The 57,671-nt window shown below is 39.1% G+C and carries 52 protein-coding genes (1 of these 52 running past the window's edge); 27 read left to right on the plus strand and 25 right to left on the minus strand.

The window, feature by feature from the left end:
• Positions 1 to 61: 61 nt before the first annotated feature.
• The 5 genes from ACI6PS_RS05880 to ACI6PS_RS05900 all read right to left on the minus strand — a co-directional run bounded on the left by ACI6PS_RS05880 (position 62) and on the right by ACI6PS_RS05900 (position 4,312).
• On the minus strand, positions 62 to 499 hold the full coding sequence (locus ACI6PS_RS05880; RefSeq protein WP_421011617.1) for a hypothetical protein: 438 nt from the start codon (positions 497 to 499) through the stop codon (positions 62 to 64).
• Positions 500 to 716: 217 nt separating this feature from the next.
• Positions 717 to 1,310 carry a GNAT family N-acetyltransferase gene (locus ACI6PS_RS05885; protein ID WP_421011618.1) on the minus strand — a complete coding sequence of 198 codons (594 nt, stop codon included), beginning with the start codon at positions 1,308 to 1,310 and terminating at the stop codon, positions 717 to 719.
• Between the two features lie 37 nt (positions 1,311 to 1,347).
• On the minus strand, positions 1,348 to 1,707 hold the full coding sequence (locus ACI6PS_RS05890; RefSeq protein WP_421011619.1) for a hypothetical protein: 360 nt from the start codon (positions 1,705 to 1,707) through the stop codon (positions 1,348 to 1,350).
• Positions 1,708 to 1,728: 21 nt separating this feature from the next.
• On the minus strand, positions 1,729 to 2,907 hold the full coding sequence (locus ACI6PS_RS05895; protein ID WP_421011620.1) for an AIR synthase related protein: 1,179 nt from the start codon (positions 2,905 to 2,907) through the stop codon (positions 1,729 to 1,731).
• A 73-nt stretch (positions 2,908 to 2,980) separates the two neighbouring features.
• Positions 2,981 to 4,312, minus strand: coding sequence for an aspartyl protease family protein (locus ACI6PS_RS05900; protein ID WP_421011621.1), 1,332 nt, complete (start codon positions 4,310 to 4,312; stop codon positions 2,981 to 2,983).
• 117 nt (positions 4,313 to 4,429) lie between these two features.
• On the opposite strand from ACI6PS_RS05900, the gene ACI6PS_RS05905 reads away from it, so the two are divergent.
• Positions 4,430 to 5,623 carry a pyridoxal phosphate-dependent aminotransferase gene (locus tag ACI6PS_RS05905; RefSeq protein WP_421011622.1) on the plus strand — a complete coding sequence of 398 codons (1,194 nt, stop codon included), beginning with the start codon at positions 4,430 to 4,432 and terminating at the stop codon, positions 5,621 to 5,623.
• Positions 5,624 to 5,688: 65 nt separating this feature from the next.
• On the opposite strand, the gene dnaB is transcribed toward ACI6PS_RS05905, so the two are convergent.
• The 5 genes from dnaB to tgt all read right to left on the minus strand — a co-directional run bounded on the left by dnaB (position 5,689) and on the right by tgt (position 11,823).
• A complete protein-coding gene (gene dnaB, locus ACI6PS_RS05910; protein WP_421011623.1) occupies positions 5,689 to 7,236 on the minus strand; it encodes a replicative DNA helicase in 1,548 nt (515 codons plus the stop codon).
• Positions 7,237 to 7,388: 152 nt separating this feature from the next.
• A complete protein-coding gene (locus ACI6PS_RS05915) occupies positions 7,389 to 8,342 on the minus strand; it encodes an acetyl-CoA carboxylase carboxyltransferase subunit alpha (protein ID WP_421011624.1) in 954 nt (317 codons plus the stop codon).
• A 362-nt stretch (positions 8,343 to 8,704) separates the two neighbouring features.
• Positions 8,705 to 9,592, minus strand: coding sequence for a DMT family transporter (locus ACI6PS_RS05920; protein WP_421011625.1), 888 nt, complete (start codon positions 9,590 to 9,592; stop codon positions 8,705 to 8,707).
• Positions 9,579 to 10,664: an LptF/LptG family permease gene (locus tag ACI6PS_RS05925; protein ID WP_421011626.1), complete on the minus strand. Its 1,086-nt coding sequence runs from the start codon at positions 10,662 to 10,664 to the stop codon at positions 9,579 to 9,581. The genes ACI6PS_RS05920 and ACI6PS_RS05925 overlap by 14 nt, the downstream gene beginning before the upstream one ends.
• A gap of 28 nt (positions 10,665 to 10,692) precedes the next feature.
• Positions 10,693 to 11,823, minus strand: coding sequence for a tRNA guanosine(34) transglycosylase Tgt (tgt, locus tag ACI6PS_RS05930; protein WP_421011627.1), 1,131 nt, complete (start codon positions 11,821 to 11,823; stop codon positions 10,693 to 10,695).
• A gap of 465 nt (positions 11,824 to 12,288) precedes the next feature.
• On the opposite strand from tgt, the gene ACI6PS_RS05935 reads away from it, so the two are divergent.
• Positions 12,289 to 12,843 (plus strand): GNAT family N-acetyltransferase, encoded by a 555-nt coding sequence (locus ACI6PS_RS05935; protein WP_421011628.1) that lies wholly within the window; start codon positions 12,289 to 12,291, stop codon positions 12,841 to 12,843.
• A 320-nt stretch (positions 12,844 to 13,163) separates the two neighbouring features.
• Entirely contained in the window at positions 13,164 to 14,423 is a 1,260-nt protein-coding gene (locus tag ACI6PS_RS05940; protein WP_421011629.1) for a cation:proton antiporter, read from the plus strand.
• A gap of 136 nt (positions 14,424 to 14,559) precedes the next feature.
• On the opposite strand, the gene ACI6PS_RS05945 is transcribed toward ACI6PS_RS05940, so the two are convergent.
• The 5 genes from ACI6PS_RS05945 to ACI6PS_RS05965 all read right to left on the minus strand — a co-directional run bounded on the left by ACI6PS_RS05945 (position 14,560) and on the right by ACI6PS_RS05965 (position 19,674).
• Positions 14,560 to 15,048, minus strand: coding sequence for an outer membrane beta-barrel protein (locus ACI6PS_RS05945; protein ID WP_421011630.1), 489 nt, complete (start codon positions 15,046 to 15,048; stop codon positions 14,560 to 14,562).
• A 90-nt stretch (positions 15,049 to 15,138) separates the two neighbouring features.
• Entirely contained in the window at positions 15,139 to 16,551 is a 1,413-nt protein-coding gene (locus ACI6PS_RS05950) for an FAD-binding oxidoreductase (protein ID WP_421011631.1), read from the minus strand.
• 48 nt (positions 16,552 to 16,599) lie between these two features.
• Positions 16,600 to 17,238, minus strand: a complete 639-nt coding sequence (locus ACI6PS_RS05955; RefSeq protein ID WP_421011632.1) for a peroxiredoxin — start codon at positions 17,236 to 17,238, stop codon at positions 16,600 to 16,602.
• Positions 17,239 to 17,547: 309 nt separating this feature from the next.
• A complete protein-coding gene (locus tag ACI6PS_RS05960) occupies positions 17,548 to 18,756 on the minus strand; it encodes an MFS transporter (protein ID WP_421011633.1) in 1,209 nt (402 codons plus the stop codon).
• A gap of 6 nt (positions 18,757 to 18,762) precedes the next feature.
• Complete coding sequence (locus ACI6PS_RS05965; RefSeq protein WP_421011634.1) at positions 18,763 to 19,674, minus strand: AEC family transporter; 912 nt, start codon at positions 19,672 to 19,674, stop codon at positions 18,763 to 18,765.
• Between the two features lie 114 nt (positions 19,675 to 19,788).
• Between ACI6PS_RS05965 and ACI6PS_RS05970 the strand changes: the two genes are divergently transcribed.
• The 3 genes from ACI6PS_RS05970 (at position 19,789) to meaB (ending at position 22,088) form a co-directional block, all read left to right on the plus strand.
• On the plus strand, positions 19,789 to 20,196 hold the full coding sequence (locus ACI6PS_RS05970) for an Rrf2 family transcriptional regulator (protein WP_421011635.1): 408 nt from the start codon (positions 19,789 to 19,791) through the stop codon (positions 20,194 to 20,196).
• A 45-nt stretch (positions 20,197 to 20,241) separates the two neighbouring features.
• Positions 20,242 to 20,886: an NAD(P)-dependent oxidoreductase gene (locus ACI6PS_RS05975; protein ID WP_421011636.1), complete on the plus strand. Its 645-nt coding sequence runs from the start codon at positions 20,242 to 20,244 to the stop codon at positions 20,884 to 20,886.
• A 116-nt stretch (positions 20,887 to 21,002) separates the two neighbouring features.
• Positions 21,003 to 22,088 carry a methylmalonyl Co-A mutase-associated GTPase MeaB gene (gene meaB / locus ACI6PS_RS05980; RefSeq protein ID WP_421011637.1) on the plus strand — a complete coding sequence of 362 codons (1,086 nt, stop codon included), beginning with the start codon at positions 21,003 to 21,005 and terminating at the stop codon, positions 22,086 to 22,088.
• Positions 22,089 to 22,134: 46 nt separating this feature from the next.
• On the opposite strand, the gene ACI6PS_RS05985 is transcribed toward meaB, so the two are convergent.
• The 5 genes from ACI6PS_RS05985 to ACI6PS_RS06005 form a co-directional block, all read right to left on the minus strand.
• Positions 22,135 to 22,362, minus strand: coding sequence for a hypothetical protein (locus ACI6PS_RS05985; protein ID WP_421011638.1), 228 nt, complete (start codon positions 22,360 to 22,362; stop codon positions 22,135 to 22,137).
• A gap of 104 nt (positions 22,363 to 22,466) precedes the next feature.
• A complete protein-coding gene (locus ACI6PS_RS05990; protein WP_421011639.1) occupies positions 22,467 to 23,846 on the minus strand; it encodes an MATE family efflux transporter in 1,380 nt (459 codons plus the stop codon).
• A 514-nt stretch (positions 23,847 to 24,360) separates the two neighbouring features.
• A complete protein-coding gene (locus ACI6PS_RS05995; RefSeq protein ID WP_421011640.1) occupies positions 24,361 to 24,945 on the minus strand; it encodes a cupin domain-containing protein in 585 nt (194 codons plus the stop codon).
• 283 nt (positions 24,946 to 25,228) lie between these two features.
• A complete protein-coding gene (locus tag ACI6PS_RS06000) occupies positions 25,229 to 26,830 on the minus strand; it encodes a hypothetical protein (protein WP_421011641.1) in 1,602 nt (533 codons plus the stop codon).
• Between the two features lie 111 nt (positions 26,831 to 26,941).
• Positions 26,942 to 27,514, minus strand: a complete 573-nt coding sequence (locus tag ACI6PS_RS06005) for a hypothetical protein (RefSeq protein ID WP_421011642.1) — start codon at positions 27,512 to 27,514, stop codon at positions 26,942 to 26,944.
• Positions 27,515 to 28,008: 494 nt separating this feature from the next.
• Here ACI6PS_RS06005 and ACI6PS_RS06010 point away from each other — a divergent pair, with 494 nt between their 5' ends.
• From ACI6PS_RS06010 to ACI6PS_RS06055, 10 genes are all read left to right on the plus strand, one after another.
• Entirely contained in the window at positions 28,009 to 28,413 is a 405-nt protein-coding gene (locus ACI6PS_RS06010) for a hypothetical protein (RefSeq protein WP_421011643.1), read from the plus strand.
• 624 nt (positions 28,414 to 29,037) lie between these two features.
• Positions 29,038 to 30,837, plus strand: a complete 1,800-nt coding sequence (locus ACI6PS_RS06015) for a type I restriction-modification system subunit M (protein WP_421011644.1) — start codon at positions 29,038 to 29,040, stop codon at positions 30,835 to 30,837.
• Between the two features lie 12 nt (positions 30,838 to 30,849).
• Complete coding sequence (locus ACI6PS_RS06020) at positions 30,850 to 32,622, plus strand: DUF262 domain-containing protein (protein WP_421011645.1); 1,773 nt, start codon at positions 30,850 to 30,852, stop codon at positions 32,620 to 32,622.
• Positions 32,619 to 33,857 carry a restriction endonuclease subunit S gene (locus ACI6PS_RS06025; RefSeq protein ID WP_421011646.1) on the plus strand — a complete coding sequence of 413 codons (1,239 nt, stop codon included), beginning with the start codon at positions 32,619 to 32,621 and terminating at the stop codon, positions 33,855 to 33,857. Before ACI6PS_RS06020 ends, ACI6PS_RS06025 begins: the two co-directional genes overlap by 4 nt.
• A complete protein-coding gene (locus tag ACI6PS_RS06030; RefSeq protein WP_421011647.1) occupies positions 33,850 to 34,176 on the plus strand; it encodes a hypothetical protein in 327 nt (108 codons plus the stop codon). Before ACI6PS_RS06025 ends, ACI6PS_RS06030 begins: the two co-directional genes overlap by 8 nt.
• A 3-nt stretch (positions 34,177 to 34,179) precedes the next feature.
• Entirely contained in the window at positions 34,180 to 35,175 is a 996-nt protein-coding gene (locus tag ACI6PS_RS06035; RefSeq protein ID WP_421011648.1) for a hypothetical protein, read from the plus strand.
• A gap of 11 nt (positions 35,176 to 35,186) precedes the next feature.
• Positions 35,187 to 37,076, plus strand: a complete 1,890-nt coding sequence (locus ACI6PS_RS06040) for an SIR2 family protein (RefSeq protein ID WP_421011649.1) — start codon at positions 35,187 to 35,189, stop codon at positions 37,074 to 37,076.
• 10 nt (positions 37,077 to 37,086) lie between these two features.
• Complete coding sequence (locus ACI6PS_RS06045; RefSeq protein WP_421011650.1) at positions 37,087 to 40,071, plus strand: type I restriction endonuclease subunit R; 2,985 nt, start codon at positions 37,087 to 37,089, stop codon at positions 40,069 to 40,071.
• Positions 40,072 to 40,284: 213 nt separating this feature from the next.
• On the plus strand, positions 40,285 to 41,085 hold the full coding sequence (locus ACI6PS_RS06050; protein ID WP_421011651.1) for a hypothetical protein: 801 nt from the start codon (positions 40,285 to 40,287) through the stop codon (positions 41,083 to 41,085).
• 205 nt (positions 41,086 to 41,290) lie between these two features.
• Complete coding sequence (locus ACI6PS_RS06055; protein ID WP_421011652.1) at positions 41,291 to 41,515, plus strand: hypothetical protein; 225 nt, start codon at positions 41,291 to 41,293, stop codon at positions 41,513 to 41,515.
• 124 nt (positions 41,516 to 41,639) lie between these two features.
• On the opposite strand, the gene ACI6PS_RS06060 is transcribed toward ACI6PS_RS06055, so the two are convergent.
• Positions 41,640 to 44,438: a T9SS type A sorting domain-containing protein gene (locus tag ACI6PS_RS06060; RefSeq protein ID WP_421011653.1), complete on the minus strand. Its 2,799-nt coding sequence runs from the start codon at positions 44,436 to 44,438 to the stop codon at positions 41,640 to 41,642.
• A gap of 95 nt (positions 44,439 to 44,533) precedes the next feature.
• Positions 44,534 to 44,767 (minus strand): helix-turn-helix domain-containing protein, encoded by a 234-nt coding sequence (locus ACI6PS_RS06065; protein WP_421011654.1) that lies wholly within the window; start codon positions 44,765 to 44,767, stop codon positions 44,534 to 44,536.
• Positions 44,768 to 44,998: 231 nt separating this feature from the next.
• On the opposite strand from ACI6PS_RS06065, the gene ACI6PS_RS06070 reads away from it, so the two are divergent.
• The 3 genes from ACI6PS_RS06070 to ACI6PS_RS06080 are packed head-to-tail and all read left to right on the plus strand — an operon-like array spanning position 44,999 to position 46,259.
• Entirely contained in the window at positions 44,999 to 45,553 is a 555-nt protein-coding gene (locus ACI6PS_RS06070; protein WP_421011655.1) for a DUF2975 domain-containing protein, read from the plus strand.
• Between the two features lie 3 nt (positions 45,554 to 45,556).
• Positions 45,557 to 45,766, plus strand: coding sequence for a helix-turn-helix domain-containing protein (locus ACI6PS_RS06075; RefSeq protein WP_421011656.1), 210 nt, complete (start codon positions 45,557 to 45,559; stop codon positions 45,764 to 45,766).
• A 19-nt stretch (positions 45,767 to 45,785) separates the two neighbouring features.
• A complete protein-coding gene (locus tag ACI6PS_RS06080) occupies positions 45,786 to 46,259 on the plus strand; it encodes a GNAT family N-acetyltransferase (protein ID WP_421011657.1) in 474 nt (157 codons plus the stop codon).
• Here ACI6PS_RS06080 and ACI6PS_RS06085 read toward each other — a convergent pair.
• The gene (locus tag ACI6PS_RS06085; protein ID WP_421011658.1) at positions 46,240 to 47,277 is read right to left on the minus strand and encodes an endonuclease; all 1,038 of its coding nucleotides are present in this window, start codon (positions 47,275 to 47,277) and stop codon (positions 46,240 to 46,242) included. The two genes, ACI6PS_RS06080 and ACI6PS_RS06085, sit on opposite strands and share 20 nt — an antisense overlap.
• 246 nt (positions 47,278 to 47,523) lie before the next feature.
• Here ACI6PS_RS06085 and ACI6PS_RS06090 point away from each other — a divergent pair, with 246 nt between their 5' ends.
• The 3 genes from ACI6PS_RS06090 (at position 47,524) to ACI6PS_RS06100 (ending at position 50,436) form a co-directional block, all read left to right on the plus strand.
• The gene (locus ACI6PS_RS06090; RefSeq protein ID WP_421011659.1) at positions 47,524 to 48,966 is read left to right on the plus strand and encodes an FAD-dependent oxidoreductase; all 1,443 of its coding nucleotides are present in this window, start codon (positions 47,524 to 47,526) and stop codon (positions 48,964 to 48,966) included.
• A gap of 112 nt (positions 48,967 to 49,078) precedes the next feature.
• On the plus strand, positions 49,079 to 49,735 hold the full coding sequence (locus ACI6PS_RS06095; RefSeq protein ID WP_421011660.1) for a hypothetical protein: 657 nt from the start codon (positions 49,079 to 49,081) through the stop codon (positions 49,733 to 49,735).
• A gap of 158 nt (positions 49,736 to 49,893) precedes the next feature.
• Positions 49,894 to 50,436, plus strand: coding sequence for a hypothetical protein (locus tag ACI6PS_RS06100; RefSeq protein ID WP_421011661.1), 543 nt, complete (start codon positions 49,894 to 49,896; stop codon positions 50,434 to 50,436).
• Positions 50,437 to 50,497: 61 nt separating this feature from the next.
• Here the strand turns inward: ACI6PS_RS06100 and ACI6PS_RS06105 are convergent, their stop codons facing one another.
• Positions 50,498 to 51,376 carry a PPK2 family polyphosphate kinase gene (locus ACI6PS_RS06105; RefSeq protein ID WP_421011662.1) on the minus strand — a complete coding sequence of 293 codons (879 nt, stop codon included), beginning with the start codon at positions 51,374 to 51,376 and terminating at the stop codon, positions 50,498 to 50,500.
• Positions 51,377 to 51,431: 55 nt separating this feature from the next.
• On the opposite strand from ACI6PS_RS06105, the gene ACI6PS_RS06110 reads away from it, so the two are divergent.
• The 4 genes from ACI6PS_RS06110 to ACI6PS_RS06125 all read left to right on the plus strand — a co-directional run bounded on the left by ACI6PS_RS06110 (position 51,432) and on the right by ACI6PS_RS06125 (position 54,294).
• A complete protein-coding gene (locus ACI6PS_RS06110) occupies positions 51,432 to 52,274 on the plus strand; it encodes a DUF6929 family protein (RefSeq protein WP_421011663.1) in 843 nt (280 codons plus the stop codon).
• Between the two features lie 162 nt (positions 52,275 to 52,436).
• Positions 52,437 to 52,937, plus strand: a complete 501-nt coding sequence (locus ACI6PS_RS06115; RefSeq protein ID WP_421011746.1) for an RNA polymerase sigma factor — start codon at positions 52,437 to 52,439, stop codon at positions 52,935 to 52,937.
• Between the two features lie 2 nt (positions 52,938 to 52,939).
• Complete coding sequence (locus tag ACI6PS_RS06120) at positions 52,940 to 53,839, plus strand: hypothetical protein (protein WP_421011664.1); 900 nt, start codon at positions 52,940 to 52,942, stop codon at positions 53,837 to 53,839.
• Positions 53,836 to 54,294: a hypothetical protein gene (locus ACI6PS_RS06125; protein ID WP_421011665.1), complete on the plus strand. Its 459-nt coding sequence runs from the start codon at positions 53,836 to 53,838 to the stop codon at positions 54,292 to 54,294. The genes ACI6PS_RS06120 and ACI6PS_RS06125 overlap by 4 nt, the downstream gene beginning before the upstream one ends.
• Positions 54,295 to 54,389: 95 nt before the next feature.
• On the opposite strand, the gene ACI6PS_RS06130 is transcribed toward ACI6PS_RS06125, so the two are convergent.
• Entirely contained in the window at positions 54,390 to 57,107 is a 2,718-nt protein-coding gene (locus ACI6PS_RS06130; protein ID WP_421011666.1) for a T9SS type B sorting domain-containing protein, read from the minus strand.
• A gap of 231 nt (positions 57,108 to 57,338) precedes the next feature.
• Between ACI6PS_RS06130 and ACI6PS_RS06135 the strand changes: the two genes are divergently transcribed.
• Positions 57,339 to 57,671: the 5' portion of a DUF4256 domain-containing protein gene (locus tag ACI6PS_RS06135; RefSeq protein ID WP_421011667.1), read on the plus strand. Its footprint extends 222 nt past the window's final position; the window shows 333 of its 555 coding nt (coding positions 1–333); the start codon lies at positions 57,339 to 57,341; its stop codon lies beyond the right edge, outside the window.

Below are 57,671 nucleotides of genomic sequence, written 5' to 3' on the forward strand. Positions count from 1 at the left end.
GTCAGTTTAAATAAATTAATCAAAAATGAAACCCTCCAATCGGAGGGTTTTTTAATGTTTTCTATTTCTTAAACTTCCAGTCAAATTCGTCCTTATCGTTAAAAACAGCACCTACTTCAAGCTTGATCACATCGCCAAATTCCCCCTGAAGGATCATCCAATTCTCTTCATTAAACGAATTTTCAAAAGTATCAAAACCTTCCTCTGTCCATTTTGTCAAGCCCTTCGAAGCAAAATCTTTCTTCACATCGGCCACGCTCCTGCCAATAACTTTTATATCCAAAACCTCCAAATCTTCTGAAGAGCCCACAATATAACCCAGCTTCAAATCCTCCTCCACATAAAAAGTCAGACGAAGCTTCTGTGCATTATACAACAAAACCACATTATCGTCTTCGTCCTTAAAACTCTTGTCGGCCTTGCCATACAAAGCAACCACATCGTCCTGCTTCATCCCAAAAACCAACTTATCTACACCATTTTTTAAATTTACTTTCATCTTATAATTTATTTCCACAAAGCTACACTTTTCATCTTTACAAAAATCATTAGGAGCGAAAGGCTTGGTCCTAAAATAATCCATTTTCCCGCTTTCCGCAGTAGTTTTTGTATCGTTAAAGAAACTATACAAAAAGCTACAGGCTCCAATCGGGGCTAAAAGGCCAACCATAGCCTTTCCCTACTTTGCGAAAATACGATACATTAAAATAAGTAATTTAAAGTTTGGCCTGTAGGTTTTGTTTCACACTTTCAAACCATTCGTTTTTCAAGATACTTAAAACAATGCTGTCCCTGCGCGATCCTTCCAGAGTATGCATATTGCTTCGCAAAATACCTTCAACCGTACAGCCAATGCTTTTCATCGCATTAATGCTTCGTTCGTTCGACGCATCAGCACGAAACTCCACACGTTCCATCTGTAGCTTCTCAAAAACAAATTCAAGCAATAAGTATTTGCAATGCTTGTTGAGTTTTGTTCCTTGAAAATCTTTACCATACCAGGTGTAGCCCAATTGCAAAGTCTTAAAGGGCAAATTGATGTCGTAGAAACGCGTGCTTCCCGCATATTTCCCCGATTGCTTATCGAAAACAATAAACGGAAACTCGGTCGCATTTGCTTTTGCCTCCAAGGCAACATCAATATAATGTATGAGATTTTCTCTTCCATTTGCCCGAACCAGCGAGTATTTCCAAAGATTGGGTTCGTTTATAGAAAAAGGAAGCAGATACTCCATATCTTCTGCCTGCAAAGGACGAAGCAGTACGAAGTCATCTTCAAGAATAATATCTTTAGGAAAAAAAATCTCCATTAATTTAGAATAGAAAATAAAGAATAACAATAAACAATTACTTCTCGCTCATCTCGTCATAACGCTCCGGAACCTGAGGATCATAAAGCGGACATTTGAATTCCTCCATAATATCCACAAGCTTGTCCATAGTTTTGCCCTGTGTTCCGTAGCATTCTACGATTACACTCTGTGGTGTAGATTTTACACAAAAAGCACCCGGACCGTCGCTGTTTTTCCAACTGTTTTCGTCCACGCGTTCCCATTTAGAGAACACCGAATTGATTCTGTTTAGGATAATATCCGTAGGCAATTGCTCCAAACCTTCAACGTTTTCACCTTCATCCAAGGCTTCATAAACCAGCTGATGGTTCAAATAAACTTCTTCTGCATATCGCCAAAAAACCAATTCATACATAAGCTAATTCTTTAGAATCTATTAATATTCAAAAACGCCAAACTCACTCTTGATCGTCAGTTTTTTAGTTTCAGAAGCCTCTACTCTACCCACAATTTGGGCATCCACATTAAACGATTTTGAGATTTCGATAATATCTTGGGCAATGCTTTCTGGAACATACAATTCCATTCGGTGCCCACAATTGAAAACCTGATACATCTCTTTCCAATCAGTCTTGGATTGTTCCTGTATCAACTTGAAAAGTGGCGGAATCGGGAATAAATTATCTTTAATAACGTGTACATTGTCTACAAAATGAAGTACCTTAGTTTGGGCTCCACCACTGCAATGCACCATTCCGTGAATGTCTTTTGGGGTATATTTATCTAAAATAGTTTTGATGATTGGAGCATACGTCCTTGTTGGCGAAAGCACCAGTTTTCCTGCATCGATTGGAGCATTCTCGACTTCATCAGTCAGTTTCACCTGCCCGGAATAAATCAAATCTTCAGGAACAGCAGCATCAAAACTTTCAGGGTACTTCGTTGCCAGATATTTCTCAAAAACATCATGACGGGCAGAGGTCAATCCGTTGCTTCCCATACCGCCATTATAGCTTTTCTCATAAGTCGCCTGACCAAAAGAAGCCAGCCCGACGATTACATCGCCACCTTGAATGTTAGCATTATCCACCACATCCTTACGCTTCATTCTTGCTGTAACAGTCGAATCTACTATGATCGTCCGCACTACATCACCCACATCGGCGGTCTCGCCACCTGTAGAATGAATCGTTACGCCAAAGGTTTTCAACTCGCTGATGAGTTCTTCGGTTCCATTGATAATCGCTGAAATCACTTCGGATGGAATCAAGTTTTTATTTCTTCCAATTGTTGAGGAAAGCAGAATATTATCGGTTGCACCCACACATAACAAATCGTCGATGTTCATGATCAAGGCATCCTGCGCAATCCCTTTCCAAACTGAAATGTCGCCTGTTTCTTTCCAATACATATACGCCAAGGATGATTTAGTACCGGCGCCATCGGCATGCATGATTAGGCAGTAATCTTCGTCACTCGTTAAATAATCGGGAACAATTTTGCAGAAAGCTTTTGGAAATAATCCTTTGTCGATGTTTTTGATGGCGTTGTGAACGTCTTCTTTTGAAGCAGAAACACCGCGAAGTGCATATCTTTTGCTGGTATCAGAACTCATAAAGTGTGTTGTGTAGTTGTGTCGGCAAATGTAAACATAAAAAAAAAGCCTGCCAAGAGTAAAAGTCAATATATCAGAGCAATTCCTCAAGTTGAAAATGGAATCTCTGCTCATGATCATTTCTAAGGATAACGATGCTGATATAACGCCCTAAATTTGTTTTTAAAATCATATTGATCTCCTGTAAAGTCATCCTATAAGTCGATTTATTATTGATTGAAAGGATAACGTCACCTTCCATCAAGCCTGCTTTTTCTGCCAAAGAATTCTTCCTGATGCTATAAATTTCATATACAGGTTTGAGTTTGAAATTGTATTTGAATTCCGAAGTCCTTCTACCCTCATTATAAACAACGTCATTGGAACTCAGATTCAATTCTGTCCTAAAATGTTCAGTTTCAGCAATCCATTGGAGTCCAGCATGGTGTACGTTGATTCCGGTAACATTATAAGTAAATGGTCTGTTGAAATCGTGAGCTTTCTTGAGATACAATTTGCTGTTTTCATAATCAAAAATAATTGTAAATCGGTTAAGCAGTTCCCCTCCGACAGAACCCGCCCTATCGGCAACCATATTTACATTTTTTATAGAGAGTGAATCAGGAAATGAGCAGATTGGGTTCAAAAATTTAAATTGACCTATTGAAAATTGCCCTATCATAGCTTTCTTTCCATGAATATCGCCATTAAATCCTCGACCTAAAAAATCATCAAAATTTTTATCAGGAACATTTATCTTTTTTGATTTACTTTCAAAAAGCCACACAGAATCACTATTGCCTGTATCGATCAGGCATTTTGTATCGATAGTAGTATCACCGATTGTAGCGGTAGCTTGCAGATAAGGTTTTCCATTTTCAACAGTGATTTCAAAAGGAGCATATTTTGAAAAAAGTTTCTGCTTATTCACTCTTTCTTCATTATAAACCACTAAGATTTTCTTATTGTAATTTACTTCAACCAAATTATTTTTAAAAAATTTTGAACCTAAAATCCCATTAACAGGAATACCCAGACTTGATGAAAAATTAAAATCAGGGTCGATGACAATCAATATTTCATGCCTAACCGATTTTAAGCTTGACAGCATTAATGTATTGTTAGAAGACTTCAATGCTTCTGTTGAAGCTTGATCCCCCAATCCTCTTAATCTTATTTTTTGAATGTTGTTGAGCTTCACTTCTTCTTTGGATTCCAGACTAAACAATAATGTTTCATCTACTCCTGTATCCAGAAGAAAATTAAGTTCAATTCCATTTACTTTTACTGGAACAATTATAAGATTGTTGATCAATTGAAAAGGAATGCTAACTTTTTTATGATGGGTTGAAAACTGGAAACCTTCCTGCCCAAAAAGCATTGAATTGCAAAGCAAAAAACACAATAGTTGAAGGAAGAGTTTCATTTGCTGTAATTTTTAATAAAAATAAAAAATAAACACCAATTAATTGATAATTTACCAAGTTAAAGAATTGGCTCTCATCAAAAAAAAATGCACTTTTGTACCATTAAAAATTCAATCATGCCGAAAATTTCAAATAAAGGAAAACAAATGCCCGAATCGCCAATCAGAAAATTGGTTCCGTATTCAGAAATCGCTAAGAAAAAAGGTCACAAGGTATATCATTTGAATATCGGTCAGCCGGATATCAAGACGCCTGAAGTGGCAATGAATGCTATCAAAAATGTTGACATCAAAGTATTAGAATACAGTCATTCTGCTGGATTTGAAAGCTATAGAACTAAATTATCACAATACTACACTACTCACGGACTTCCAATTGATACTGCTGATATCATCATCACAACGGGTGGATCTGAAGCTTTGCTTTTTGCAATGGGAAGTACAATGGATGCCGATGATGAAATCATTATTCCAGAGCCATTCTATGCCAACTACAATGGTTTTTCTACGGCTTCTGGAGTGAAAGTAGTTCCTGTTATTTCTACAATCGAAACTGGTTTTGCATTGCCTCCTATTGCTGATTTTGAAAAACTGATTACGCCAAAAACAAAAGCAATCCTTATCTGTAATCCTGGAAATCCAACCGGTTACCTATATTCTAAGGAAGAAATGATGCAGTTGGCCGAATTGGTCAAAAAACACGACCTTTTCTTGATTGCTGATGAAGTGTACCGCGAGTTTACATACGATGGTGACGTGCATTATTCCGTAATGAACATTCCTGGAATTGAAGAAAATGCGATTATGATTGATTCGGTTTCAAAACGTTACAGTATGTGTGGCGCTAGAATTGGATGCATCGTTTCCAAAAATAAAGAAGTGATGGCTACAGCTATGAAATTTGCACAGGCAAGATTGAGTCCGCCAACATTCGCTCAGATTGCCAGCGAGGCAGCGCTTGAAACTCCTCAAAGCTATTTTGACGAAGTAATCACGGAATATAAAGATCGTAGAGATACTTTGATCACCGAATTGAACAAAATTGAAGGCGTGAAAGTGGCCAATCCAAAAGGAGCTTTCTACTGTATCGCACAACTTCCGATTGACGATGCCGATAAATTTGCACAATGGCTTTTGGAAGAATATGATTTGAACGGAGAAACGGTTATGGTCGCTCCTGCCGCTGGATTCTATTCTACTCCAGGGGTTGGTTTGAATGAAGTTCGTATTGCATACGTTCTTAAAAAAGAAGATTTGATTCGCAGTGTTGAGATCCTGAAAGAAGCGATTTCAGTTTACAACTCAAAATAAGAATAACCTATAAAAAGAAAAACCTTCAATTACTTGAAGGTTTTTTTATGGTTTTTGTTTTTCACTTAAAACGGAACATCACTATCATCGTCAAAATTATTCAAATTACTTCCGAAGGCTTCATTAGCCGATGGAAGATTTTTTGGTGTAATAAACGGATTGTCATCCAAATTCATTTTTGAAGGCAAATCGTCATATCCTTCTCCATAATTTTCAAGGTTATCAAACTTACCGAGATTTCCGATAAATTTCAAACGTACGTTTTCCAAACTACCATTTCTGTGTTTTGCAATGATAAATTCAGCCTGACCTTCGGTTGGAGAATGCTCATCATCATCCCATTCGTCAATTTTATAATACTCTGGACGGTAGATAAACGAAACGATATCCGCATCCTGCTCAATCGCTCCCGATTCACGAAGATCCGATAGCAAAGGTCTTTTACTCGAACCACGGGTTTCAACCGCACGCGACAACTGCGAAAGTGCAATTACCGGAACATTCAACTCTTTTGCCAAAGCTTTTAAGTTTCGGGAAATAGTAGAAATTTCCTGTTCACGGTTTCCGCCACCTTTACCATTTCCACCGGCTGTCATCAACTGAAGATAATCGACAATGATCATCTTGATGCCATATTGGGATGAAAGACGACGCGCTTTTGCTCTTAAATCGAAAATAGATAACGAAGGCGTATCATCAATATACAAAGGGGCTTTTTCAAGATTCTTCACCTTGATGCTCAATTGTTCCCACTCGTGTTTTTCTAGTTTTCCGGTTCTTAATTTCTCCGATGACAATCCTGTTTCAGACGAAATCAAACGGGTAATCAATTGGACAGAGGACATCTCCAGCGAGAACAATGCCACAGGATGGCCAAAATCAATCGCAATATTACGAGCCATCGAAAGTACGAAAGCGGTTTTACCCATACCTGGACGTGCCGCAATGATGATCAAATCACTTGGTTGCCATCCAGAAGTTACTTTATCCAGTTTTTCAAAACCAGTGGCAACACCGCTCAATCCTTCTTTTCCTGCAATTTCCTCGATTCGTTTCTTGGCTTGGATCACCAAACTCTGAGCCGTCTCGGAGCTTCTTTTGATGTTTCCTTGTGTCACTTCATACAATCTTGATTCAGCTTTGTCCAGCAAATCAAAAACATCGGTGGTTTCATCATACGATTCTTCGATTATTTCAGAAGAAATCTTAATCAAACTTCTTTGGATGAATTTCTGTAAAATAATCCTCGAATGGAATTCAATGTGGGCTGAAGAAGATATCTTTTGCGTCAATTGAATCAGGTAGAAATCGCCTCCAGCCAAATCGAGTTTTGCGTTCTTTTTGAGCTGGGAAGAAACTGTTAATAAGTCAATAGGCTGTGTATCTGTGAACAACTGCACAATGGCTTCAAAAATATGCTTGTGGGCATCTTTGTAAAACGCATCCGGCTGAAGAATATCAATAACCTCATCAACCCCTTTCTTATCAATCATCATCGCACCAAGAACTGCCTCCTCAAGGTCTAAAGCCTGTGGCGGAAGTTTTCCTTTTTCGAGATTGATGATCGTAGTCTTATCTACTTTTATTGGGTTTACATTTCTGAGATTTTCCATAGTGCGAATGTAACTAAAATTAAGAGAGGGTTAAAGCTCTAGTTGTTAGCCAGTAAGTGTTTATAAGTGTTTATAAGTGTTTGATTTGTGTTGATAACTCAAAAAAAACGCCCCGTTGTTGACGAGGCGTTACAATGATAAATTTGTAAGATTTACTCTTTAAATTCGCCCATTCTGCTGTATTTATCCATCCTTTGAGAAACTAATTCCTCTGTTGATAAATCTTTCAATTCATTATAAGCTTTGGTAATGTATTGTTCAACTGTTTTAAAAGTTGTTTCTCTGTCGTAATGTGCTCCTCCTAGTGGTTCTGGAATCACATCATCTACTAGATTTTGTTTTTTCATATCAGTAGAAGTCAGCTTTAATGCTTCGGCTGCTTTCTCTTTGTATTCCCAGCTTTTCCAAAGGATTGATGAACAAGATTCTGGAGAAATTACAGAATACCACGTGTTTTCCATCATCAAAACTTTATCTCCAACACCTATTCCTAATGCTCCTCCTGAAGCTCCTTCTCCAACGATTACACAGATGATTGGCACTTTCAAGCGACACATTTCCATGATGTTTCTAGCGATTGCCTCACCTTGTCCTCTTTCCTCAGCTTCCAATCCTGGATATGCTCCTGGGGTGTCGATGAACGTTACAACTGGAACATTGAATTTCTCTGCCATTTTCATCAAACGCAAAGCTTTACGGTATCCTTCTGGATTGGCCATTCCGAAATTACGGAATTGGCGTGTCTTGGTGTTGTATCCTTTTTGCTGGCCAACAATCATAAACGATTGCCCTCCAATTTTCCCTAAACCACCAATCATGGCCTTGTCGTCTTTAAAGCTTCTGTCGCCAAATAGCTCAAGGAATGTATCTCCACACAACGCTCTTACGTGGTCCATCGTGTAAGGACGGTTTGGGTGACGTGATAGTTGAACACGTTGCCAAGCGGTTAGGTTTTTATATATTTTACGCTTGGTTTCGTCAAGCTTCTTTTCTATTTGTTTGCAAGTAGTTGAAACATCTACATTGGATTCCTGACCGATGATCTGACATTTATCTAACTGGTCTTCTAGTTCTTTTATTGGAAGTTCAAAATCTAAATATTCCATAGGGCTAGTGCGTTTTTTATTTTTGTTCAGACTACAAAGATAAAACTTAATATCGTGTGCAAAAGGTTTTTTTTGTTTTTATCGTGCAGACTTATTTAAAAAATCAGACACGGATTTCACGAATTCACACGAATTATTAAGCTCTTAAAAAATTTACACAAATTTTAATTGGCTTTTGATAAATAAAGCTTTTTTACGACATAGTGGAGGTCTAGCCCTGATTGTAATGGAAATCCTTGCTCTTGAAAATGTATTTTTTCCTGACAGAAAAGAGCGACCGGAGGAAGCTCCTTTTTGTGGCTTGGAAAAAAACATTTTCAAGAGCAAGATTGGAATGGAAAGCAGGATTAGCTCCTTAAAAACTACTCTTTGGCTTTCATTTTATTTTTGATGATACCATTTAGGATTACGGTCAAAAGGATAATGGCCGAACCGATGTAGAATGAAACGCTCATTTTTTCGGACTCGCCGATAATGAAATAGGCCAAAATGATACCGTAAACAGGTTCGAGATTCGTGGTGAGCATGACGGTATAGGGCGACAATCGTTTCATGACATTTACCGATGCGGTGAAGGCATAAGCGGTACAAACAGACGACAATAACAGTATCAGAAGCCAGTCGTTTGTGGATACTTGGAAAAAGGCAGGCGTGAATTTTCCGTCGAAGAGAAGGTAAACCGAAACGAATAGAAAACCTGCAAAAAATTCATATAAGGTAATGATTGTAGAATCGTGTTCCTGGATTAATTTTCCGTTGAAGAGTGTAAAAAGCACCCCAACGAATACCGAAAATAAAGCGGCAAGTATGCCTCCGAGGTATTTGATTTCGACCTGCATGATGATGAACAGCCCGGCGATGATGACCAAGCCGAAAAGCACCTCGTACCAAAGCATTTTTCGTTTATAGAACAGCGGTTCGAGGACGGAAGCAAAGAATGCTCCAACAGAAAACATCGCCAAAGTGATGGAAACATTGGAAATATTGATGGCCTTGAAGAAAAATATCCAATGAATGGCAATCAGGAAACCGACAAAAACGAGTTTCATAACAGCCTTTGGAGGCAGGGCTAATTTTTTTTTGGTGAGCAACAGATAAACCAACAGGAACCCTGTAGCCAATAGCATTCTGTACCAAACCAAGGAAGCTTCCCTTATGGTAATTAGTTCGCCGAGAACGGCCGTAAACCCCCAGATGAAAACAATTAGATGTAGATTGAGGTAGCTTTTGAGGTTGTTATCTCCTTGCATTTCTTAACAGATAAATAGCTAGAATTCCGAAAGCGATATTAGGTATCCAAACGGCTAAAAGTGGCGGGATGCTCGACTTCTCGGCCATTACTCCGAAAATTTTATCAAAGAATACAAAGGCAAATGCAAGTCCGATTCCGATGGCAAGGTTCATTCCCATTCCTCCTCTTCGCTTCATAGCCGAAACGGCTACAGCGATAATCGTTAGGATAAAAGCCGAAACAGGTATGCTGTATTTTTTGTACAAAACCACCAGATAGGTGTTGATATTTCCTGAACCACGAGCGCGTTCTTTTTCGATAAATTTGTTCAAATCGCCTAGAGAAAGTGTTTCGGCAACATAAACGGTAGGAGTCAAATCTTCCAATTCAAAGTTATATTTGGCATCTTTTTTTGGAAGTGATTCAATGACGTCTCCAAACTCTCCAACTGTTCTTTTTGTATAATTGAACATCGTATAACTGCTATCTTTTTCGTTCCATTTGATCCTGTTGGCCGTAATCTTGCTATCGAGCGTATTGTCTCTGTTGAACTTTTCGAGTACGAAAGTAAAAGCCGTTTGGCTGTTTTGGTTTACGTTTTGTACATACACAAAAGTGGTATCGTCTATCTGACGGTACACATCTGTACTCTGCCGCATCTTGTTTTGCCCATTTCCTTTGAGGTACATGTACCTGAAATTATTGAACCCCTCACTGGCTTTTGGTACGATAAAAAATCCCATGAGCAATGAAAAGATTGAAACAATGGTAGCACCGATAAGATACGGACGCAGGAACCTCATAAAGGAAATCCCCGAACTCAAAATGGCAATAATCTCTGTATTGTTGGCCAATTTGGACGTAAACCAAATCACCGAAAGAAACAAAAAGATCGGGAACAGAAGGTTGGCAAAATAAATCACGAAATCCAGATAATACATCGCTATATCCGCAAAAGGAACTTTGTTTTGCAACATCTTGTTGACCTTTTCCGAAACATCAATGACAATTCCAATCGGAATAAACAACAGCAACATCACTACAAAAGTAGAGAGGTAGCGCTTGAGGATGTATTTATCTATTATGTTCATATTTCAGTTATCGGTTGTCAGTTGTCGGTTATAACCTCTTGTCCATTTGCTTCACCATCATTTCCTTCCATTGGCGGAAATCTCCGGCAAGTATATGTTTTCTGGCTTCACGAACCAGCCACATGTAGAATCCAAGGTTGTGGATGGTGGCAATTTGCTTTCCAAGATATTCATTGGCGGCAAAAAGATGACGCAAATAGGCTTTTGAATATTCTATATCTACAAAGGTATGTCCCATTTCGTCTATCGGAGAGAAATCGGCTTCCCATTTCTTATTCTTGATGTTGATGGTTCCGTGGGCGGTAAACAGCATTCCGTTACGGGCATTTCGTGTAGGCATCACACAATCGAACATGTCGATTCCGAGTGCAATGTTTTCCAAAATATTGATTGGCGTTCCAACACCCATCAGGTATCTCGGCTTGTCTTCTGGCAAAATCTCGCACACCACTTCGGTCATGGCATACATTTCCTCGGCCGGCTCTCCTACAGAAAGTCCACCGATTGCATTTCCTTGTTGTCCTGCATTGGCAATATATTCTGCCGACTGGCGACGCAAATCTTTATAGGTACTTCCTTGAACAATCGGGAAAAACGTTTGCTCATAGCCATATTTATAAGGCACTTTATCCAAATGGTTGATGCAACGGTCCAGCCAACGGTGGGTCATGTGCATCGAGCGCTGAGCATAACGGTAATCGCAAGGATAAGGCGTGCATTCGTCAAAGGCCATGATGATATCGGCACCAATGGTACGCTGGATTTCCATTACATTTTCGGGTGTAAAGAAATGGTAGGAACCGTCGATATGAGATTTGAATTTCACTCCCTCTTCCTTGATTTTTCTGTTCGAAGAAAGCGAATACACCTGATAGCCTCCAGAATCGGTAAGGATATTGCGGTCCCAGTTCATGAACTTGTGCAAGCCTCCTGCCTTCTCCAAGATTTCGGTCTGCGGACGAAGGTATAAATGGTAGGTATTTCCAAGGATGATATCCGGGTTGATTTCTTCTTTCAACTCGCGCTGGTGCACTCCTTTTACCGAAGCAACGGTACCAACGGGCATAAATATAGGGGTTTCAATCACACCGTGATCCGTAGTGATGCTTCCGGCACGGGCCTTCGATTGAGGGTCTTTTTGTAATAAATCAAACTTCATAAAAACGTTTTTCTCCCGACCATTCGGGACGGCAAAGATAATTTATTTAGGTTTTCTGAATCAGGATTTAGGATTTTATTTAACATAAACAAAACGATGAGAAACCATTAGCGAAACATCTTTACCATATAAGGCATTTAAAAGCATATAAAAGTTCCAATATCATACACTTAAATGAACTTAAATGCCTTATATGGTTAGAACTACTGAAACATCTTTTTTACCAATATAAGGCATTTAAGGACATAAAATAAGTAGCAATATCATACGCTTAAATGATCTTAGATGCCTTATATGGTTAGAACTACTGAAACATCTTTTTTACCATATAAGGCATTTAAGGACATAAAATAAGTAGCAATATCATACGCTTAAATGAACTTAAATGACTTATGTGGTTAAAAACAAACAATCTTAAATATTACTTTTTTTTAAATTTACCACCTCCGCAGAAAAATATCCGATATGAACACTACAAAAAATTATCTTTTTACTTCCGAACGACTTGGCTTTAGAAACTGGATTGAAAGCGATATTCCATTAATGGCCGTTATCAACAGCAACCCGAATGTGATGGAATTTTTTCCCTCCGTGCAAGATTTTGAACAGACACAGCGCTTCATCAAAAGGATGCAAAGCCAGTTTGAAGAAAAAAACTACTGCTACTTTGCGGTTGATGTTTTGGAAACCGACACCTTCATTGGATTCATCGGGTTATCCGACAAGGATTTTGAGTCAGACTTTACGCCAAGTGTAGACATCGGGTGGCGATTATCTGAGGAACATTGGAAAAAAGGCTATGCCACCGAAGGCGCCCTGGCTTGCCTCAACTATGGATTCGGGAATTTGAAACTTGAAAAAATAATTGCCACGACACCGGCCATCAACCTAAAATCCGAAGAAGTGATGAAAAAAATTGGCATGACGAAGGTGAAAAACTTCAACCATCCGCTGCTCTCGGACAACGAGCGCCTGGAGGACTGTTTGCTTTATTCTATTAAAAACCAACTAGCAAATTGAAATTTAAAGCAATAATATTTTTATATTTACCTCAGATATAAAAAAACAACCTTCTAAACGATATAAAAATGGCAAAAGGTCAGGACGCAAAAAAGGCAGTAAAGAAAGAACCTCTGAAAACCGCCAAGGAAAAGAAAGAGGAAAAGAGGGAAAAGAAAAATAGTCCCAAAAGAGATTAACAAAACATATCCCCAGCTTTAAAGTTGGGGATTTTTCATAATATAGATGTCAAAAAAAACCAAAAGTTTCGGTATCAATTTGCGTTAAGGCTTCATTTTTCTATTTTTGTAAAAAAGCCAAAATCATTTTATACCCTATTTATGGAATTATACTACTCGTTTTCAGTTCTCATCGTTCTAGCATCCTTTTTTGCCTACCTCAACCTGCGGTTCCTCAAGCTTCCCTCCACCATCGGGATCATGATCATCGCCATGATCACCTCGATTATCCTGGTTGTTTTCGGGAATATTTTCCCCGATTCGCTCACGAATTTCTCAAAACTTATAGCCGATTTTGACTTTACCGAAGTCCTCATGGGCGCCATGCTAAACTTCCTGCTCTTTGCCGGAGCCATCCACATCAACCTGAAGGATCTTCGCGAACAGCGCGGTCCCATCATGGTCTTCTCCACCGTCAGCGTCATCATTTCCACCTTTGTCGTGGCCCTGCTTTTATATTTTACCGTGCCTCTTTTTGGCGCAACATTGCCCTTTATATACTGCCTGCTTTTTGGCGCCTTGATTTCGCCAACCGACCCAATTGCGGTTTTGAGCATCCTGAAAAATGCCAAAGTTCCGAAGTCCTTGGAAACCAAAATTGCCGGCGAATCCCTTTTTAACGATGGTGTGGCGGTAGTGGTTTTTGCCGTAATCCTTCAATTGGCGCAGGATGCCAACAGCGATTTCTCGCTGCCACACGTTTCCTGGTTATTGATCAAAGAAGGTCTTGGTGGCTTTCTTTTAGGGACTCTTCTAGGTATCGGCGCCTCAAAAGCGATGCGAAAAATAGACGACTATAATGTGTCGGTTCTGATCACACTATCGGTTGTAATGGGCGGTTATTTGATTGCCCACGGAATGCACATTTCGGGTCCGCTAACGATGGTTGCCGCCGGAATCATCATCGGGAATTTCGGGAAAAACACAGCCATGTCGGCCACTACAAAAGATTACCTGAACAAGTTTTGGGAACTTATCGATGAAATCCTCAACGCCATCCTGTTCCTTTTTATAGGGTTTGAATTATTGCTGATCCCGAACATCCTGAGCTTTTGGGGAATTGGTATGGCGTGTATCTTTATCGTACTCTTTTCGAGATTTATGTCGATTTGGATTCCGACGAAAATCATCCCGTTCAAACGAAAGTTCGAGCGTTCTACCATCAAGATTTTGGTATGGGGAGGACTTCGAGGCGGTGTGTCCATTGCCCTAGCACTTTCGATAGAAGAAGGTCCAAACAAGCAGATCATCCTGGCCATTACCTATTTTGTCGTGGTATTTTCGATCATCGTCCAAGGACTTACGATTGGAAAACTGGCCAATAGAATTTTGCCGAAAGCGCAAAAACCGGCAGAAGTTTAGGATTTATTCTTATACACGAATTCCACGAATTTTCACTGATTGATTGGTGAGAATCCGTGGAATTTCTGTTTTATATGAAAAAAGAAACCATCCGCTAGGCAGATGGTTTTCTCCAATATAAAAACAATTTAAAACATTAGAATTTGTAGCCGGCTCCAACGAAAACACCGTTTACAGCAACATCTCCAAAGCCTAAAGAATATTTTGCATTGATGTCGATATTCTCCGTCACATCATACGAAGCACCAAGATCCAAGTTCAATTTGAACTCATCCTCTTCGGCATCCATAAAGTAGTTGAAGCTTGGTCCGGCCAAAGCGTGGAATTTTTCTGCAAAAGAATATTTGGCCAAAACCGGAACCGAGATAAAGTTCAAATCAGAAATGGCAACATACATCACCTCGGGCTGTACCGCAAAATTTTCTGACAAGCCAAGGGTTACAAAACCACCCACAAAAAATCCAGTTTCTGAACTTGTAGTAGTTCCCGATCCCAACGGTCCAAGATCATACTTCACTTTAGCCGATGCGAAATCCACACCCGCTTTTACACCAAAAGTTGTTTCCTGAGCTGTTGCATAAAAACTTCCTGCCAACAAAAATGCTCCTAGTAATAATTTTTTCATGATTAATTGTTTTTAGTTATTAATAATGTAAAAGTATCAGCAGAAGCATTTAAAAACAATACGACATTTGTCGTATTTTACTGTATTGGTCTAAATCGTGTCGGGCAAAATCTTACCTGGATTCAGTATTCCGTTCGGGTCAAACACGCCCTTGATGCCTTTCATCAACAGCAGTTGTGTTTTGTTGAAGGCAATGTCCATGTAGTTTTTCTGCACATACCCGATGCCGTGCTCGCCCGACAGAGTTCCCTTCAAGGCAACCGTCAGTTCAAATATTTCACGGATTCCCTTTGGAGTTTCGGTCTTCCAATCTTCATCGGACATAGTTCCTTTTACGATGTTCACGTGCAAATTACCATCACCGGCATGCCCATAACACACCGACTTGAAGCCATATTTATCACCGATAGTCTTAATGCCTTCAAGCAGTTTTGGCAATTCATATCTCGGTACGACCGTATCTTCCTCCTTATAGATAGAGTTCGATTTTACAGCTTCGCCAACGGCACGACGCATCTTCCAGAGCGCGTTTTTCTGGTCTTCGGTATCGGCAAAAAGAATTTCATCGATATCAAACTGTTCCAGCACCTCGGTTATTTTTTCCGCTTCCGCGAAAAGCACGTCGGGATAATTGCCGTCCACTTCAATCAGCAAATGCGCCTGCACTTCATCCTTTATGTTGATGCTCACACCCTCTACAAAACGCAAAGTCCAATCTATCGCGTCGCGCTCCATAAATTCCAACGCACTTGGCGTAATGCCGGCACTGAATATCTTGGAAACCGCCTCGCACGCCTGCGTTGCATTATAAAAAGGAACCAGCATCAGGATATTATGGGAATTCTGCGGAAGGAGCTTCATCACAATTTTAGTAATCACGCCAAGTGTTCCCTCGCTTCCCACCAACAGTTGCGTCAGGTTGTATCCTGTTGAATTTTTTAGCGTATTTGCACCTGTCCAGATGATTTCGCCTGTCGGCAGAACCACTTCTAGGTTCAGGACATAATCCTTGGTAACGCCATACTTCACGGCTCTAGCACCACCGGAATTTTCAGCTACGTTCCCTCCTATCCAGCAACTTCCCTGACTGCTCGGGTCGGGCGGATAGAACAAGCCTTTACTGGCAACAGCTTCCCTCAATACTTGGGTAATAACGGCTGGCTCAACGATCACTTGGAGGTTTTTCTCATCGATGTTCAAGATTTTATTGAAGCGTTCCATCGAAAGTCCGATGCCTTTGTGGATGCTCAAAGATCCACCGCTCAGACCGGTTCTTCCACCTATTGGCGTAACGGGAATCTGGTATTGGTTGGCTATCTTCAGTATCTCCGAAATCTCTTCGGGTGTTCCGGGCTTTAAAACTACCGACGGCGGAAAAACATAATCTTCCGTTTCGTCATGGCCATAATGGTTGCGGGTTTCTTCGTCCAAAAAAAGAAATGATTGACCTACTACACTTTCGAGTTGGTCAATCATTTCCTGTGATAATATAAAATCTTTCATAAACAGTACATTTTTGTCACCCGAACCTTGATTCGGTTTTCAAAAATACTATTTATTTGGTTGTGGCGTCATTCTCAGGTAAGGTTTTATTGAAGTGTGCCCTTTTGGAAATTTTGAAGGGATATCTTCATCTTTAATTGCTGGCGTAATCACAACATCATCGCCTTCTTTCCAGTTGGCTGGAGTGGCTACGCTGTAGTTTGCGGTGAGTTGCAGGCTGTCGATTACTCGTAATAATTCGTCAAAGTTTCTACCGGTTGAAGCGGGATAGGTCAACGTTAGTTTTACCTTTTTGTCAGGACCCACTACAAAAACCGAACGAACCGTAAATTTGTCACTGGCGTTTGGATGGAGCATATCATATAAAGTTGCAATTTCCTTATTTTCGTCGGCTATAATGGGGAAATTCACAGTTGTATTTTGCGTTTCATTAATATCCTTAATCCATTTGTGGTGCGATTCCAAGTCGTCCACACTTAGTGCAATGACTTTCGTGTCTCTTTTTTGAAATTCTGAAAAATAGTTGGCTACGGTTCCTAATTCGGTTGTACAAACCGGAGTAAAATCGGCAGGGTGTGAAAAAAGAATACCCCAGGAAGTGCCGAGCCATTCGTGAAAATTTATGTTCCCTTGTGTAGTTTGTGCTGTAAAATCGGGAGCGATATCGCCTAATCGTAATGTTGCCATAATTATCTTATTTTATTTAAAATTGACTTTTGCCAACATTAAAATTATTGAATAAATGACAACGAAAACAAAACATTGCGTTAAAACTCGATATATTATTTAACGAAAACGATTTAGTTGAAAATTATCTTAAAAAAAAGGCACTACATGTCTTAGCCCTGATAGTAGTGAAAATCCTTTTTAAGTAGAGCGCTATTTTTTGCAAAAGAAAAAGAGCGACCAACGGAAGCTCCTTTTTATTTTAGCAAAAAAAGCGGTTTACTAAAAAGATTGGAACGAATAGCAGGATTAGCTTCTTCTTATTAAACTTTAATTCTTCTTTAAATTCGGAAGAAACAACGCAATAATACCAATCAAAGGCAGATAGGCACAAAGATGATAGACATAGTCAATACTGGTATGGTCTGCCAGATTTCCGAGCAATGCCGAGCCCAGGCCACCCATTCCGAAAGCAAAACCGTAGAAAAGTCCAGAAACCATTCCGAGTTTCTTAGGCAATAATTCCTGTGCGTAAACAAGGATTGCCGGGAAAGCCGATGAAATGATGATCCCGATGATTACGGAGAGAATTCCAGTCCAAAACAGGTCGACGTGTGGCAACATCAAGGCAAACGGCGCCGCTCCAAGAACCGAAAACCAGATAACGTATTTGCGTCCGAATCTATCTCCCAAAGGTCCGCCAATCAAGGTTCCGACAGCACATGAAGCCAAAAACCAGAAGAGGTGAAACTGTGCATCTTGTATGGAAAGCTGGAACCTGTACATAAGATAGAAGGTGAAATAGCTCGAGATACTCGCCATATAGAAGAATTTCGAGAAGATAAGCACCAATAAGATGGCTACCGAAAGGACAATTTTAGTTTGAGACAAATCAGGAAGGATGATTTCCACTTTCTTTTTGGCGCGTAATGTGAGGTGATTCTGGTACCAAGAAGCAATTCGGGCTAATACAAAAAGCGCTATGATGGCCACAATAACAAACCAGATGATATAATGCTGATTGTTTGGCACTACGATCAAGGCAACCAACAAAGGTCCGATTGCAGTTCCGGCATTTCCTCCCAATTGGAAGATCGATTGTGCCAGTCCGCGTTTTCCACCGGAAGCCAGGAATGAAATTCGGGAAGCTTCGGGATGGAAGATGGAAGAACCAATTCCAACTAAGACTACCGATAAGATGATTATTGGAAAACTGGCTGCGAATGATAAAAGTATGATTCCTCCTAAAGTAAACACCATCCCGAAAATCTGGGAATAAGGCTTTGGTTTCTTGTCCGTATATAACCCAACAATGGGTTGCAGGATGGAAGCCGCCATTTGGTAGGCAAAGGTGATGAGCCCGATCTGGGTGAAGGACAATTGGTAGTTATCTTTTAAGATGGGATAAGCCGCCGGGATTACTGCTTGCAACAAATCGTTTAAAAGATGGGCAAATGCGATTGAAAAAAGTATAGGATAAACAGTCTTCTGTGCCAAATCGGTTGGCGGTGTTGAAGTATTTGTATTTGCAATTTCCATAAGAGTCTAAGATATTTGTAAGATCCAATACCAGAAAGCAAGTGTCAGGAACGATAACGGGATTCCGAAACCAATCATCATACTGCTTAGTTTGGGTTTTAATCCGTGGGAAGAAGCGAGTATGGATGCGGTTATCATGGGTGCCATTGCGGCTTCCATAATAGCCACTTCGATTATCTTACCGCTTTGCCCGAGGATTAAAATATAAAGTACATAAAAAAAGGCCGGAACTATAAAGAGCTTAAAGAACAATCCCAATGTCAGAAAATTCCAATGCTTGCTGTGTCTTTCGACTTTGAGCTGCAATCCGACGGCTATCAGGGCAATCGGCGTTACCGTAGTGCCCAATTTTTGGAAAACGGTTTGCATTGTTTCGATAAAATCCATTTGAAAAACATTCAATGTTCCTCCTATCACAAAGGCAATAAAGGGCGGAAACAAAACCACTTTCCTTACTATCAAAGAGGTATTTGGAGTATCTCGGGAATACATTGAAGCGACAATGATCCCTAAAGTGGTAAGTACCAGAAATGATCCCGTCTGATCCAATACAATGGCTGTTTCCAAACCTTCCCTGCCGTATAAAGCTTCAATTACAGGAAAACCTACAAAGGAGGTATTGCCTAGACCGCTTACCAGAATCAAACAGCCAACCAATTTTTTAGACCAATCGAATGCTCTTCCGAGCGACCAAAAAAAGGCAAAAGATAGCGAGAAGCAAATCCAGGCAACCGCCATAGGATAGAGCAATTGCGAACTCAATTCGATTTTAGGAATGTAATAGAGTGCCAAAGCAGGAAGCGATACATAAATCACAAACTGATTCAGGGTTTTGTGACTGTTGACTGGAAAATCTTTTATCTGCTGGAGGAAAACTCCGAGCAGCAAGCAAATAAAGATCAAGATGATGTTTTCCATAGTCGAAAAGTGACTGCAAAAATACTACTATAAAATTGCAGTATGAATTTTTAACGCTTTTTTAATTCAGGAAAGAGAAAAAGACATTACATTTGTAACATATTTTATTACAGTATGATTTCAGGTAAGTTTGCCATCACATTGCACATCCTCACCTTGCTTTCAAAATTTCCGGATGAATATCTTTCGTCTGATTTTTTGGCAGGAAGTATGAACTTGCACCCTGTCTTGGTACGGAAGGAAATTGCCAACCTGAAGAAAAACAATATTGTAGAAAGTAAAGAAGGAAAAAACGGCGGTACAAAACTATTGGTACCCGCAAAGGACCTTACGTTGGATATGATCTTCAAGCTTACCTTTGAAAAAGTAACCTTGGGGTTTTCAAAGAAAGATCCCAACCCGAATTGTCCTATCGGAAAACAAATCAATCAGAATTTGCAATTGCTTTATGACGACATCAATGACAAGATCAGCGATCAATTGCACGGCATTACCCTGACCGATTTTCAAGAAAAGTTCTAAGATTTTTTTTAACTAAAACTGTAACATTTTTAATTACATATAAATATGAAAGTAGCAATTATTGGAGCAACAGGCTTCCTAGGAACCAGCCTCGTAAACGAATTTACAAACCGTAATCACGAAGTGACGGCAATTTCAAGAACTGCAAAAGAGTCTGACAAGGACAATTTGAAGTACGTTGCCGTTGATGTTTTCAACATCCAGCAATTGGCAGAAGTCTTGAAAGGAAACGATGCCGTTGTGAGTGCCTTTAATCCGGGTTGGACGAATCCAAACATCTATGCCGATTTCTTGGCAGGAGCAAAAGCCATCCAGGAAGCAGTAAAATTATCCGGAGTAAAAAGATTGATTACTATCGGTGGTGCGGGAAGCTTGTACATCAACGGAAATCAATTGGTGGACGGACCTGATTTTCCAGCAGAAATCAAACCCGGTGCAACAGCGGCACGTGAATACTTGAACATTATCAAGGAAGAAAAGGAATTGGATTGGGCATTCTTTAGTCCGGCGATTGAAATGCACCAGGGGATTACCACAGGACGCACAGGAAATTACCGTTTGGGTCTGGAGAATCCTGTCTTTGATGACGAAAACAGAAGCATCCTTTCAGGTGAAGATGTCGCAGTGGTTTTGGCCGATGAAGTTGAAAATCCAAGACACCATCAAGTTAGATTTACGGCGGCCTACTAATTGATTTTAGAATTACCGTTTTTCTTAGAACTCATAATTAAAAACAGTTTCATTAGGCAAATAGCCTTTTGAAACTGTTTTTGTTTTGCTTACTTTTACTCTTCCAAAACAAGCAAGTGAAGAAGCCCAATCCAAAATCTGCCTTACACGAAAAAGAAGGAATCCCGCAACCTGAAATCCTCAGTACTGCCGTGGCAGGAAACATACAACAATTTCGAAAAGTACAGCCTTCTTCAAAGGATCTGGTCGACGGTATTTTGGCAGGCAACATCACCGCCTTGAGCAGGGCGATTACGCTTGTAGAAAGCACCAACAGCAGTCATTTGGCCAAAGCCAACGAAGTCATAAATGCGTGTCTGCCCTATGCCAACAAATCGGTTCGCATAGGAATTACGGGGGTTCCCGGTGTTGGAAAAAGTACTTTTATAGAAGCCTTCGGGAAATACCTGACGGGTCTTGGCAAAAGAGTGGCCGTTTTGGCTGTCGACCCCAGCAGTACCATCTCCCATGGGAGCATCCTCGGCGACAAAACCCGTATGGAGGAGTTGGTAAAGGATGAGAATGCCTATATCCGTCCCTCTGCCTCCGGCGAAACCCTTGGAGGTGTGGCCCGAAAAACCCGTGAAACGATTACACTCTGTGAAGCCGCCGGATTCGATACTATCATTATTGAAACGGTTGGTGTTGGTCAAAGCGAAACTGCCGTTCACAGCATGGTTGACTTCTTCCTTCTTTTGAAGATTTCCGGTGCTGGTGATGAATTGCAGGGGATCAAAAGGGGGATTATGGAAATGGCCGATGCCATTGTGATCAACAAGGCCGATGGAGACAACATCAAAAGGGCAAAGCTTGCCAAAACCGAATTCACGCGGGCACTTCATCTGTTTCCTGCTAAAAAATCAGGCTGGATACCTACGGTTTCCACCTGTAGTGCTTATACTAAGGAAGGCATCGACGAAGTTTGGAAAACCATTTCCGACTATCTGGAGCTTACTCAAAGCAATCATTATTTTGATGAAAGGCGAAGCGAACAGAATCACTATTGGATGCTCGAAACCATCAATGAGCAATTAAAGAACAGCTTCTTTAACCATCCCGAAATAGCAATCTTATTGGAAGAAAACAAAAAAGCAGTGCAAAACAATGAATTGTCACCGTTTGCAGCTGCTCGTATTTTGTTAGAGAAATATTTTAAGGTTTAGTCAATAGCAATTAGCCAAAAGCCAATAGTATTCAGTATTTCAACTACTACTCTTCGTATCGTGCTATTTCCCTATCATAAAATGCATTGGCCTGTGTTATCAAGCTCTCCATTTCAGCATTGAGTTCGGCTTCGTCAAGGTCTTCGTCTTCTTCCATGAACTCTACCTCATCGTCTTTAAGGTTGATGATGAAACGTGGGTAATCCAAGTGGATGATGAAGATATCTTCTGGGAAATCGGTGTTGTCGCCTAGTAAAAATTTTGGTAATTCCATTTGATTTTAGATTTTAGAGTGTAGGTTTTAGATTTAAGAACTATGCTTTGCCTACACTTTGCATTTTTTATTATTACTTTTTATTCCTGTCAATTGAAAACTGGTTACTGTCCACTCTCCCGAATCATCTTGCGGGTTAGGTTTTCAAAGCGAATATACAAAAATATTGCTGCTGTAGTCAATCCTGCCAATAAACCTATCCAGATACCTACTGCTTTTAGGTCGGTGTACAATCCCAGATAGATGGATATTGGGAAACCGATGATCCAATAGGAAACGAAGGTGATGTACATTGGAATCTTCACGTCCTGAAGGCCTCTTAAAGCTCCTAAAACTACTACCTGTAAACCGTCCGTTAGCTGGAAGACCGCCGCCACTAATAGCAACTGAGAGGCGATGTAGATTACTTCTCCTGTATCTTTTGCGTGGGCTAGATCTTCTGAATTTACAAAAAGGGCCGGAAGATGTTGGTGGAATACCACAAATATGACCGCAAAGACAACCTCCAACAAAATGGTTAATAGAAAGATGGAACGGGCTACAATTTGTAATTTCTTATAGTCCATAAGTCCCTTTTGATTGCCTACACGCACCATGGCGGCTACGCTCATACCCATTGCAAACATAAACGTTAGCGATGCCAAGCTCAAGGCAATTTGGTTGGCCGCCTGACTGGTTGTGCCCAAGGCTCCCGATAGCCAGATGGCTCCTGTGAACAATGCCACTTCAAAAAACATCATCAAAGAGGAGGGTAAACCTAGCGAAACAATGCGCTTAATGACGGACTTCTTGATTTCGCTAAAGCTGAAGTTCTCAAAATAGGGAATGAATTTAGCTTTACTTCTTAGGGCATAATGCATATAAACCACCATAATGATACGGGACAGAACGGTACCAATGGCCGCTCCTACAATGCCCATCTTAGGAAAAATCCATATCCCGTAGATTAGGAAATAATTGATGATGATGTGGACGACGTTGCACAACAGATTGGCCCACATGGCGTATTTGGTCTCCGACTTACCATCGGCGAATTGCTTGTAGCCTTGGAATATTACCAAAGGGATCAATGAAAAGGCTACTATGTCCAGGAAAGGCTTAGCCATCTCTACTACTTCCTTGGGTTGCCCCATGAAGGAGATGATGGGCTTTGCGAAGAAGATGATAGTAAAGAGCGACACTCCCAAGATGGTACACAGGAACAAGCCGTGGTGGAATATGCTCCTGCCCTTTTCGATGTCCTTTTGTCCATCTGCTTCGGCGATGAGGGGCGTGATTGCAGTGGAGAACCCTATACCGAACGACATGGCGATGAAGATAAAACTGTTGCCTAGGGAAACGGCGGCCAACTCTGTTGGGCCTAGTTTTCCTACCATTATGTTGTCGACAATTCCTACGAGGGTGTGACCTATCATGCCCAGAATGATGGGATAGGCAAGCTTTAGATTATAGGAAAACTCACGGGTGTACTGCTGTAAATTCACTGCTTTGAAAAATTAGTGCGCAAAGGTAGGGAGAAAAGCGGGGATAAAAATGGTGGCAGTGCAACTTTAAGAGAGAAGATTTGAACGGTGGATTGAAGGGCTTGGGCTGAAGGTTATTGGCATATCGATGCTGGTTGCTTGGCATTGGAAACAAAAAAAGCCACCAATGGTGACTCTTTCTTTATACTGCACTACCGGGACTGGTTGGGGCATCTCCGCCGGCTGGATCTACATCGCCCCAGTCGGTGTGGGGGTTTACGTCGTCGTTGTCTTGCTCTTCCTCGTCTTGTGGAAGGTCATCCCTGCGCTCGTCGGGACGGTTGTTGTAGACTGGTGTTTGGTCTGGATCTTGGATGCTACGCTCTTGATCCTCGCGGTGTTGATTGTTTGTGTTCATAGCAATTGGTTTTACAGGAGGAATGTATCTCCTTGGTTATAGGTCAAAGTTACCAACTACGCTCTTCTAATTCTTACACTATTTACAACAAAAGTTACAGCATTGTAAAGTACTATACTAGCTTTTGTTTACCTTCTTCATGGCAACTTCCACATCAATAGGTGGTCCTAGGTCTTTCAGGTCGGCATCGGTTTCTTTGGGGAAGTTGCCTTTGGCGATGTTCTTGAAATAGCCTTCCATCTCATTGCCACCCGGAAAATGAACAGACATCAACGAGCCGGGATTGTTCTCATACGGATTGGCGAATGTGTGTGGCACACCCCTCGGCACAAAACAAGCATCACCTGCCTTTGCCAAAAATATCTCCTCGCCCAACTGAATGAGGAATTCTCCCGCAACCACAAAGAAGAGTTCCTCCTGATGCTCGTGCACATGCAAGGGCGGTCCCCCTTTGTACTTTAGAGCATTGGGCATCGTAGTCCCCATCAGCAATTGACCATCGGTGTCTTTGTTGGACACCACACAGCGCAACAAATCATTGGTCATGGTTTGAGAGATGCCGTCAAAGCGGGTCTCGTTTGCTTTGATGAAAACCCCTTGCTTGGGTTTGGTACTTTTGTTACTGGCAGTAAAACTGAACCTGGGCAACAGCGTAGCGGGAACTGCCAATAGCGAGGTAAAGAGGAAATTACGTCTTTGCATGTGTTGGATTATTTAGATTATTAGACTGTTAGATTATTAGACTACTAGACCTGTGGACTTTCGGACTTGTACCTCTATATATTCTTTATAAAAACACCTATCATTCTGTAAATATCTATAATTCACACTACTAAAAACAGCAGCAATAGATAAACGACGTTTTAAATAGACGAAAGTCTTTTTATGGAAGAGGCAAAAGGCATTAGTTTGAATGGGATGCCTTGAAAGGAGGGCTTGGCACTACTTCCTGCTTCTCTTTGTCTCATCTAACTTCATCTTTTCTTTACTCTTTTAGCAATCCCTTCCCGACCACTTCCTGATGCAAGCGTTCCATTAACAGCCCCACAAGTACATGCATCTGCTGGACCTTCTCCCCATCAAGCACCGTCAATTTCGGACGCACCATCCTATGTACATCCACATACGGAAAGAAATCCGTCCAGAATGTGTCGATGAGGTATTGGTAGTCCCGCAGCTTGTCATCGGCATAGAGGCACAAATTCCATAACGCCTCACTCGTAAGATAATGGGGCACATAATAGATCTTCACAAAAATATAGGTGCGGCAGAACGACTGGAAAAACAATGCAAAAACAGCATCGAGCCCCTGATAGTTTCCAGCAGGATGGTCGGCAATTGTTTTAAACTGCGCTGCACTGTCCTTGGCCGGCCGGTAGTAAAAATACAGATCCGCGTGGCAGGGTTGATACGGTACCTCCCAATGCAGGTCGGGGTGGTAGGCGCTCGAAGAATAAATCAAAAAGGGGGCTTGCATAACGGAGGCAAAAAAGTGCTGGAAGGCATAGAGGTTTGATTGGATCCAATAGCGGTCATGGCCGATTAAGACAAATTCATGACGGTCCCCCATCCTGCTCCTTAGTGATTGCGTTGTCCTCTCCAACTGTTCGTTGCTGATGCCCCTTCCAACAATCAATAGATAGAAAGTGGTCTTGGATCCATACGTGACTTGATGGTAGAAGTACAGCTGCTCGACTGTCTTAAGCCGGAGGATGATGTCCATGGTTTCGTCGGTTAGGCCCGTGCCCGCATGGCGGCGCACTTCCTCCACCACTGGCAGCGCTGGCTTGTCCCATGCTTTTTTGATCAATTGTTTTAAGGTACGATGGCGCTCCACAATCAGACCGTACAGGCTGTCTGCTACAACCGCCATCGCTTCATGAAGTTCCTCATGATAGTAAGGTTCGTCACCCTCCAGATCCTTTACTTTTTCAAAGACTTCTGTTAAGTAATAGCCGTTGCCCTTGCCGCTGACAAAAAACTTTTGGACAGCGGGAACATAGGCCGCCAGCTTGTTTATTCGTGCTTCCAAACTGCTTGAGTTGACAGCCCTTCCGCAATACAGTTCCTCCAGATACCGCAGATCGTATTCGAACAGCCGCGCATAGGAAGTAAAAATACTGTTGCCTGCATTTTCCGCTATAAGGTGGCGCAGTTGCGACTGCTGGAGGTCACGGTCGTGGTAGAACTGCTCCGAGAAAGTGCGGTACTTCTTTTTATACTGCTTCCAGCTCCTGTCGGTTTGCATTTGAGGGAAAGACACCGCATCTGGGTACACCAAGGCGGCGGCGGCGCAATAACATGCTATAAAGGGATGTCCCAATTTAGAACGGTGGTGCAGCTGGCTCGAAGAAACAAAGGAGACCGCCGTACGATGCGCGGAAAGCGCCTTTTGCAACCATGGACGCAACTGCAACGGTTCAAGGTCCTGTTGCCATTCCAATTCCACAACAAGATAGGACAAGCCAGCATCTTGAGGGGTATAAAAGATCCGGCATACCGCATACTGGCACACCAACTGACGCAGGATATTTTCCAAATAGTCGTTTTGCAACAACGGAAACGTACTTTTTTTAAGATTTTTCATATTTGTTATTTTTTAGTTTAATGGTTGAAATAAACATAGGGTTAGTAAGGAGGGCTTATCAGCACAAACAAGACCTTTTCATGATGTATGCTCCATTAGCATCCAAGTAGCCTAGTCCCCACCCTCATTGAGTTGAGCATTTTCAGATGGCGCTTTCTTTCTCTTCTCAACGCCCCTAGTCCTAATCAGTTCTGCCGCGTCCAGCATCTTGATCAGATGGATGTAGGGTGTCGTCAGGTCTGAGTCAGAATCTCCATAATAGGGAGACAATGAAAATTCAATGATTTCCGACAAGAAGGATTCAAACTCCTGCAGTGTTCTTTCTTTAAATGCATTTTGGAGCACCAAGAAAGGGTTGTCGTATTCTTCTTTCGTTAACGAAGAAAGATGAAATACAGTCTCAGCGCGGGTTGCCGCTTTCACGTTCCATTTTTTACCTTTTTTTCTGAGGCAGTAACATACTTTGAGAAAAGAGCCGATGGCAGTATAAAAGATAAAAACATTGGAAGGGCTTTCCTGCTTGTAGACTTTTCGCTTATAGCAGTGGAGGACGACTTGGCTCAGGTGCTGCTTATAATAGTCAAGGTGGGCAAAGTCGAAAAGGGCGTCAAATGCCTCGAAGGGATTCTTTGTCGTGAATCCTGCCCAGAATCTAGTTTTAAAAGATATCCTTTTAGATTTCATACGATACGGATTTAGTTGTTGAGACGGCGAAGGTGTTCCCTATCCTCCATTCACAGTAAAGCAGGGTGGCGGAATGAAAGTGGAAAAATGCGGAAAGAAGCAACAGCAGTCCTACGGACTTTTCGAGCAGTTGCTGTTGCGGATGGTTGTTGTAAAGCAGAAAGTGGTGGTACATATAGTTGGATCCATTTAAAGTGAAACATCAAGATATAAGCTTGCCTTATGAAGTAGGATGACTTTACCTGCAGTTTGGAACGTCTTCCTCCCCGCACCTCATCCCTCGTGCTACCCATTAATTGAAAGCTTCAACGATAATTCTTCCAACCACTTTGATCCAAAAACGCCTCTGTTACCCGTTTTAATTTTTTTTACTATATTCGTTCCGTTTGGTCGGCACGAGCATACAGTTAAATTGCAAACGTTGATCCATACAAAGGAATACATATTTTCTGAAATAAAGAAATTTAATTCAGAATATTTGAAATAAAATAATTATGACGGATAGAGTTCAGATAAACAACCGCTTTATAGCATGCATCAACTACCTTGTGGCGGAGCTTAAAACAGAAAGCAAGGGCAGTATTGCACAAAAGATGCAGATCACACCCAGCAAGTTTTCAGAAATTCTGCACAACCGAATGAGCATTGGTATTGAGGATTTGGCTGTTTTTGCGATGAATTTTGATGTAGATGTCAACTGGATTTTAACAGGCAGGGGCCAAATGTTCCTGAAAACGCCACCGCACATCATTAAGGAACCTAAACAGGACTACCCCCAATCCGAAGCTGAAAAAGACCTGATCCAAGTGTTGAAAGACCAGCTGGAGGACCTAAGGAAGGACAAGGAGCGCCTTCATGGTCTGTTGGATACTAAATTGGGAAAGGATAATAAAATGTAATACTCTACGATTTAGAGTTGCATTTTAGGGATGCGCTGTTGTTTTTATTTTTCATTTTATTTTCTACGATTTCTTATTTTTTCTGCTGATTTGATTGCTCTCTTTTTTAGTTTGCTGCAAATTAATTTAGTACTATAACTATGGACTATCCATGGACTATCCATGAAGTATCTATGGAGTATCCATGGAGTATCATTTACTTTGACCCGTCCTAAAATAACTATACAGGTTATTGAATAAATCCTATTATAGCTATACCCTTATTTTAGTCTTGCATTTCCCGGCATTCCTTCTTCCTGTTTTTCTTCTTGCTATTTGGGGCCGTTCAAGAGAAATCACGTGATCCATTGAAGTGATTATTGCTGAACGCGTCAACAATTTGCCTATTCTCTGCGCATCGCTGTGCTGGCTGACTAGTTTTTTTGTCATTGAGGGAACTTCTGGTTATTGTTATGCGTACCAACTGTTTTTTTTTAGAATGTGGAAAACCTTAAAATTAGTGATTTGAGGGATTTATAATTGTGGGGAAATCGGATATAAATATCTACCGCTTTTAAGTTGCAAAATCAGTTTATTATAATAAATTTGAAAACAACCAAAAAATAAATTTGAAAACAACAATTAATGAAAAATTTCAAAGATAAAGCAGATTTAATCTGGAAAGTAGCGGACCTGCTCCGTGGCGATTATAAACAATCCGATTATGGAAAAGTGATATTGCCGCTTACTGTAATTAGAAGATTAGATTGCGTTTTAGAACCAACAAAGAATAAAGTATTAGCTTATTTGCCAAAAGTAGATTCACTAAAAGAAAGTGCCAAAGATATTGCTCTAAATAAAGTAGCAGGTTTTAATTTTCACAACAAGAGTCGATTCAATTTTGATAAACTAATTGCCGATTCAAATAATGTTGCTGTCAATTTAAGAAACTATATTAGCTGTTTTTCTACCAGTGCAAGAGAAATAATTGAGTACTTCACTTTTGATGACCAAATTGATAGAATGGATGATCCAAAAGCAGACATTCTATTTAGAGTGATAAAAAAATTCCAAGAAATAGATTTATCCGATATGGATTCTATGGAAATGGGATATGTATTTGAAGAACTAATCAGAAAATTTGCAGAACAATCTAACGAAACTGCTGGAGAACACTTCACACCTCGTGAAGTAATTAAATTAATGGTAAATCTTTTATTCAACGAAGATAAAAGTATTTTAACACAAGAAGGAATTGTAAAAACACTTTACGATCCAGCATGTGGAACTGGCGGAATGCTTTCAATTGCAGAAACCTATCTGAATGATTTAAACCCAAAAGCAGAACTCAAAGTTTTTGGACAAGAAATCAATCCGGAGTCATATGCTATTTGCAAATCTGACATGTTGATAAAAGGGCAAAATCCTTCCAATATTAAATTCGGAAATACATTTACAGTTGATGGTCTAGAGTTTGACAAATTCGATTATATGTTATCTAATCCTCCTTTTGGTGTAGATTGGAAGAAAGCTGAAAAAATTATTAAAGCTGAAGCAGATAAAAAAGGAATGTTAGGTCGTTTTGGTGCTGGTTTACCGCGAATTAATGACGGTTCATTATTATTCTTGCAACACATGATGTCTAAAATGAAACCTGACGGAACAAGAATAGCAGTTGTCTTTAATGGTTCGCCATTATTTACAGGTTCAGCTGAAAGTGGAGAAAGTAACATTCGCCGTTGGATAATCGAAAACGATTGGTTAGAAGCTGTAATTGCTATGCCTGACCAATTATTTTATAACACAGGAATATCAACTTACATCTGGATTGTAACCAATCATAAAAGCAAAGTAAGAAAAGGGAAAATTCAATTAATTAACGCTACAGGAGTAAAAGACGAAGAATTACTCAAGGATGGTAAATTAGAATTCAATCGATTTTGGAATAAAAAAGACAAAAGTCTAGGCAACAAACGAAAAGAAATTCCCGAAAATGGAACAACTAAAGGAATCAGTTTTATAACCCAATTATACGGCAATTTTGAAGAAAACGAATTCAGTAAAATCTATCCAAATGAGTTTTTTGGCTATTGGAGAATAACAGTTGAACAACCTTTACTAGAAAACGGAAAAGTAGTTCCTGATCGTTCGGGCAACCCAAAACCAGATTCAACAATGCGAGATTATGAAAACATTCCGTTTTTGAAAAAGAATAGCGAAGGTAAATTAGTACCACAAACAATAAAAGAATATTTTAAATCCGAAGTAAAACCACATCTACCAAAGGCATGGGTTGACGATAGTAAAACCAAAACAGGGTACGAAATCAACTTTACAAAATATTTCTACGAATTCAAACCTTTACGTCCATTAGCGGAAATCAAAGCTAATATTTTGGCTTTGGAAGAAAAAACGGTTGAGGCAGAAAAAACAATACTAAATTAATAAAATACAGATATGCTAAGTGCAAGCAAAGAAAAACTACTATCCTTTTTAAACGGTTCAAGCCAATATATAATACCTTTTTTTCAAAGAAGTTATGTTTGGAAAGTAGATAATTGGTCAGAATTATGGGAAAACATCATTGAAGAATATGAAGAAATGGTGGTTAACAATAACCTTAAAAGTGAACATTTTATAGGTACAATAATTATTAAGCAAATGCTTTCCTCTCAGGTTGGTGCCACAGAGTATGAGTTAATTGATGGTCAACAACGGATGACAACTATTAGTTTGTTATTAAAAGCTTTTCACGATGCTACACCCGAAGATAGTGCTAAGACATGGATAAACAAATTTTTAACTTTTGAAGATTCCTATGGAAACGAAAAAATTAGAATTCAACACAGTAAAGTAGACAGCGAATATTTTCAATCTATTATCCAAGACAAAAATAATAATGAGGAATTGTGGAATAAGTTTAAAGGTTTAAAACTTGAAGAGGTAGAGAAAAAATTAGAAAATGAAAACAGAATTGTTGGAGGTTATATTTATTACAGACATAAAGTTGAAACCGAATGCAACCTAGATGATCTTAGAAAATACATCAATGTAGTTATCGAAAAGTTACCTGTAATTCATATGGCTTTAAATGCTGATGATGATGTGCAGCAAATATTTGATACTATCAATTCATTAGGTGTAAAACTAACAACTGCCGAATTACTTAAAAATTATTTATTTTCAGAGCAAGAACTTAGAGCTTATTATGAAACTTACTGGCAATCTGTTTTTGAAACAGATGAAGATGCCATTGATTTTTGGAACCAAGAAAAAACATCTGGAAGAATTAGACGAACCACGGTAGAACTTTTTCTTTACAGTTACTTAGTCATTAAAAAAGAGGCAAATGTTAAATTAGATACTTTGTTCAAAGAATTTAAAAACTACCTAAAAGATAAAACTGCCGAACAAAAAATAGCTTTTGCAAAGGATATTAACGAATATGCAAAGGTTTATGAAGAAATGCCAGACGGAGAAAATTTAGCAGAAATTAGCTTTGACCAACACGAAAAAAGATTTTTCCATGTCATCAGAGAATTTGATGTTAATACCATTTTTCCACTAGTATTGATGATTTACAAAGAAGTTACCAATCTTGATGAAAGAATAAAAATTCTTAAAGTATTAGAATCATATATATCAAGAAGAACCATTTGTAAATTGACTACCAAAAACTACAATAACTTATTCATTTCAATCTTGAGTGAAGTTAAAAAAATGGAAATCATAACAGCTGAAAATCTATTAGCTAAATTAAATAATTATTCAGATGTAACCAATAAATTTCCATCTGATAAGGAATTCAAAGATGCTTTTTATAGCAAATACCTTATAAATAAATATAGCAGAGAAGTTCTTTATTGTATTGCTCTATATGAACTAAATCATGCCTATGTTGATAACAGAAAATTAAACTTTAGCGGATTTAGCGTTGAACATATGATGCCGAAAAATTGGGTTAAAAACTGGAAAATATTACCCGATGGAATTACTAAAGAAGTTAGAAGCGGTAAGCTATTAACATTAGGTAATCTAACTTTAATACAAGGCAAATTGAATAGTGCTTTAAGAGATTCTAGTTGGAGTAAAAAAAGAGCAAAGCTTAAAGATTATTCTACTTTGAAACAAACTACAGACTATTTAGCAATAGAAAATTGGCAAGAATCTGAAATAGATAAAAGAGCAGAAAACTTATTTAAGATTGCAGAGCAAATTTGGAAAAAATGAAAAAATACCCAAAATACAAACCTTCTAACATCGAATGGATTGGAGAGATTCCAGAGCATTGGGAAGTTAAAGTTTTGAAAAGACTTGCCAAAATTTGCAATGGTCAAGACCATAAAAATGTTTGGGATGCGAATGGTCAATTTCCAATTATAGGAACTGGAGGAACTTTTGGATATACAAATAGTTATCTTCATCAAGGTCCTTCTGTAATTCTTGGTAGAAAAGGAACTATCGATAAACCTCAGTATATGGAAGCTCCATTTTGGTCAGTTGATACTGCATATTACACTGATATTTTTCCTTCTACAAATCCAAGATATTTTTATCATTTGTGTAACACAATAAATTTTGAGTTATATAAGTATGGGTCTGCTGTTCCAAGTATGTCTCAAGAGATATTAAATAAAATCCCTTTTGCAATCCCTAGCGATTTAGATGAACAAACTGAAATAGCAGTTTATCTTGATAGAAAAACTACGGAAATCGATCAGCTTATTGATGAAAAAAAACTATTAATTTTTAATTATGAAGAAGAAAAAATTGCAATAATTATTAATGCAGTTACGAAAGGTATTAAAAAGACGAAATTAAAAAAATCAGAAAATGAATGGCTAGGCGAAATTCCAACACATTGGCAAACTGTTAGCCTTAAATGGGTTGCGAACATCTATTCTGGCGGTACTCCATCAAAAAATAATACGGAATTTTGGACTAATGGCACAATTCCATGGTTAAATTCTGGTACTGTTAATCAGTTTTTCATAACTGAAGTTTCTGAATATATATCTGAAGAAGGATTCAAGAATTCAAGTGCAAAATGGATTCCAAACGAATCAATTGTCATTGCTCTTGCTGGACAAGGTAAAACAAAAGGAATGGTAGCACAGGTAATGTTTGATTGTACTTGTAATCAATCATTAGGTGTTATTGTGCCGAATAAAAAAATTTACAATAAATTCTTACTATATTATCTTAAAGCAAATTACCAAAATATACGTAATCTTGGTGGTGGAGATAATAGGGATGGAATAAATTTAGAAATGATTGGAAGCATTAAAATCCCATTATTACCAATCGAAGAACAATTAGAAATAGTTTCTTTTATTGAGGAAAATTGCGGTTTTATAGATTTAAAAATTAATAAAACAAAAAAATTAATAAAATTATTAGCTGAATATCGGTTCGCATTAATAAGCGAAGTGGTGACAGGTAAAATAAAAGTAATAGATGGGTGAATTATTAAGAACCGAGAAAATTAAAGAATCATTTATTGCAGTTCAAGCTTTTTTAAGAAGTGCTGGTTTCAATAAAATTAATCATCAAATTGAACTAGTATTAAAAGTTTATGATTCTAGACAAAATTATAATGGAATATTTGAAATAGAATGTAAAGAATATTTAGAGGATGAAAGTTATATTATCCATTCAGATGTTTTTAAAGCTAATGGGTATTATCGGCCTGTATGGAGTTCTTATGTGTATATGACTTTTGACAATAGTAGCAGAGAACTAGAATTTGAACTGGAAGGAATTAAATACAATTTAACACATTAATTTATGACTCTTTGTACAGCCTATATAAGACAAGCAAATGACACCGAAGAATTAGTTTTTGCAACTGACAGTTGTTTAACCGGTGGAGAAAAATGGAAGCAAGGTATTAAGTTGTTTGAGTTACCACGTAAAGATTGTCTTTTATGTTTTGCTGGTAGTACAAGTAGAGCTTATCCCTTAGTTTTAAACTTAACTTCATCTATACATTTAGATAAATTTCTTGAATCTCCATCATCAAAATTAGAGGATGTATTATTATACATATCGGAGTTATTTTCAGACTTATTGAAGAGAATTATTTCTGAAATTGCTGGAGAAAACATTCATGAGTTACGAAGCGGTGTAAAGTTTTTATTTGGTGGTTGGGATTGGACAAAAGGTAGTTTTAGAGTTTGGAAATTGTATTATTCAGAGGAAATAGAGGGCTTTTTGTTTGATGAGTTAACAAATGATGATACCAAAACTAAATTTTATACATTTCTTGGAGACCCAGAAAAAGAAATCGAAACAGAGGCAAAAGAAAGAATAAAAAAAATCTTTTTAGATGATGATACTTTTGATAGTAAACTCGATATGGAGCCATTAAAAGTATTGCGAGATATGTCACTAGATAAAAGCATTAGAACAGTGGATGGAAGTTTACAAATTGCTAAAATTTACAAATCCAATAGGTCAGAATTTTTTGGAATATACTGGGAATCAAGTAAAGGAAAACCTTGCTTTCAAGGAAGAGAATATAATGAAATAAATAAACCATTGGTACGCTATTTCAATCCTGATACACTTGAATTACTTGAGTTAGATATACCAGAAAATTTAAATTTAATTAGTGAAGAAATTTATGGTGCTGATACAGATTTCATTTTTGAATGTTATCCAGATTCGGGACGATTAAAAAACGTAATTTCTGAAAAAGAAAAACACAAACTTAAATTAATATTCAAAGAAGTGGCATACAGACAATTTTTAGAAAGTCAAAATAGTATTGAGTCAATTTAAAGTTTTAAAGAATGAGTAAACAAAGAATTTTTGAACTAATTAGAAAAGAAGAAGCTGCCTTATTTGTAGGTGCGGGTATGTCTTTGTATGCAGGGTATCCATCTGGTGCAAAATTAGCAGAAATTCTATTCAATAATTTAACCAATGATTTACAAAAACAATTAGATTTTACACCCAACTTACCAAAATTAGCTGAGGATATATATTATCTTAAAGGTGGAAATAAAAATTATTTAATTGAAACTCTTAAAAATGAATTTCAGAAAGAGCCTACTTCAATAGAAACACACCAACTTTTAGCAAAAATTCCTCAAATAAAAACCATCATAACCACAAATTATGATACGCTTTTTGAAACAACAAACAAAGACATAGAGGTAATTCGAAAAAGCACCGATTGTGTTACTATCAATCAAAAAAAACAATGTTTATTTAAAATTCATGGCGATTTATCAGATACTTCAAATATTATCCTAACAAATTCTGATTACAATAATTATTTTATTAAGGATAGTGAAAAATCAATTTTCTGGAATACAATTAAAACTAAGTTAGTTGAAAACCATATCATTTTTATTGGATATGCTTTAGAAGATAGTAATGTATTGATTACTATTGGTAAAATCCTAGATGAATTAGGTGACCACCGTAAGGAAATGTTTTTTGTGGCACCAAGTATCCAACCGGCCAAATTAAAATTTCTTCAACAAAAAGGAATAGAATATATTCAAGCTAAGGCAGAAGACTTATTCAAAGAAATTGATGAGGATTTAAAATTCAATTATTTACCAGGATTAAATAAAGGTATAGGTTCAGCTGATACAGCTTTCAATTTTGCGAAATCAAATAATCTATCAATAGAAATAGGACAATTTAATAACGCCATAACAATTAATAACGCCAAAGCACTTAAAGGAGAAAACCACAATGAAGTAAAATTTAAAGTTGAATTCCCTGAAGGCAAAAAAGATGAAATTCTAGACTCAATTTATGGTAAAAATTTTGAAGATGTTGTTTTAGAGGGGCATTTAATAAAAGAATATAGTCTCTTTATGAATGGAATTAGGTTAAAAAGCGAAGATGATATAAAAAAAATTGAGCTGAAAAAAGTTCCTGCAATTCATGGTGATTTTGAAATAGTTTTTGAAGATGGTTTTGAATTAGAAAAAATTGAGATCAATATATTTGTTGCATCACCAAAACAAGATGAGGCATATTTGAAAATAATGCTTTTAGATTTCACATTATTAGTGAAAATAAAATTCGAACTCGATTCTAAAATGAGCACATTTAAAATTGAAATCATTTCAAACGAAAATATTAGTTCCGTTAAAAATGGATTAAATTTTTATAATATGCTCTCAAGGATTGTTTCAAATATAAAATTTGATTTAATTAAAAATAATAAGCTCTTTTACAGATATGATAATAGATTTATTATAAATGATGATGATGCTTTTGACGCTAAATTACTACTCAAGTATTTTGAAAAATTAAAAAAAATAGAACGTTATTTCAATGTAAGATTTAGCGCTATTGACTTAAATGATTATAATCACAAAATAGCCAGATTTATTGAAGCTTACATTGATAAAATCATTTTGGAAGAAGAATTCAACGGAATGACATTTAAAAATAAAAACAAGAAAGAGTTTAATTTTTTGATTGAAGAAGGTCACAAGGATAAAGTATTAGTAATAAGTGAGAAACAAATTTCCATTTACAATTTACATGGAATTGATTTTACAATAGGTTATTTACATAAATATATTCAAGATGCTTTTATAGAAAATTTACAAGATTTAAAAAATAATAGAACAAAAGAATTCAGTATGAAAAGTAAATCAAATACAATTTATTTTCAATTTACTGACAACAAGACTATGATTACACAACAATAATTCTGCTAATATGAGCATCACAACCGAAAATACGTTTGAAACAGCAATAGTGCAATCACTTATCGAAAAAGGTGGTTATACATTAGGGAGTGGCAGTGAATATACTATAGATTTAGGTTTCTTTAGAAGAGATATTATTGATTTTCTACAAAGTTCACAACCAAACAAATGGGAGAAAATCAAAGCCATTCACGAAAAAGATGTTGAAAACAGAGTTTTACAACGACTTTATAAAGAACTCGATTTAAGAGGTAGCTTAGATGTATTACGAAATGGTTTTACAGATTACGGTGTCCGTTTTCAAATGGCATTTTTTAAACCTGTTTCTGGTTTAAATCCTGATGCTTTAGCATTATATGCCAAAAACGAATTAAAAGTCCATCGTCAAGTTTATTTCAGTAAACAAAATACTAATTCTGTGGATTTGGTAATTTCATTAAATGGAATACCAGTTGCTACTTTAGAATTGAAAAATCAATTCACGGGTCAAAATGTAACGAATGCTTTAAAACAATACAGCACAACTAGAGATAATAGAGAATTACTATTTGCGTTCAAAAAAAGAACTTTAATACATTTTGCGGTTGACCAAGATGAGGTTTTTATGACTTCAAAATTGGATGGTATCAAGACCTATTGGCTACCATTCAACAAAGGCTACAACAGAGGCAAAGGAAATCCTCCAAACAAAGAAGGATATAAAACACAGTATTTATGGGAAGATATTTTAGCTAAAGACAGTTGGCTGGAAATCATTCAAAGTTTTGTACATCTTCAAACCGAAGAAATTGAAATGGAAGGGAAAATATTCAAAAAAGAAAAACTTATTTTTCCACGCTTCCATCAATTAGACGCAGTTAGAAAAATTGGAGCGGATGCAATAGTAAACGGAGCAGGTAAAAATTATCTAATTCAACATTCAGCCGGTTCAGGTAAAAGTAATTCCATAGCATGGTTGGCTTATCGATTGTCAAGTTTGCATAACGATACTGATCAAAGAATATTTGATAGTGTTATTGTAGTTACCGATAGAAAAGTGTTAGACCAACAATTACAAAATACCATTTACCAATTTGAGCATAAAACAGGAGTGGTACAAAAAATTGACAAAGACAGTTCCCAGCTGGCAAGTGCAATTGGTTATGGCACAAATATCATTATTACAACATTGCAAAAATTTCCATATATAATCGATAAGGTAAATGAGTTGCCCGACAGAAAATATGCGGTAATTATTGACGAAGCACATAGCTCACAAGGTGGCGAAGCCAGTAAAAAATTAAAAGAAGTATTAGCATTAAAGTCATTTGAAGATGCCGAAAAAGAAGAGGAAGATGAATATACAGCAGATGACTACATTAGAGAACAAGTAGAAAAATCGGCTTTATCAAGAGGTAAACAAACTAACATTTCATTTTTTGCCTTTACAGCAACGCCTAAATACAAAACGCTTCAAGTGTTTGGTTATAAAGATTCAGACGGCAAACCGCATCCATTCCATTTGTATGCAATGCGTCAAGCCATTGAAGAAGGATTTATTTTAGATGTACTAAACAATTACACAACATATGAATTATATTTCAAATTAACCAAAGCAATAGAAGAAGATCCAAAACTTAATCGCAAAAAAGCATCTAAAGCTATTGGTAAATATGTTTCATTACATCCATATAATTTGGCTCAAAAAACCGAAGTAATAATTGAGCATTTCCGACAAGTAGTAGCAAAGAAAATAGGAGGAAAAGCAAAAGCAATGTTAGTATGTGGTTCAAGATTACACGCTAAAAGATACTTTGAAGAATTCGATAATTACATCAAAGAAAAAGGGTATGAAAACGAAATTAAAGTATTAGTAGCGTTCTCGGGAAAAGTCATAGATACTAATTTTCCAGACGGTGTTTCAGAACCAGAATTAACTGGTTATGGAGAAAGAGAGTTGCCGGAAGTTTTTGATAAAGATGATTACAAAATACTTATCGTGGCGGATAAATACCAAACTGGTTTTGACCAACCATTACTACATACTATGTATGTAGATAAAAAGCTATCTGGAGTAAAAGCAGTACAAACATTATCAAGACTAAACAGAACCTGTCCTGGTAAAGAAGATACATTTGTATTAGATTTTGCTAATGAAAGACAAACAATTTTAGATTCGTTCCAGCCTTACTATGAAATAACATCGGTTACAGAGAAAACAGATGTAAACCATTTATATGATTTAAAAACGAGATTAGATCAATTTTTAGTGTATTGGGAAAATGAAGTAAACGCATTTGCTAATGTTTATTTCAATCCTACAACAAAAATAAATAATGCCAAAGAGCAAAAATATTTATACAGTTTTACCGATCCAGCTATAGAAAGGTTTAAAAAAATAAAAGAAGAAGATAAGAAAGATGAATTCAAAAAAGGATTACGTTCTTGGACAAATCTTTACGCTTTTCTTTCACAGATTATGCCATTTACAGACCAAGATTTTGAGAAATTCTATGCTTATGCGAAACTATTACAAATCCGTTTGCCCAAAAGAGATTTGACAGAAAGTTTAGAGCTAGGCGATGAAATTGCTTTAGAGTATTATAGACTTCAAAAAATAAAAGAAGGTTCAATTGATTTAATCAAAGGTGAAGATGGAGAATTGAGCGGTACCACCGAAGCAGGTTTAAAAAAAGAAAAAGAAGAGGAAGCTTTGTTGTCGGAAATTATAACAATTCTTAACGACCGTTTCGGAACTGAGTTTGAAGAAGCTGATAAATTATTTTTTGACCAAATAGAAGCTGAATTATTGTTAGATGAAACTTTACAGGTTCAAGCAAAAGTTAATAAGATAGATACTTTTAAATATGCTTTTGAAGACTTATTTGTAACAAAACTTATTGAACGAATGGATCAAAATCAAGAAATCTTTGAGAAAATACTTGAAGACAAATCTTTTGGTGATCTAGTAAAAGAGATGATGATGAAAAAGGTATACAGTAAGATGAATGAGTAGAATTTTTCTTTCTAAAGTGTCTTCACTATATTAAAGTCAAGATAGGGATGAGACATTGCAGGCAACTTCTGTATGGGAGAATAATTTTCTTTTGGGGATGGTTAACAACAACTAGCCTATCGCTAGGCCTTTTTCAGTAGTGAACTAAAATAATCCGATTTTATACTATATTCATACTAATCGTTTTATAACTAAATAAACTCACCTATCATCATGAGATACTTAAAATACCTACTCCTTTTGCTTCTTGTAAACTGTACAAAAAAGGTACCTGAAAATAAAGTTGCTCTACTTCCAGAAAACAGTTGTGGCTGTCGGCTTACGGACCAAGAAATGATTGAAAAATTACCCATTACCGCAATTGGTGACAGTATAGTTGTCTGTAAAGTTGGCACCAATTATGTCGCTGGAAGCGGAAGGGATGCTATGACATGGCTTGAATATCTTCAAAGCGAATACCATGGTTTTGAAGGGAGTATCTATGATTGTGTCCGTGAAGCGTCCTTTAAACAACTGTACGACTCCCGCATCTTATCCTATAGGGACAAAAAGATTATCATCGATTATCGCTTCCCAATCGATGTATATGATGCGACCAGCGGCAAATGGATCGATCTTGAATTGCAGACCTACAGTCAAACTATCTACGCGAATAATGGTACTATATCCTACTCTGCTCCCGCCCTTATCTTTAAGCCACCCCTCCAACCATCAAAAGCATTTGCTTTGACTAACACCGAATATGAAAAAGAGGCTGCCCGAACGGATCATTATATGATTTCGACGACGATGAAGCGACTATTTACTTGTGCCGTTAATGGAGACGAAAAATCCAGAAAGAGGTTTTTGAATTTGACTACCGATTTTAAAGCCTATTACGATAAGGATGACTATTCTTTGAAGTATTATCACAAGTATCTGAAACTTTATCAAGATTACATGAACTATCTTCAAAAAGGAGGAAAAAAGACCTACTATGACCTTACTGTTTTTAATCTGAAGAACTCCAAATAGATTAGCATGCTATTTTAACCCTCGTGGATGTATTTATTATTGGATAGGCAACACATGTTGCGGTTGATCAGCTGGAGACGTCGCACTGTAACGTCTGTACTGTTGCTTCTTACGTGCTAATCCATAAACTAAACCCTAAAACTTATAACACATATTGCAGTGTGATGCAGTACCTTAGAGTCATTAACCCTCGATTGCACGTGCTATGAAAGTTACCTTTAAAATCAACAAGACACTCACACCTTCCGAGGAAATCGAAATGCAAGGTTTCGTTTCGAGCTTGGAGCAACACTATGCGGCCGACATCAACCGTGAGGAACGAACGTTCTATACCTTGTTTAACTTTAGCACCACCTGGATGAATTATCAGAAGATCCTCCATTTTATCCAACAGATCGGCAAAGGAAAACCTTATTTGACGGTGCTGTAATAGCGGCATCGCAAACCGCACAGGCGTTGCATTGCAACCGTATCGGCAAAAAAAAGCGCTGCTTATGCAACGCTTCTTTAGAAAGTGAGTTGTTGGGGTGCAACCTCACTGTGATATGGAATGCCTATTTTTTTATCAGTTTGGTAGAATAGCTCTTATTATTCTGCAACAGCACCTTTACGATGTAAATGCCGTCCGCAAGCAGGGAGGCATCTACCTTCTTGTCCTGCACGGTCATCACTTCCTTTCCTAGGATGGAATAGATTTTTACTTCCCTTACCATTGCCTCCTCCGAAACAATGTGCACCATTCCCTCCGTAGGATTTGGATATAGGCCAACACTGCTGGTATTTTCTATGGGTGTGGTATGCAGCAGTGGATCGAACTCATAGGCTCCGATGTCCACCGTATTGTCTTTGATTCTGTCGTTGCCTTCCAGATCCAGCACCATTGCGGTAAGGTCAGGCATTGCTCCTGCATTGTACACGGCATTGGTTCCTGCGTTTATGGCTGGACTTGCTTCTAGGAGGTGGTAGTCCTCGGCAGTTGCATTGGCGAAAAGCGGGTTGGTATCGATGTTTCCGCCCAAGTTGGTCCCCATCGGCGGGGAATCGAAATAATTGAAGGCGCTTGGGTTCCAATTAGTACTGCCACCGCTGTTTGGAATCAGTGTATTCTGAAACGAAACCGGCTGGAAGAGCCATATATTGCCGGATTCGGTGAAAACTGAAGTATTGTTGTGGATGATGGAGTTGCGGATATGATTGGTACCGCCTCCGTCGCTTCCGTAGAAAAGTCCTCCTCCCCACTGGTTGTAGGCATGGTTTTCGGTAAACGTACAATTGGTAATGTAGCTGTCTCCGAAAAGTATCTTACGGAATCCTGCTCCAACACTTCCTGCATTTTTATAGAACAGGGAATTGCTGATGGAAACCTGGTCGCCCGGCCTTGCTTGGAACAACACGGCCGAATTGAAGTTGTCCCTGAAAATACAGCGGTCGATGGTTACGTTGAGTGGATGGGTATCGGCTGGATTGTTCGGATTGGCAACACCCAGCAACCAGATAATGTTTCCTCCCACGGCACTGGTACCGTTGGATTCGAAAATTGAATTGGTTATGGTAGCTCGTGAGTCCACTACATTGAAGACCTTCCCATTACCGGTTTGTTGCTGATTGGCGTTGTTGGCAAAAAGGCATTCGTCTGCCCATACCTTGCCGTTGGATATCACCTGTATTGCGGCGGATTGAAACGCATAGTTGTTGATGAAATTACAGCGCAGAAAGGTAGCTTCTCCTCCCGTATGTACATTGACCGTAACCACGTCGTCATTGACGGCAGTGTTATTTGTGAAATTGCAATCGAGGAAGGTATTCTGGGAAGTGTTTCTGATATCTGCCGCACCAAAGGTAAGGTCCGTAAAGGTGCAGTTTTGGTAAACGGCATCAGAGTTGCTCTCGAAAAGGCCGTACATGTAGGTTTGTGAGTTGGGATGCTTGGTGATGATGATCCCGTCCAGAAGGGTCTGGGACGAAAGCTTTTTGCTGGCAGGATGAAAATTACCTATAACCGCATCGTAGGAAGACGTCATTTTAGTGGGATGCAGTTCGACATTACAATCGTTAAGGGTAGGATTTCCATTTGCCGGAAAGCCTCCATAGACCTTGATGCTGTCGCGGAGCCTAAAGTAGGGACTGTTGGCAAAATAGGTTCCCTCTGCCACCCATACCGACCTTCCTTTGAATTGGTTGTCCATCATCAGTTGCAAATCGCCGGAGGCATCTGCCCATGAAGAGCCGGTTCCTGTGGCGTTTTCCCTTACATACAAGATTTCCGACTGTACGGTTTGGTGTTCTGAAAGACCTATGTCGATAGCGTCCACTATTCTATTGTTGTTGAAATAATCCTTGGTGGTATTGTTGGTTGCGGCAAGGTAGGCCTGAGTGTTTCCTTTGTTGATGGCTATTGGATTCTGCATCGAATAATCGGCATTGAACATAGGATCTACATCGTAGTTACCGCCCATGTCGATACCGTAGAGCATGAATTGAGGTACTTGAAAAATGTGCTCGCTCCCTCGACTGTCTTGCAGAATTGAATGGGACGAATAGGCAACGCCATTGGTTCCTGAATTGAAATTGGGACTCATGTATACATCTGGCGATACATAATCGGTTGTATTGCCATAGACGATGCAGTTGTAGAAATAGCAGTTGGTATTGGTAACGCTTATTCCGCCTGTGGCTCCCTCGGCATGGTTGTTGGCAATCACGCAGTTGTAGAATTTAGGTGTGCCGCCGTTGATCCTGATACCGCCTGTGTCGCCATCGAATCCGGATGTGAGGATGGATGTGTTGTTGACCACCAAGACCTGAATAAGGGTAGCATCTGAATAGCTCATCAAGATTCCGGCCCCCAGTCCTACATTTGAGGTGTTGAGGGTTACTTTTAAATTTCTGAACGTGGCGTTGCAATTGGTCATGTGGATTCCGGCACCTCCGGCGCTGTAGCCTTGCCTAATGGTAAAACCGTCCAAGATGGTGGCGGCGGTCATCGGTTCCCATGTTCCGTAGGCTTCTACCACCCTACTCTGGTTGCCTCGAAGAATGGTTTCATGAGCTTGGGGATTTCGGTCATTGAAGACCGGATTGTCCGTGAGGGGAAAACCTCCATAGAGGGCAATACCTTCCTTTAGCGAAAAGGCAACACCTACGGCGTTTTGATAACTGCCCTGCTTGACCCAGACCTGATCGCCGGGTTGTGCATTGTTGAGGATGTTTTGGATGTTGTTTGAGGCTAGTGACCAACTGCTCCCGTTGCCGGATCCGTCTTGGGAAACGTACCAGGTTGTGTTTTGCGAAAAAACCAATTGAAATGAGGAGAGCACGAAGAAAAGAACAATAAAAATGTAGTTTTTATTCATATTGAATTTGGTTATTGCCAAATTTAATAAAAAAAACGGATTGATGATTCTTTATGTACTGTAAGTTTAATTTACTTTGGGTCTGACTATTAGGATTATTTTTCCAAATCCAAATCAAGCAAGGCTGAAGGATGCACACCCAGTCCTTTTGCGAGCTGCAACAAGGTTGTAAAGCCGAAATTCTTGCTGCCTTCCTCTATCAACAGAAGGTCTTTTTTGATGAGGGAAGAATTTTCGGCAACATCGTTTATGGTCAATCCTTTTGCTTCACGCAGGGTTTTGATATGTTTTCCGAAGAGGACTAGTCTTTTGTCTTTGAAGTGCAACATGTAAATTCTTTTTCTTTTTAGAGTAAATGTAAGTCATCTTGAAAGAAGTGGCATCAACCGGACTTCAATTCATATTTAGTATAAATTAATCCAAACCTTATCATTTGAAATTCGCTACAATTGCTATTCTAAACAAAAAGCAAATCTACTATTTGATGAAAAACAATTTATATTTATTGTTTTTCAATAAATATTTATTATGTTTGCATCATCAATTTAAAACTTGAAATCATGAACATCTACATCAGCACCGAAAGAATCCTTCAGTTCCTGACTATTCTTTCCTGGATTATCTTTATTGGTTTGTGTATAGAAACCTGCAGTTACCTCACTTCTACCCTTTTCAATCTTTTTCTGGAACCCTCCAAAGCAAAACTTATGTGGCATCCTATTGATCTGTCTTCGCTTTTTGCTTTTGATCAAGGCTACTATGCAGTGGTTTCTTTTTTCGTTATTCTTGTAGGGGTATTGAAAGCTTTGCTGTTTTATTTCATTATTAGAATCCTGCAAAATAAGAATTTCAATATGTCACAGCCTTTCAGTGATATAACCAGACGCTTTATCTTTAGCATAGCCTATACGACTTTGGCCATTGGCTTGTCTTCCAGCTGTGGTGCTGACTATACAGAATGGTTTATGGGCCAAGGAGTGAAAATGCCGACGCTGGAGCAAATGAGCATAGGCGGTTCGGATGTCTGGCTGTTTATGAGTATGACGCTTTTTGTGATTGCCCACATTTTTAAAAAAGGAATCGAGATACAGACCGAAAACGAACTAACCGTATAAGCTATGCCCATAATTGTAAACCTAGACGTGATGATGGCCAAGCGAAAGATATCCTTGAACGAGCTTTCGGAAAAAGTAGGACTAACGCTGTCCAACCTTTCGATATTGAAAACCGGAAAAGCAAAAGCCATACGGTTCAGCACGCTTGAAGCCATCTGCAAAGTACTGGACTGCCAACCTGCGGATATTTTGGAATATAGAGAGGAGGAATAAGCAACCAAAAACATTAAAGATGAAAACTACCTGCCTATTAAAACGGACAAGCTCTACCGATACTGATTTTCAGAAATTAGTGATTGCGCTTGATAAAGAATTGGCCATAAGGGATGGCGAGGAGCATTCCTTCTTTGCCCAATATAACACGACTACCTTGATAAAACATGTTGTGTTGTTCTATGAAAATGAACTTCCAATTGGCTGTGGCGCTATAAAAGAATACGATCCAGCTACTATGGAAATTAAAAGAATGTTTGTTCCCCTAGCGGAAAGAGGAAAAGGAATTGCTTCAAGGGTTTTACAGGAATTGGAAAAATGGGCAAAAGAATTAGGCTATCAGAAATGCATCCTAGAAACGGGCATAAAACAGCCCGAAGCGATTGGCCTGTACAAGAAAAACGGCTATTCTATTATACAAAACTACGAACCCTACACCGCTGTAGAAAGCAGTGTCTGCTTTGAAAAGGTACTTATTGCACCACTATCTTAAATGCTTTGGAAAGGTTTTCCTTTTTTAAGGTGACAAAATAAATCCCTGTGGCTTTGTTTTGAAGATCAATCTGATGCTCGGTTGTTCCTGATTGCACCAGTTGTCCCATTGCATTGTAGATTACATAGTTCGTGTTACCGCTGGTGTTTTTTACATAAACTGTTCCGCTGGTTATTGTTGGATACAACATAACGGTTTCCATTTCGGTTTCAGGAATCGACAGCACATTCCAAGAATCGGTTGCAACGGTTCCGCCCCAGATCATTGTGGCTAGATAAGGATTATCGATAAAAGGGTTGCGGTTGCCCTGCATGTCTTGCAGCACTACATTCCGATTCAATTCATATTCTGAAACGGGATCCTGGGCATTCCAATTCAGGAAAATATCGGGCATGTCAGCAAAAGGATTGCTTGCCGTTCCGGCACCGATAACCGTGGCCGGACATTGGGTTGGATAACGCAAGTACATGTACATCATCATCCTTGCAATATCGCCTTTCCATTCATCACCCGGATAGAAATTACCGTTGCCGAGCACTACCGCATTACCCGTCCCTTCGTCATAAATACGATTGCTGCGGGTAATGTTGAACTGCGAATCAATTGCACGAAGATGGTGCGCATCCGAACCAGCAAACTCCGATCCTAAATTTGGGCTTCCCAAAGAGCGTGGAAAAGTATGCTCCCTTACCCATAAACCGGTACAACTTGACGTATGACAGCTAAGATTCTTATCCCTTCTCCTGTCGTTAAAAGGAAGGTTGTCGGTTCCGTCTTCATAGCCGTATACCAACAATACTTTTGTATTATCGGCAGGATCCAAGTCGGCCAGCTTGAGTGCGTTCCAAACTTCGGGAGTATAAATCAAATTATAGGTATGGGTATTGGTAACCAATGTAGCAAGTTGCATTCGAAGATCTTCTCCACTCTGGGTAAAGTTAATAGAAGAATAATACGCAGGAATCTGCGCAACGCAAAAAAGGGGCATCAAAAAGAGCCCTAAAAATAGTTTTTTCATTAAGCGGGGTATTGTGTGGGGTAATTATATTTCCAAAGCTACAGTATTTAGATTGAAAATGATCTTTAGTTGCTGTTAAATAGGCGTTATGAATTGAATTTCAGATGAGAATCCGCTGCAACAATAGAAATTTATAAGCTGCAAATCAAAATGTAAAGCCTACAATCTTGCGGTTTTTTATATGGGATAATTTGAGATTTATAGTAGTTTTGCCAAGTGATTTTCTTCTAAACACAAAGCCACTTCATGCAAACCAAAACCTGCTTCACTACCTGCCCAGAATGCCAAGGAAATGGCAAAAAGAAAAGCCGCATCAAGAAAAGCGTGAGGCTTCGCTATGAAGCTGCTTTGGAGCAATTTAAGAAGGCAGATGCCGGAGGAATCGCTCCGCTTCGCCCGGAAGCACACTTATCTTCTTGCAAACACTGTTCGGGTTCCGGATTGGTGGCTTCTGAAAACTTTCCAGTTGCTGATGTAGAAAATCTTCCCCATGTTGCCATCATTGGTGGCGGTATTGGAGGCGTGGCATTGGCGGTAGCCTGTCTGCATAGGGGTATTCCGTTTACGATTTATGAGCGCGACAGCAGTTTTAATGAGCGTTCGCAAGGGTATGGACTTACGTTACAACAAGCCAGCAAGGCTATTGACGGTTTTGGAATTTTTAGTCTGGACAAAGGCGTGGTTTCCACAAGGCATTTGGTGCACACCACCGACGGAACCGTCATTGCCGAATGGGGAATGCGCAAATGGCTCGAAAATGCCAGCAAGTCCACCCCTAAAAAAACCAACGTTCACATTGCACGACAATCCTTGCGATTGGCACTCTTGGAACAATTGGGTGGAAATGAAAGCATACAATGGGGACACCAATTGGTTGATTTTAAAGAAACCCAGGACACAGTTGACCTCAACTTTCTAGTGGATGGTACGCCAAAAACCGTAAAAGCCGACCTTGTCGTTGGTGCCGATGGTATCAGAAGCGCCGTACGAAACGTCTTGATTGGTGAAGAAATTTCGCCGTTGCGGTACCTTGATTGCATTGTGATTTTAGGTATCTGCGAATTGAGTGCGCTTGAAAACAAGGATCATCCTTTGCTGGATGGTGCTACTGTTTTTCAAACTGCCAATGGCAACGAACGTATCTATATGATGCCTTTTGATGCAGCTTCCGTAATGTGGCAATTGAGCTTTCCCATGTCTGAAGAAGAAGCAAAAGAGCTTAGTGCAAAAGGCGCACAAGCGTTAAAGAAAGAAGCTTCCCGACGCACGCAATGGCACGCTCCTGTTCCGCAAATTATAGAGGCAACCTTGGCAAGCCATATATCCGGCTATCCTGTTTACGATCGCGAATTGCTCTCTTCGGAATTATTAGAAAAGGCCGGAAAGGCAACCCTGATTGGCGATGCCGCACATCCTATGAGTCCGTTTAAGGGACAAGGTGCCAACCAAGCGTTGCTCGATGCATTATCCTTAGCTCGAGAAATTTCAAAACAATGCAAACCATTGTCTAAATGGCGTGAAACTGGAATCCGAGCAACAGTTCTATCTACTTTTGAAACTGAAATGCTGGAACGGAGCGCTATTAAAGTCGAAGACTCGGCGGCGGCGGCACAATTTCTACATTCGGAGATTGCACTTTATAAAGGCGACGAACCTAGAGGAAAAGTTTTGAAGCGGAAAAAATCCTAATTATAAAAGAGGAATCGGAAACCAACTATCCAATTCTTAGGCCGCTAAATTTTAAAGATACATTAACTAAATCATCTACAGTTGAAAAGAGGAAATCGATACATTTGGAGCTATGAAAATAATCCTTTTCCTGCTTTTATTTCTAACCGGTAACCTTGTTTCTGCCCAAGGCACAAAAATAATCTCGGGCAAGATTGTGGTTTCCGATGCTACCGTCGATCAAGTCTTGGTAGTGAACTTAAACACAGAAAAGGAAACCCGAACCGATAAAGACGGTCGTTTTAAAATTGAGGCACAGCTTGATGATTTGCTTATTTTTCAAGCCCCACATTTGGACAAGATGCGGAAGCTGATTGACGAAGATGCATACGATAGTCCGCTTGTGACAGTAGAAATGACCTCACATGTAACGGAACTCGACGAAGTGGTGGTTACCAATTATTCGCACATCAATGCCTTCAATCTGGGAATTACATCCACCTATATAAAGCCACTGACTCCGGCAGAAAGAGGAAAATACAGATCGGAAGCTCGTGCAATGGAATTCAGCGAAAAGCTTTTGATGATTGAAAAGCTCGAAACCCTTTATGATGAAGATTTCCTCACCACCAAACTCAAAATCGAAAAAGATCTTATAAAAGCTTTCTTCTTCTATGCAGTTGAGCATCCTTGGTTTATTGCCGTCCTAAAAGGAAAAAATAAAACACTCCAAACGTTCAACCTGACGATTTTGGCACAACGTTATAATACTCTGCAGCAGCAAGACTGATGGCTGTCGTCGTAATTTTTGTTACACTTTCTCAGGTTAAATTATAACAATTCTCAAAAATCCCGTAACTCATTCTCAAAATTGCCAATCTATCTTTGCCTTGTGCTTTGTTAGGAAATTGACTAGTAAAGCACTTACTAACTTAAAAAACAAAAATTATGAAAACGACAATCAAAAGCCTTATGGCAGTAGCAGTTGCTTTATTCTTTTCGAGTAATGTAAATGCACAAGAACCAGCGACCCTACCTGAATCGGCTGAGAATTATGACCAAGGTTTCCGTTTAGGATTTGGTTTAAATGCAGGATATGTATTTGATGATCCTTATGATTTTGCACTTGGTGGAGACGTACGTTTGCAGTATGACTTATCAAAAAGAACTTCCGTTACCTTGACAACAGGTTTCACCAACCTTTTTATTGGAGACGATATTAAAGATTTAGGATTTATCCCTGTAAAAGCAGGTTTCAAAGGATTCATCTGGGAAGATCAATTCTACCTGTTAGGTGAAGTAGGTGCCGGTTTTGCCGTAACCAATGATTACGATCAAACTTCTCTGATCCTTTCTCCTGGTATCGGTTATGCAAACAAATACATCGATTTGAGTTTGCGTTATGAATACTACAGTGATTTCCCAACAGCAAACGATGGTGAAGGTGTAGGCCAACTTGCCTTGCGTCTTGCTTACGGTTTCAGACTATAAAAAATAAAATTGCTATGAAAATAAAAACCTGATTGCCTTTTGACAATCAGGTTTTTTGTTTTTACTCCTTGCTTAATTGCTCAATATAAAGGTTGATGTTTTCTTTAATGTCATCTTCCAATTCAGGATTCTTGATGTCCGTGTATTTTTCCAATTCATTCAGAATAATTTTCCCGACCATATACCGCACCAAATCCTTATCATCTGCCGGAACCACAAACCATGGCGCTTTTTCTTTCGAAGTCTTGTTGATGGCTTCCTCGTAATACTCTTGGTATTCGTCCCATTCCTCGCGTTCCTTCAAATCGCCGGGCGAAAACTTCCAATTGTGCTTGCCTTTTTCCAGTCGTCTCAAAAGGCGTTGTCTTTGCTCCTCCTTGCTCAGATGCAGGAAAAACTTCAAGACAATCGTTCCGTTTTCCACAATATGCTTTTCAAAATTATTGATCTGTTCGAAACGTTTTCCCCAAAAATCTGGCTTGATATCCTTCACGTCTTCAATTCCGGGAATGTTTTCATTCAAAATATATTCGGGATGCACGCGGGTTACCAAAACATTTTCATAATGCGTACGGTTGAACACCGCAAACTTCCCTCTTTCGGGCAAGGCAATGTAATGGCGCCATAAATAATCGTGTTCCAGCTCCGTTGAATTGGGTGTCTTGAAACTGTGGACCACCACGCCTCTCGGATTCATCTCCTTGAAAACCTCCCGAATCAGGCTGTCCTTCCCCGAAGTATCCATCCCCTGAAGGCAAATCAAAACGCCGTAACGATTGTGAGCATACATCGTATCCTGCAAATCGCTCATCGTGTTCCGTACCTTGTCGAGCGCGTTTTCCTTTTCCTCATCGGTTGCATCAACCTCTATTTTAGTGGGACGATGCTTTAGTTGTATGGCATCCACTACACGAAATTCCTCTAAATTTAAGTTTTTCATATTCAATTTGTTTTACATAAATGTATATATTTAAACTCGAAAATGAATAATCAATATGCAAAAATTTCAACTTGAGTTATTGTTCCAAATCATTGGGATTGGCTCGGCTTCCGGACTCTTCTTCAAGAACGACACTCTTTTTATCATTTCCGACAACAGCAAGGCGCTCTACGAATACCACATTTCCGATAAGAAACTCGACACCCATATCGTCCTTGAAAATGCAGAACTGCCACAGGACAACATTCCCAAGAAACTAAAACCCGATTTTGAATCCATCACACCCTATGGCGAAGACTTGTGTATTTTTGGTTCGGGTTCTACGGAGAACCGCAACAAGATGGTGCAGTTCAATACCTACACTAAAAAGGCAGTCAAGACTTTGGACCTTTCCGATCTTTACCTTTCCATGCAGTATTTTGCCGATATAAAACCAGAAGACTTCAATATTGAAGGTGCAATTTACACGGGCGATGTTTGGTATTTCTTTCAAAGAGGCAATGCTGCCAACGGTCAGAATGGGGTGTTTACAGTTACAGCTGAGAATCTCGAAAACGAATTTTCCATCCTTTATAACTCCTATAAATTGCCCAAAATAAAAGGTGTCCAGACCAGCTTTACCGATGCCATCCTTGTAGACGACATGATTTATTTTTTGGCCACAGCCGAAAATTCAAATTCCACTTATCAAGATGGCGAAGTATTAGGAAGCATCATCGGGAGCATCAAAACTGATTCGATGAAGCTCAAACTAAAGCAAACCATCAGCAACACTCATAAATTTGAAGGACTCACCCTTTTTAAAAACAATAAGGACTCGCTCGAATTTCTGCTCTGCGAAGACAAGGACACCGAGGTACAGCAATCGGATATTTACAAACTCACTTTGAAGAAATGAGTTTTCAGTTATCAGTTGTCGGTTGTATGTTTTCGCTAAGAACGGACAACCGACAACCGACAACTTTTTCCTCCCCCTCCCAACCTTTTCACTAAATAACCACTCTATATAAAAAACACTTCGATTGTGATAGACGAAAAATTAATAACAGAGTGCAAAAAAATGCATCGTGGCGCCCAGAGGCAGGTGTATGAATTGTTGGCACCCAAGCTATACCGGACGTGCAAACGGTATTTGAAAAAGGAAGAGGAAATAGAGGAAGCGATGGCCGATGCCTTCTATACCATCTTCACAAAGCTCGACCAACTCAAGGAAGTCCTGGCTTTTGAAGCCTGGGCCCGCAAAATTACGGTCAACCAATGCCTTTTGACTTTAAAGAAAAACGTCAACTTCAACCTCTATCTGGATGACATGAAGGTGGAGCCAAAACTGGAAACAGCTGATGACACGGTGCTTGAAGAGGAAGATTTGCTGCAGTTACTCAACCATATTCCCGAAGGTTGCAAGACGGTGTTCAACCTCTTTGCCATCGAAGGCTATTCCCATAAGGAAATTGCCACGATGCTCGGCATTTCGGAAGGAACGTCCAAATCGCAATTGAATGTTTCGAGAACAAAACTCAAGGAATTGGTGAACAATCTTTATTATCAAAAAGCGAAATAATAATGGAAAATCAAGATAAATTATACGAACAATTTCAGCAGGCTTCCCAAAAGGCTGAAACGAAGGACTTTCCCGGAATGGACAAGCTCTGGGCAAGGGTTGAAGACAAACTGGACCATAAAGTACTGAAGAACGAAAACAAGCTTTGGAAAAAAATAGCCATCGCCGCTTCCTTCCTGTTGCTTTTTACAGTGGGCTATGAACTCTCTAAAGAAAACGAAGAGGTGGTTACTCCTGTAAATCCGGTGGTGAATTCTGAAATAGAGCCTATCAAAGAAGACGCCATTGTTCTGGAAAAACAAGACGAGATCACGGCACCCCTACCTCTTGTGAGTCCGAAGCAGGCCGAGAAGATTATACAGGAAAAGATAAAACCACAAGACGGCGTTTCCGTTGTTGAAGATGCAGCACCAAAAGCAGAGGAATCTTTTGCCACAAGCGCTAATGCATTCAAAAAGGAAAGCGAAGAAAAGAATAGTGGCTATTTTGAAACCCAAAAATTCAATGCCCGATCGGTGCAAAATAATCTAGTGGCAAAAGAAGTGCAAGATACCGTCAGACCAAAGCGAGCAGTTATAAAACAAGATCCTCTTTTTGTTGTAAACGGCAAGGCGCTTACCCCGATAGAATCCGAAACGCTGCTTAGAAGCAAAGCCGTTGCAGACGACATCCAAACGATGGACATCCTGGCCGAACCGCTCTACATCATCAACGGGGTTGAATATACAGAAACCGAACTTTTTGGTCCAAATCCTACCAGTCCGTATTTCCCGCTGAACCAACAGGAAATCACTTCTACAACGGTCTACCAAGGCGAAAGTGCTACAACTTTATATGGAGAAAAAGGCAAAAAGGGCGTTGTCGTGATTACTACTAAAAATGGAAAACCTGTAGAGAAATGAAAGCACTGATCTTCCTTCTTTTTCTGAGCACTTCCATTTTTGCACAGAAGAAAACGCCCAAAGGCGAAACAGAAATTATATCTCCAAGCCGACCCCTAGTGGTTGTAGATGGCAAAGTTGTATACTACACTTCCCTAAAAGATTGTTGTAAGGGAATCAAGGATGATGACATAGAATCGATGTCTGTCTTAAAATATCCGCTTTACATCATCAACGGAGTAGCCTATAAAGAGATGGAGCTTTTCGGTCCGAGGCCAACGAGTCCCTATTATCCCTTGGTTGATCAGGAAATTGTTTCGATAGAGATCATTAGAAAAAAGCAAACAGCCGTTGAATTACATGGGAACTCGGAAGTGAACAGGAGCTTGGAAGCAAATGGGCGTTTGGAAGTACACGATGCACATATTATTATTGTAACTAAGGATGGAAAGCCCTTGGAGAAAAAGGAAATTTAATTATCGATTGAAATTTTAACAATTAAATTGTCTATGGCATAGATCTAAAAAAATCCCAAACTCATGAATTTGGGATTTTTTTGGTTAGACAAACATTATCTTTTGAGTGTGAAATGTCCTCTGAGCTCTTTTCCATCGTTGCCGGTTACTTTAAACCAGTAATCATTTGTTGGCATTTGGGTGCCGTCAACGGTGCCGTCCCAGCCTTCGTTGCTCCTTAATTTTTTCAGCAACTTTCCGTAGCGGTCGTAGATTTCAGTAATGAATTGGTCTCCTGCCTGTGCAAATTGTATTTTCCATGTATCGTTGTATCCGTCAGCATTTGGCGTGAAAAACTTAGGAAACGAGATGACGTAGAAATCATCATCGGTCATACCACAACCATTTTTATCTTTTACATAAACCGTGTAGAGTCCGCCAGGAAGCCCTGTAAACACATTTGAATCCTGAAAGCTCAAACCGTTGAGCGAATATTCATAATCCCCTACACTGTTTGGTGACAAGATCACGGTAATGACATTTTCTGTTTGGTTCCAATCTGATACTTCAACATCGGTAATAGTGGCAATATTGGATAGGAAAACTGTAAAATCCTTTGTTGCATCGCAGGTTACTTTTCCATGATCCTTAGTAACAGTTACAGAATAAGGTCCGGGCTGTGAGATGATGATCGTTCGCGTCGTTTCGCCAGTTGACCAAAGATAGGTATCGTGTCCTGCTCCGGCATCTACAATTATCGACTTTCTTTCGCAAACTGGTAGTCTATCTTTTAATGGAATAACAGGCGGTGCCAATAAATCAAGTTTAAGCTCTACGACTTTATAACAACTGCCCTGATTGGTCACTCTTACATAAACTGTTGTGGGGCCGAATATCTGAAAATCTCTAAAATTGATAATTTCTTCGTCAAAGTTTTGAGTTTCGGCACCACTTGCTGTAGTGAAATAATGAAAAAAATAGGACGTAGAAGGAGTCAGATAGGAATCAAAATCCGATAGGTCAATAAATTCATCGCCAGCATTTCCTATATCGCAAATTTGTGTGTCATAATCGTCTGCATTTAATGTTGTATTGATAATGACTGTAACTTCTAGTCTAGTCTTACTTTCACATCCATTTACAGTTTGACTGGCATAATAGGTTTGTCCATCTACCAATGGTGTATTGTTTGGAAGCAGGTTTCCATCTAATGGCGCATCATACCATCTTATGGCGTTTCCATCCGCATTTATACTTTGAACAGTAGAAACTTCGGAAACACAGAAATACTGTATTGCATCTCCAATTGGGGGCGCAAAATTGTTAGCATAACTTGTCAAAGTTACCGTCTTTGGTAGAGAGGTACATCCTGTTTCATCTTTGATAAGCACAAGATAATCTCCTGCAGGCACATCTACCAAGGTATTGCTGGTTGTCCAGGTTAGTCCGTTATCATAACTGTAGTAATCGCTCTGGTCAAACACTTCTATACTCCCAATATCGGCACAAGAATCAGGTTGTGTAGTCAATATATATGGTTGTGGCAGATTATCAGGATATTCATCCATTGTTGCGGTTCGAGGACTTGAAACACAACCGGCTGTTCTGGTAAGTAAATAATAATAGCCATAGGAAAGGCCTTCAAAAAGAGGATTTGTTGACCACGAGAAACCGTTATTGATGCTGTATTCCTCAGCTGGAGAGGTAAACAATATACTTCCGAGTGTTTCACAAGCCGCAGTTGTCATTATATACCGTGGCATTGGAATAACCGTATTGACTGTATAACTGTTTTCATAACAGGTTGTGCCGTCGAATACTTTAACGGTGTAAGTTCCAGTCTTATCTGCATAAAGACCGTCTGAAACGTCTAGAACAGAAGAAGCACCGTTAATAAAAACAGGGTATCCGCCTTTGTACCATTGATAAACTACATTCCCTGCTGCAGGAGCATTTAATACAGCCGTTAGTGTCAAATCATTTGAACATAGACTTCCTTCTTTTCTGATGAACAAATCCCCACTATCGGCAGTATTGATAATAACGTCATCATAAAGAAAATAAGGATATGAACCTAGGTGCATAAACGGAACGTGATAGGCCTCTGGCATCACTTCTGGGCCACCAATCATAATCTGTTTGATTACAAAAGGTACCGTGAAATTTATTGTAACATCCTGCCAATTGGGTTTTGGATCATAGGGTACGTTTCCAAGTTCAACCCATGGAGATCCAGGACCAACTGGAGTTCCTCCTAAAAATGTAGGGATGTTGCTTACGGTTGGACTACCATATATAGTTAGGTTTATCGGTGTAAGATCGGCTATTACCTTGTCATAAGGATTTGGTGGATTGTTCCTATAAATGATAGCACAAACCTTTAGATTCAATTCTGCCTCTGCTCCAGCCGGAATTGGGGTGGTTAGTGTTGCTTTAATATTTTCGACAATATTACTGGACATTACAGCACCTGCAATTCCATTGCCAGAAGGAAAAAATACAGGTTCATCATTTGGAGGGAAACCATCTGGTGGATACATGTCTAGATCTGGCAAAACAAAACCACATTTATTATAATAGGACGGAGTTCCCATTGTGCCTTGCATCCAAGGTGCAACCTTGTAGAATTGTCCCATCATATTAGGACAACTGCTATACTCTTCAAAATCAAAATTGGGCACTAAAGATTTTTTGGGAGCTGGAGTGCATGCGCATTCCGGGTCTCGAAGGTCAATCAGTCCATTACCGTTATCATCAATACCATTATTGCAAATTTCTTGCGAAAATGTGCATAACGTAAAGAAAAACAGTAAAATAGAGTAATAAATCTTCATAATAAAAAAAATTAATAGCTTGTAAATTTAATCAATTAAATCAAATATTTCCTATATAAAGTTTTGTTAATAAACCATTTGCAGTTTCAAGGTGATCATTGCAATACCATATAACAGCTGAAAACTTAGAAACCCTACTTTGTTGCTCTTAACCTTTTTAAGTATTTTTATAAAAATAATTGTAACTTTAATTTGCCTTACACAGTAAAACTTTTATGAGAACCACAATCTATGAAAAAATTATCCCTTCATCAGCAAGAAGAATTGCTCGCAATTTTAAAGAGCCGTTTTGAGAAAAACAGCGACCGTCATAAGGAACTTGATTGGAAAAAGATTCAGGAAAAACTCGAAAACAATCCTGAAAAACTTTGGTCGCTTAATGAAATGGAAAGAACTGGTGGCGAACCGGATGTTGTGGGCCAAAATGAAAAATCAGACGAATTTATCTTTATGGACTGCTCGCCTGAAAGTCCAAAAGACAGGAGGAGTTTCTGCTATGATCGTGAAGCTTTGGACAAAAGAAAACTAAACAAACCCGGAAATTCTGTAGTTGATGTTGCAACC

It is taken from the genome of Flavobacterium sp. PLA-1-15 (genome assembly GCF_049060005.1).
Classification (GTDB): domain Bacteria; phylum Bacteroidota; class Bacteroidia; order Flavobacteriales; family Flavobacteriaceae; genus Flavobacterium.

Coding starts and splice junctions, on each gene's coding strand:
- ACI6PS_RS06050 (WP_421011651.1), top strand. CDS start 40,285: ATGAGATACTTAAAATACCTACTCCTTTTGCTTCTTGTAAACTGTACA.
- ACI6PS_RS06055 (WP_421011652.1), top strand. CDS start 41,291: ATGAAAGTTACCTTTAAAATCAACAAGACACTCACACCTTCCGAGGAA.
- ACI6PS_RS06035 (WP_421011648.1), top strand. CDS start 34,180: ATGACTCTTTGTACAGCCTATATAAGACAAGCAAATGACACCGAAGAA.
- ACI6PS_RS05975 (WP_421011636.1), top strand. CDS start 20,242: ATGAAAGTAGCAATTATTGGAGCAACAGGCTTCCTAGGAACCAGCCTC.
- ACI6PS_RS06005 (WP_421011642.1), bottom strand. CDS start 27,514: ATGAAATCTAAAAGGATATCTTTTAAAACTAGATTCTGGGCAGGATTC.
- ACI6PS_RS06010 (WP_421011643.1), top strand. CDS start 28,009: ATGACGGATAGAGTTCAGATAAACAACCGCTTTATAGCATGCATCAAC.
- ACI6PS_RS06100 (WP_421011661.1), top strand. CDS start 49,894: ATGAAAACGACAATCAAAAGCCTTATGGCAGTAGCAGTTGCTTTATTC.
- ACI6PS_RS05940 (WP_421011629.1), top strand. CDS start 13,164: ATGGAATTATACTACTCGTTTTCAGTTCTCATCGTTCTAGCATCCTTT.
- ACI6PS_RS05905 (WP_421011622.1), top strand. CDS start 4,430: ATGCCGAAAATTTCAAATAAAGGAAAACAAATGCCCGAATCGCCAATC.
- ACI6PS_RS06105 (WP_421011662.1), bottom strand. CDS start 51,376: ATGAAAAACTTAAATTTAGAGGAATTTCGTGTAGTGGATGCCATACAA.
- ACI6PS_RS06045 (WP_421011650.1), top strand. CDS start 37,087: ATGAGCATCACAACCGAAAATACGTTTGAAACAGCAATAGTGCAATCA.
- ACI6PS_RS06120 (WP_421011664.1), top strand. CDS start 52,940: ATGGAAAATCAAGATAAATTATACGAACAATTTCAGCAGGCTTCCCAA.
- ACI6PS_RS05955 (WP_421011632.1), bottom strand. CDS start 17,238: ATGGCAACATTACGATTAGGCGATATCGCTCCCGATTTTACAGCACAA.
- ACI6PS_RS06030 (WP_421011647.1), top strand. CDS start 33,850: ATGGGTGAATTATTAAGAACCGAGAAAATTAAAGAATCATTTATTGCA.
- ACI6PS_RS05920 (WP_421011625.1), bottom strand. CDS start 9,592: ATGCAAGGAGATAACAACCTCAAAAGCTACCTCAATCTACATCTAATT.
- ACI6PS_RS06075 (WP_421011656.1), top strand. CDS start 45,557: ATGCCCATAATTGTAAACCTAGACGTGATGATGGCCAAGCGAAAGATA.
- ACI6PS_RS05950 (WP_421011631.1), bottom strand. CDS start 16,551: ATGAAAGATTTTATATTATCACAGGAAATGATTGACCAACTCGAAAGT.
- dnaB (WP_421011623.1), bottom strand. CDS start 7,236: ATGGAAAATCTCAGAAATGTAAACCCAATAAAAGTAGATAAGACTACG.
- tgt (WP_421011627.1), bottom strand. CDS start 11,823: ATGAAGTTTGATTTATTACAAAAAGACCCTCAATCGAAGGCCCGTGCC.
- ACI6PS_RS05935 (WP_421011628.1), top strand. CDS start 12,289: ATGAACACTACAAAAAATTATCTTTTTACTTCCGAACGACTTGGCTTT.
- ACI6PS_RS06115 (WP_421011746.1), top strand. CDS start 52,437: ATGCATCGTGGCGCCCAGAGGCAGGTGTATGAATTGTTGGCACCCAAG.
- ACI6PS_RS05890 (WP_421011619.1), bottom strand. CDS start 1,707: ATGTATGAATTGGTTTTTTGGCGATATGCAGAAGAAGTTTATTTGAAC.
- ACI6PS_RS05970 (WP_421011635.1), top strand. CDS start 19,789: ATGATTTCAGGTAAGTTTGCCATCACATTGCACATCCTCACCTTGCTT.
- ACI6PS_RS06090 (WP_421011659.1), top strand. CDS start 47,524: ATGCAAACCAAAACCTGCTTCACTACCTGCCCAGAATGCCAAGGAAAT.
- ACI6PS_RS06015 (WP_421011644.1), top strand. CDS start 29,038: ATGAAAAATTTCAAAGATAAAGCAGATTTAATCTGGAAAGTAGCGGAC.
- ACI6PS_RS05880 (WP_421011617.1), bottom strand. CDS start 499: ATGAAAGTAAATTTAAAAAATGGTGTAGATAAGTTGGTTTTTGGGATG.
- ACI6PS_RS06060 (WP_421011653.1), bottom strand. CDS start 44,438: ATGAATAAAAACTACATTTTTATTGTTCTTTTCTTCGTGCTCTCCTCA.
- ACI6PS_RS05965 (WP_421011634.1), bottom strand. CDS start 19,674: ATGGAAAACATCATCTTGATCTTTATTTGCTTGCTGCTCGGAGTTTTC.
- ACI6PS_RS06080 (WP_421011657.1), top strand. CDS start 45,786: ATGAAAACTACCTGCCTATTAAAACGGACAAGCTCTACCGATACTGAT.
- ACI6PS_RS06070 (WP_421011655.1), top strand. CDS start 44,999: ATGAACATCTACATCAGCACCGAAAGAATCCTTCAGTTCCTGACTATT.
- ACI6PS_RS06040 (WP_421011649.1), top strand. CDS start 35,187: ATGAGTAAACAAAGAATTTTTGAACTAATTAGAAAAGAAGAAGCTGCC.
- ACI6PS_RS06065 (WP_421011654.1), bottom strand. CDS start 44,767: ATGTTGCACTTCAAAGACAAAAGACTAGTCCTCTTCGGAAAACATATC.
- ACI6PS_RS05915 (WP_421011624.1), bottom strand. CDS start 8,342: ATGGAATATTTAGATTTTGAACTTCCAATAAAAGAACTAGAAGACCAG.
- ACI6PS_RS05945 (WP_421011630.1), bottom strand. CDS start 15,048: ATGAAAAAATTATTACTAGGAGCATTTTTGTTGGCAGGAAGTTTTTAT.
- ACI6PS_RS06020 (WP_421011645.1), top strand. CDS start 30,850: ATGCTAAGTGCAAGCAAAGAAAAACTACTATCCTTTTTAAACGGTTCA.
- ACI6PS_RS05900 (WP_421011621.1), bottom strand. CDS start 4,312: ATGAAACTCTTCCTTCAACTATTGTGTTTTTTGCTTTGCAATTCAATG.
- ACI6PS_RS06085 (WP_421011658.1), bottom strand. CDS start 47,277: ATGAAAAAACTATTTTTAGGGCTCTTTTTGATGCCCCTTTTTTGCGTT.
- ACI6PS_RS06110 (WP_421011663.1), top strand. CDS start 51,432: ATGCAAAAATTTCAACTTGAGTTATTGTTCCAAATCATTGGGATTGGC.
- ACI6PS_RS06025 (WP_421011646.1), top strand. CDS start 32,619: ATGAAAAAATACCCAAAATACAAACCTTCTAACATCGAATGGATTGGA.
- ACI6PS_RS05985 (WP_421011638.1), bottom strand. CDS start 22,362: ATGGAATTACCAAAATTTTTACTAGGCGACAACACCGATTTCCCAGAA.
- ACI6PS_RS05885 (WP_421011618.1), bottom strand. CDS start 1,310: ATGGAGATTTTTTTTCCTAAAGATATTATTCTTGAAGATGACTTCGTA.
- ACI6PS_RS05960 (WP_421011633.1), bottom strand. CDS start 18,756: ATGGAAATTGCAAATACAAATACTTCAACACCGCCAACCGATTTGGCA.
- ACI6PS_RS06000 (WP_421011641.1), bottom strand. CDS start 26,830: ATGAAAAATCTTAAAAAAAGTACGTTTCCGTTGTTGCAAAACGACTAT.
- ACI6PS_RS06095 (WP_421011660.1), top strand. CDS start 49,079: ATGAAAATAATCCTTTTCCTGCTTTTATTTCTAACCGGTAACCTTGTT.
- ACI6PS_RS05895 (WP_421011620.1), bottom strand. CDS start 2,907: ATGAGTTCTGATACCAGCAAAAGATATGCACTTCGCGGTGTTTCTGCT.
- ACI6PS_RS05925 (WP_421011626.1), bottom strand. CDS start 10,664: ATGAACATAATAGATAAATACATCCTCAAGCGCTACCTCTCTACTTTT.
- ACI6PS_RS05995 (WP_421011640.1), bottom strand. CDS start 24,945: ATGCAAAGACGTAATTTCCTCTTTACCTCGCTATTGGCAGTTCCCGCT.
- ACI6PS_RS06125 (WP_421011665.1), top strand. CDS start 53,836: ATGAAAGCACTGATCTTCCTTCTTTTTCTGAGCACTTCCATTTTTGCA.
- ACI6PS_RS06130 (WP_421011666.1), bottom strand. CDS start 57,107: ATGAAGATTTATTACTCTATTTTACTGTTTTTCTTTACGTTATGCACA.